Source organism: Flagellimonas sp., from assembly GCF_965222555.1.
In the GTDB taxonomy this organism is placed as follows: Bacteria; Bacteroidota; Bacteroidia; order Flavobacteriales; family Flavobacteriaceae; genus Flagellimonas.
In genome coordinates this window covers 634,386-692,056 of sequence record NZ_CBDCUG010000005.1, presented here as the reverse complement: position 1 = coordinate 692,056, position 57,671 = coordinate 634,386, and the positions used below count along the sequence as shown (strand labels likewise).

Sequence of the window (57,671 nt, the reverse complement as noted above, 5' to 3'; positions counted from 1 at the left end):
GAGACCGTTTTGATGGAAATCAAGCGACGCTGCCCAAATATTTGCAAAAGTTGGGATACAAAACTGCAATTGTGGGCAAATGGCATTTACATGGTTATCCCCAGGGTTTTGACCATTGGGATATTTTGAACGATCAGGGGAATTATTATAATCCGGAATTCATAAATCAAAAAGATACTGTAATTGTAGAAGGCTACGCTACAGACATTATTACAGAAAAAGGGCTGGATTGGCTCAAGAAAAGGGAAGATTCGGAACGACCTTTCTTTTTAATGGTGCATCATAAAGCGCCACACCGCAATTGGATGCCTGCACTTAGGCATGCAAATTTGTATGATTCCATTACATTTCCGCTGCCGGATACCTACTTCCAGAGTTTTGAAAACCAGTTAGCGGCCCAAGAACAGCAGCAGACCATTTATGATGATATGTACGAAGGGCATGATCTAAAAATGACGAAAGAATTTGGAAGTACGGCATTGGCCCATAACCCATGGACCACTGATTTCGACCGAATGACCCCTGAACAAAGAAATGCATGGGACAGAGCTTATCTCGATAAGAACAATGCCTTTCATAAAGCAAACCTTAAGGGAAAAGAACTTGCCATTTGGAAGGGACAACGCTATTTACAGGATTATTTGGCAACCATTGCAGCAGTTGATGAGGGAGTTGGGAGGATTTTGGATTATGTAGAGGAAAATGGACTGCAGGAAAACACCTTGATTGTCTACACTTCCGATCAAGGTTTTTATTTGGGAGAGCACGGCTGGTTTGATAAGCGGTTTATGTACGAAGAATCGCTGAGGATGCCATTATTAATGCAATTGCCGGGAACAATAAAACCTGGAACAACCGTAGATGCCATAGTACAGAATTTGGACTTTGCACCCACTTTTTTAGATTTGGCGAAGGGGTCTAAGTATGTTGCTGAAATGCAAGGGGAATCATTCAAAAGCCTGTTGGAAGGAGCAAAAGATGATTTCAAACAAGCTATTTATTATCACTATTATGATTTTCCTGCATTTCATATGGTGAAAAGGCAGTATGGAATTCGAACTAAACGTTATAAATTAATCCATTTTTATGACGATATTGATGCCTGGGAGTTTTACGATTTAAAAAAAGACCCTAGCGAATTGCATAATGCCATTGGTGATATACACTATAAAGATGTGATTACCACAATGCACCAGAAATTGGATAGTCTCCAAAAACAGTATTTGGTAACAGAGGAGGAGTTTGAGACTACACCTAAGGAGGAAGTTGAAAAGGCAAATAAAGCATTTGAAAAACTACGGGGTAAACCTATAGAATGAAAAGAAAAATATTTGTTGCTGCTCTAATCTGCTGTGTTTGGTTAATGAATGGGCAAACTTTGGATGTTATGTCCTACAATATTAGATACGATAACCCCAAGGATAGTTTGAACAGTTGGGAACACCGTAAAGATTTCCTGATTTCCCAACTCAATTTTTATGCGCCGGCTATTTTTGGAACTCAAGAAGGATTTGTGCACCAACTAAAGGATATTGAAAAAGGATTAAGCAATTATTCATTTTTTGGAGTTGGTCGGGATCATGGAGATGAAAGAGGGGAGTTTACGGCAATTTTTTATGATAAGAAACAGTTTGAGCTGTTGAAAGAGGATACCTTTTGGTTGTCCCCAACACCGGAAAAACCATCCAAAGGATGGGATGCGGCGTTACCCCGAATCTGTACTTATGGATTGTTTAAAACAATTCAAGAAGGGAAGAAATTTTATGTTTTCAACACCCACTTTGATCACGTTGGGAAAGAAGCCCGCACACAGAGTGCTTCTTTAATTCTGAATAAAATAAAGGAATTAAACTCTAAGAATCTGCCAGTAATTGTATTGGGAGATTTTAATCTAGAGGATAATAGCGCAGGAATTCAACTGATAGCGAATGTTTTAAGTGATGCTCACATTTTAGCCGGCAAAAATGCTTTTGGACCCAGGGGTACTTTTAATGGTTTCAATTTTACGCAGCACGTTACACGCAGAATAGACTATATTTTTGTGGCAGATCAAAGTTTTAAAGTGCTAAAAAGTGGTATTTTGAGCGATTCCCAATCCTGTAGATATCCTTCGGACCATTTTCCTGTGCTGGTCAGGCTCGAATTTTCCAATAGCAACTGATTTAAGAATTTTCAGGGATAACGTTAACTGATGAAATTGTGATGGAAGATCAAGCATTTTATCGTCTTAAACTTACTTGACCCAGCTAGGAAAACAATTTGCTTAATATCGGTTCAATACATTGTCCTGCCCCATTCTAAACAAAAATATTTAGCGAAAAAAAATAATTTGATAACACCTTTTTATGGGTGTCAAATCAAATCAATTTTTGAAGAGTGTAAGTATCCTTTATGAAATCCGAACAAACCATTAAATGCGAATTCAATCTTTTTTTTTATATATTGTTGGCAAATAATTAACATTTTAAGATAATGTCATCATTAACTGAAATTTTATCAGACTACAATAAAGATGATGCAAAGGGTGATTTGACCAGTAAATCTGGGGCAATGGATTTTGACCCAACATTAGAATGGAAATTATTTTGTGATGGTAGTGAATCTGCATTCATTAAAATATACAATCATTATTTTTTGACCTTATATAATTTGGGAAGGCAGTTTTCTGGTGATACGGATTTGCTTAAAGATACTTTGCAAGAAACTTTTATAAATATTCGAAAAAAACGTCAAAAGCTACACAAAGTAATTTCGGTTAAGGCTTTTCTGATAAAATGTTATAGAAACAAGATTATTACAGAGCAAAAAAAGCGAAAGAAAAATATGACCCTGAATTTTTCTGCTGGTTCATACGGATTTCTTTTGACTCCCTCCCACGAAAGTGTGCTTATTAGCAGGCAATTTCGTCAAGAACAGATTAAATTGATGCAAGAATCTTTGAATAAGCTAACAAGAAGACAGCGTGAAGCAATCTATTATTTCTACTATAATGGACTTTCTTATGTGCAAATTAAAGATGTCATGGGTTTCTCCAGTGTTCGTGCTGCTAGGAATTTGGTCTATAGGTCTCTTACGGAATTAAAAAAACAAATTGAGATACTTGAATAATCAGAATCTAAGTTAGGTCCATTACTTCAAAATAGGCTGAACACACATTTTTTATCCCTTTTATTTGATTTTATAGTTGTACGGTGAACATTAATGTGATTGTCAAATTTCTTTGCTTTTTATGCTGAAGTGTCATATTTGATAAGAATTATGGCAATTTATTTGAAGAAAATCATTTTTTTTTGATGTCATTTGTCATTTTATGATGTCTTACTAATATACAGAGGCCAAACCTATGGATTACCACGAATATGAATTGGAAGATTTTTTGACGGACCCAGAATTTAGAAATTGGGTGTTGAAACCAAATCCGGCTTCTCATTTTTTCTGGAAAAAATGGCTGGCGGCCAATCCATCTAAAAAAACTACTGTATTAACTGCAAAGGAGATTATTCTTTCCTTGAAGTTTCATTCCAATAATGAAATTGATGATAAAGATCAGGGAGAACTTCTAAAATCGATATTGCGAAAGAGGAATGCGTCCCCCAAAGTAAAAAGAATGGGAGTGCCGGCTGTTGCATTTCAAATAGCGGCTTGTGCATTGTTGATGATAGTTTTGGCCATTGGCCATCATGTGTCAACTTCTACAGAGATTCGCCAACCTTCGGTAAATCCAATCAAATATGTTGTTAAGGAAAATTTTAAAGGGCAGAAATCGAGGATTACATTGCCAGATGGATCTTCGGTATTTTTAAATAACAACAGTAAGATTACGTATGCTTCTAAGTTTATAGGCAAAAGGGAGATTTTTTTGGAAGGAGAGGCATTTTTCGAAGTGAAGAAAGATTCTACAAAACCTTTTCTGGTTAATTCCAATGGATTGTTGACCAAAGCGCTTGGAACTTCATTTAATATAAAAGCACATAAAGGAAAGAAAGTTGAAGTAGGGCTGGTTACTGGTAAGATTTCTGTAGCGGCCACAACATTGGACCAAGACCAAGATGTTGAGATCATAAATAATTTGGGAGGGAAGGCTACCTATGACACTTTAGAAGGTAAGCTGGATATATCCTCGTATGAAGATATGGACTTTTACAAGTGGACCAAAAGAATCTTGGTGTTTAAGGCGGCAGACTTTGATGAAATTGAGGAGACCTTGGAAAATTGGTATGATGTTGATATTACAGTGCACAACTTGAATAGAAGTATTACGTATACTGGTGAATTTCCTAGCGAAAGTCTTGAGAGCATTTTAGAACGAATGGCTTTTGTTGAAAAGTTTTCCTTTAGAATTGATGAGGAAAATGAAAGAGCCGTATCAATATTTTTTAACTAAAAACTACAAACACTTAAATATATGACAATGAAAAACTACCCGTAAAAAAAATAAGTTTGCTCCAAAGAAAATGGCACTTTCAATGGAAACAAACTTATCACAAAAAGTTCAATTAAAAGAATCAACTAAACTTATGTAAAAGTATGAAATTTAAACTATTTAAAACAGTCGCTATGCTCTCCAGGATATTTATTTTGCAGCTAGTTTTCTGCTATTTTGCAATGGCTAATGAAGGGTATACGCAGAGTATGAAAGATATCTATCTTGAGTGGAATTCCGTTCGGGAAGCAAAAGTACTGGATGTCTTTCAAGAAATCGAGAACCAATCAACTTTCAAGTTCAATTATGACGAGAAAGATGTTAACAGGAGAACAAAGTTTCTTATTGCTCAAGGGACACATTCAGTATATGATCTTTTAGAGCAGATAAGCAAAGAAGCTTCTTTAAGCTTTAGACGGATTAACAGTACAATTGCTGTTACCCCAAGACCGGAAAAGGAAACTCCGGCAATTGTTGAAAAAGAAGTTGTACAGAAAACAGTAACTGGTACGGTAACTTCAGGTTCTGATGGAGGGCCGTTGCCAGGGGTAAGTATCTTGGAACAAGGTACAAGTAATGGTACTCAAACAGATTTTGATGGAAACTACTCCATTGAAGTATCTGAAGGCTCGGTTTTAGTATTCTCATATTTGGGAACCTTGTCGCAAAGTGTTACCGTAGGAGCTTCGAACACTATCAATATTGTTCTACAGGAAGATGCCAGTCAACTGGATGAAGTTGTTGTTACCGCCTTGGGTGTGAAAAGACAGAAAAAATCACTTACCTATGCTACTCAATCTGTTGAGACAGATGGTATTGATGAAGCACGGCCACAGCAGAACTTAGTGAACAGTCTGTCCGGTAGAGTTGCTGGACTTTCAATTCAAAGGTCTGGTAATGGTGTAAGTGGAGCCTCAAAGGTTGTTTTAAGAGGTAACCGTTCTATTGCAGGAAGTAGCCAGCCATTATATGTTGTTGATGGTGTTCCATTGGGTGGTGATATTGCAGATATTAGCCCCGATGATGTAGCCTCCATTAACGTTCTTAAAGGTGCAAATGCAGCTGCAATATATGGAGCTCGTGCAAACAATGGTGCTATTATCATTACAACTAAATCTGGAACTGCAGGAGGTTTTTCAATAGATTTTAGTGCAACCACAACTGCGGAAACCGCAAATGTTCTGTTTGATTATCAGAATCAATTTGGTCAAGGTAGTGGAGGCGCATATAACCCTGCATCACTGTTGTCATTTGGTCCTGCTCTTGGAGGAGGTTCTGTGGCAAATTGGTCTCCAAGTCCAGATATTACAGGTCAATTGCCATTTAATGCTCAGGCAGATAACGTTGATGACTTCTTTCAAACCGGGTTTAATCAAGCATATAATATCTCCGTACGTTCAGGAAATGAAAGAGTACAAACGTTTTTTGGATACACATATGATGATAGAAAAGGTATTGTAGAAGGCAATGAATTGACTAGGCATAACGCAAATTTCAAAATTGACAATGAAATTATTGAGGGCAAGTTGGATTTAAGTGCCAGGATTAATTATATCAGAACCAATATTGACAATCAATTGGATACTGGTGAATCTTTTGCGAATCCTTTGAGACATGCTTATAGATTGCCACGGAACATAAGAACTCAGGACATACAAGTATTTGAGTATACCGATGCCGATGGTAATGTAAGACAGAATTATTGGGATCCAGGAAATAATGGTGGTGCAAACCCGTATTGGACAATCAATAGAAACTTAAATGAAATCATTACCAATAGAGTTTTGGGTTACCTATCGTTGACATATCATTTTACGGATGATTTGGATCTATTGGTAAGAACTGCAATTGATCAAAGTTCAAGGTCTAGGGAAGATCGTGACTATAATGATTCATATATTATTGCGGACAATGGTCAGTATGTTACAAGAAATGATCATTCTTTGGAATGGAATACAGATTTTCTCTTAAGCTATAACAAACAGATTAATGACGATTTTGCCTTTAATTTAAGTGTTGGTGGTAATAACAGACAAGCAAATTCCAAGTTTGTTGAGACTAACAACGGGGGACTAAATGCAGCTAACATCTTTGCAATTAGCAATGCCATGAATTTAACGGCAAGACAAGATTTGACCCGAAGAGAGGTTAATTCGTTATATGGATTTGGACAAGGGTCTTATAAGGATGCATTGTTCTTGGATTTAACCTATAGAAGTGATTGGAGTTCTACATTACCTGTTGACAACAATAGGTTTGATTACTACTCAGCTGGTGTAAGTGCAGTCCTTTCGGATTTGGTAGAGCTGCCTGAAGCCATTTCATTTTTAAAGTTAAAAGCCAATTATGCAGAGGTGGGTAACGATACCGCTCCATTTAATCTGACCAGAATTGCAAATTTACAGGCAGGTGGATTCATTCAATTAGGAACTGTATTGCCTAACGCAGATTTGAAACCTGAACGTACCCAATCATTGGAGTTTGGATTTGACGCCAGATTCTTGGATAGTCGTTTAGGAATAGATTTTAACTACTATAAATCCAATAGTATTGATCAGCTGTTTGGACAGCAAGTACCTCAAGGTTCTGGTATAGCTACACGCTTTATCAATGGTGCTGATATTCAAAACAAGGGTGTTGAGATTATTCTAACTGCAAACCCAATACGTACTGCTGATTTCAACTGGAACATCACTGCCAACTTTACTCAAAATGATAGTGAAGTGATTAAACTGGCAGAAGGATTGGAAACTTTGAGTTTTGGAGGAGAGTTCTTCAGAAGGTTTGAGTTGAATGTTGGGGATGAATGGGGTAACATTTATTCAAGAGGTTTCGCTCGTGATGCTCAAGGAAGAGTTTTGGTCACGGATGCTGGACTTCCGGAAGTAACTACAGGTCAAGAAGTGCTTATTGGAAACTTTAATCCCGATTGGCTAGGTGGTATTCTAAACAGTTTTGATTACAAAAACTTTAGTTTTAGCTTTTTGATTGATATCCGTCAAGGCGGTGAAGTAGCTACTTTTACCAATGCAATATTGGCATCTGATGGAGCATTATCAAGAACACTTCAAGGAAGAGATGGTTCTTTGGTGTTTGGCCAGAACATATTCCCGAATTTGGAAGTGGTCAATGCTGATGGTACTCCTAACACCACCCAAGTTACAGCAGAGGCATTCTGGGGACAAATTGGTGGTAGAAACTCCCCGGCTGGTGAAGCATTCGTAGAAGACGCATCAAACATCAGAATGCGTGAGATGACGTTTGGTTATAGGTTTCCAAAGTCTTTATTGGATAAGACCCCAATCAAAACGGCAAAGATATCCTTAGTTGGAAGAAACTTGTTCTTTATATCAAACAACGCAACTGTAGACCCAGAAGTAGTTGATGGCGTAGGTACTGGTAACTTTCAAAATGAAACTAGAGCCGATGGTTTTAGTTCGTTTGCCCCTCCTGCTACAAGAAGCTTGGGTCTTAACCTTAAAGTTGGTTTTTAAATCAAAAAAGTTGTAATTTAAAAAGAAAAGACATGAAGAAATTTATTAAAAAGATTGGTTATTTAAGCTCCTTGGGAATATTGCTCATGGGCTGTACCAGTGATTTTGCAGAAATTAACACAGACCCTTTGGCATTGGATATTGGTGCTTTGGAGGAAAGTCAGGTGCTCCAAGGACAGGCATTTGCGCAAGCGCAATATGTTGCTGTTAACGGATTGCACTGGCGTTTTCAGATTTCCCAAAATTTGTTTTCAGATATATGGTGCCAATATTTTGCCACTACTGCATCTGGATTCGATTCTGACCGTTATGTACAGGTAGGTCGATGGGCCGACTTGGCATGGGGTTCATTTTATGGTCAGGCAGCACCACAGATCAAATTGATCGAAGATTTATCTGAGGCCAATGCGAATGATGTGGGTAACGCCATGGCAAAAATATGGCGTGTTCATTCCTATCATAGAATTACGGACTATTGGGGTCCAGTACCCTATTCTGCATTTGGAAATGAAGAATTGTCCGTAGCTTATGATTCTCAAGAATCCATGTACAACGACTTTTTTGTCACCCTTGATGATGCGGTTGCAAAATTACAAGGTGGAGGAACATCCTACGCAGGAAGTGATAGAATGTATGGTGGTAGTGCAGCCCAGTGGTTGAAGTTTGCCAACAGCCTTCGTTTAAGACTGGCCATGCGAATCAGATTTGCTGATCCAGGAAGAGCCCAGAGTGAAGCGGAAAAAGCGGTAAGTGCTGGTGTAATTACAGACAATGCTGATAATGCTTTTGTATCAGTGGATGATACCAATAGAAATCCGTTGGAAACCATCACTGATTGGGGTGAATTCCGTATGAGCGCAACCATGGAGAGTATTCTTAAGGGATATGATGATCCAAGGATGCCTGAATATTTTGCACCAGCTGTGGATGGAGATTCCGATGGAGATGGTATTCCTTATGAAGGTTTATTGAATGGTCAAACCAGAGTTTCTTTGGAGACCAGTAAAAATGCAGGACATTCCGATTTGGCAACCAAGTTTATTGATGTGGCCAAGGGAGGTGAAAACCCACCTATTGAGTTAATGAACGCTGCCGAGGTATTCTTCCTTAGAGCTGAAGGGGCCCTTGCAGGATGGAACATGGGTGGAACCGCACAAAGTCTGTACGAAGATGGTATAAGAGCTTCAATGACTCAGAAAACAGGTGCTGATGGCGCAGCCATAGATGCCTATATTGCCAGTGCTAACGTTCCTGTGTTATACGATGCTGGTACTTCACCTGTAACCGATATCCCTATTGCATTTGATGCCGGAGGTGGTGCTGAAAGACAATTGGAGCAAATTATCACTCAGAAGTGGATCGCAATTTACCCTAACGGTTGGGAAGCTTGGGCAGAACTTAGAAGAACGGGCTATCCAAAACAATATGCCAGAGTAGAATCTCAGAATCCAGACGTTGGAGTAGATGAGATTATGAGAAGAATGGTCTATGTTCAAAGTGAGTTCGATACCAATGGTGAGGCAGTTAATGCCGCCATCGCTCTTCCAGAGATGTCAGGTGGAGATAAAAACAGCACCAAAGTATGGTGGGACAAAAAGAATTAGTTTGAGTTTGAGTAAGTTAAGTTTAATGTAGCGAAAAGTACCAATGTAATGTAAGTCATTGGTACTTTTTCTTTATAAGATCACCTTTTTCCAGTAAGTCCATTTTTGGGATAATATACTATTATCATATTTTAAATTATGAAGCCTTTTCTGTTCAAAAATCACCTAATGTTTTTGATGTTTCTTGCTTTTCTCTCTTGTGAAAATCAAGAAACGGAAACCTTGTTTACACTACTACCCTATAATAAAACGGGGATTAATTTTAATAACAGGCTTCAAGAAACTGAAAAGTTCAATGTGCTTGAATATGGTTATTTGTACAATGGGGGAGGAGTTGCTGTTGGGGACATCAATAATGATGGTTTATTGGATATATACTTTACAGGTAACATGGTGGGAAGCCACCTTTACCTTAACCAAGGGGATTTTAAGTTTAGGGAAATAGCAAAAAAGGCAGGAGTATTTGCAGAAGGATTATGGAATACTGGTACGACCATGGTAGATGTAAATGCCGATGGGTTATTGGATATCTATGTATGCCGATCAGCTGCCAAAGATCCTGATAAGAGAAGAAATTTATTGTTCATCAATAACGGAGATCTGACTTTTACTGAAAAAGCTAAGGAATTTGGTATAGATGATTCAGGTTATACTACACAAGCTTCATTTTTTGACTATGATAACGATGGTGATTTAGATCTTTATGTGCTGAATCATTCCACACAAGAATATGCGGGTTTTGATCGCATCACGTATAGATTGAAAGACCGTAAGAATAGTGCTTACTCTGATAAGCTCTATAAAAATGATGGCGGACATTTTATGGATGTTAGTGAAGAAGCAGGACTTATTTCCAACGTGCTGGGCTTTGGTTTAGGTATTTCTGTTTCCGACTTGAACAATGATGGATGGTTGGATATGTATGTATCAAACGACTATAACGAACAGGATTATCTCTACTTGAACAATCAAGATGGAACATTTACCGAAAGTCTGGAAAAATACGTGGGTCATACCTCTCTTTTCTCCATGGGTAGTGATATTGCCGATGTCAACAATGATGGTTATACAGATATTATAACATTGGATATGTTACCTGAAGATAATTACAGGCAAAAAATGGTATCTGGACCGGACAACTATGAAAAACACAGCCTCTTGGAGAAATCGGGATTCTACCATCAAACCATGAGAAATATGATGCAGCTGAACAACCAAGGCAATTCATTTTCCGAGATTGGTCAGTTTTCCGGTATTTCAAATACAGATTGGAGCTGGGCCTCGTTAATTGCTGATTTTGATAACGATGGGTTTAAGGATGTTTACATTACCAATGGATATAAACGGGACTACACCAATATGGACTTCATTAATTATGCGGTCCAAGAAAAGCTTAACGAAAATAAGACTGGTCAACGTACTGCAATTTCTGAACTTTTGGAGAACATGCCCTCCGCGGTAGTGGAAAATTATATGTACCAAAACAATGGAGATTTGACCTTTGCAAAAATGAACACTGATTGGGGTCTAGATCAAAAATCTCTTTCAAATGGTGCGGCTTATGGAGATTTGGACAACGATGGTGACCTTGACCTCATTGTGAACAATATTGATGGTCATGCATTTCTCTACAGAAACAACAGTGAACAGATCAAGACCAACAATTACCTGAAAGTAAAGCTAAAGGGAAGCGATAAGAATAAATTTGGTGTTGGCGCCAAAATTGAATTGGAACATAATGGAAATACCAATGTCCAAGAAATGATACCTAGCAGGGGATATCAATCCTCCATGCCCTACAACCTCGTTTTTGGGCTTGGTAAGGATAGCGTGGTCCAAAAATTAAGGATTAAATGGCCAGATGGTAAGGTTCAGGTATTGAAAAATATTAAAGCAAATACAACGCAAGAGATTTCAAACGGTGATGCTATGACAATCCTTGGAAGTAAGATAAGCGAAGAATCAGACTCTTATTTTGCATCCAGGACCGATAGCCTTATATCGTATCAACATGTAGAAAACGAATACAACGATTTTAAAAGAGAACGGTTGCTTCCACATCAATTATCAACTCAAGGACCCAAAATAGCACAAGGAGATATCAATGGTGATGGTCTGGAAGATGTTTTTGTAGGAGGGGCAAAAGGAAGTTTGGGACAATTGTTTCAACAGAACAAGAACGGGGAGTTTGTGACTCGTAACAACAACTTTCTATTGACAGATATTGACTCAGAGGACATAGGGGCGCAGTTTTTTGATGCGGATAAAGATGGCGATCTCGATCTTTATATAGTAAGTGGGGGCAATGCTTTTGACAAAGAAGATGCTGAACTTCAGGACAGGATTTATGTAAATGATGGGAAGGGTAATTTTAGAAAAAAAGAAGAAGCCTTGCCGCAAATGCTAACGAGCGGATCGTGTATAAGTACAGGTGATTTTGATAACGATGGCGATTTAGATCTGTTTATAGGAGGAAGAGTGATGCCAGGGGAATACCCAACTTCGCCAAGAAGTTATATTTTGATCAATGATGGCCAAGGTAATTTTGAAGATAAAACTGCAGAGATAAGCTCGGATTTAGAGTTTCCCGGAATGGTTACCGATGCAGTTTGGACAGATTTCAACGCAGATGGCCAATTGGATCTTATTGTAGTGGGTGAATGGATGCCCATCAGAATATTTGAAAATGCCGGAAATACATTAAATGAAATCACAGAAACAAGTGGAACCAAGAACTCGGAAGGACTGTGGAATAAAATTGTGGCCGACGACTTTGATGAAGACGGCGATATGGATTATGTTCTGGGAAATTTTGGCCTGAACTCGCAGCTGAAAGCGTCCATTTCTGAACCTGCTTCCTTGTATGTGAAGGATTTTGACGGTAACGGCTCCATAGATCCAATACTCTGTTCCTATATCATGGGTGAAGAATTTCCGGCTTTCTCCAAGGATGATTTGGTAGAACAGTTGAATGGCCTTAAAAACAAATATGTGAGTTATGAGGACTATGCAAATGAAAAGATTACAGACATTTTTTCAGCTCAAGAATTGGAAAATAGCACGGTATATCAAGCAAGGAATTTTAGTAGTGGCTATTTGGAAAATTTAGGGAACAACCAATTTCAATTTATTGCATTGCCGATGGAAGCACAGTTGTCTCCTGTTTATGGTATCATTTCTCAAGACTTTAATGGAGACGGACATAAAGATGTTCTTTTGGCGGGTAACTTTTATGGCACACGGGTAAAATATGGCAGGTATGATGCCAGTAAGGGAACTCTGCTTTTAGGAGATGGAAAAGGAAACTTCAGTGGTGTTGGTAGCTCTGGGAGCGGTTTGAATGTTGATGGTGAAGTCCGTGATTTGGCTCTTTTGAATTTAGCTGACGATAAAAGAGTAGTGGTGTTCGTCAAAAATAATGCTCCAGTTGAAATCTATTCTTTAGATAAGTAGCCAACTGCTCAGCAGTGTGATGGGAACTTGAGAGTTCTTTCAGAACTGAAAACCAAATAGGTGATGAATTGTATTTTGATGAAAAATCAAAAGCACAGAAGATTAATGTCAATCCTGATTTTGATGGGGGTCTTTATGTCTTCCTGTGCACAAACTGCCAAAAGAGAGAAGAAAGTTATTAGAGTGCTCAGTTATAATATTCATTATGGCGTGGGAACCGATTCGGAAAAGAATCTTCAGCGAATTGCAAATGTGATTAATGAACTTGATCCAGATATTGTGGGACTACAGGAAGTGAGTGATTCAATTATGGTGGCTGAACTTGCAGAATTAACTGGTATGAAAGGGGTTTTTGGAGCTTCCACCGAGATAGAGCCACCAAACCTGTATCGTTTGTTGGGTATTCCTGTGCCAAAATCCCAATTGTTCTACGGAGATGCTATTTTATCCAAGCACCCCATGAAATTCGTGGGAAATGTTTCAATCCCAAGTGCAAGCAGCAGCAGATATGAAGCTATGTGTGTCGATATTGATATATCAAAATTATCTGGAAAAGAAGATGAAATAAGGTTCGTGAACACCCATTTTGACTATTTGGAAACCATTGGTTCCAAAGAGGCAAGAAAGGCAAGTGTTGAAGTTATTGAGCAAGCATTTTTTGAAGAAGGAACTTCCCTGTCCATTTTAACCGGAGATTTAAATGTAACACCTCGGTCCGAACCAATCCAACTCCTTGAAAAAAAAGGTTGGATCTATGAAAACATGGGTAAGGAACTGTTTACGGTTCCCGTTGCAAAACCAAAAATACAAATCGATTATGTTCTTCCAAGACCAAAAAACAGATGGAAGGTTGTGAATGTCCAAGTCATTGAAGAACCAATGGCTTCCGACCACCTGCCTCTATTGATGAGCTTGGAATTAGTTTCAAAAGAATGACAATTTAAACCAATTATTAAATGAGAACGCAATTACAACAGGCGGTAGGCATGTTAATTTCAAAAACACATATGGCACTGGTAGTATTATTTTTTCTGCCATGCTTGTTACTGTCTCAATCGGCTACAATAACTGAAGAGATGCGACAGTTGGAAACCTACGGTTTTGGAACTCCCAATCCAGTTCCGATTCTAACGGAAAATCCAAAAATATTCCCATATTTTAAGTTTGAGGGATATTCCCATACCTCACAAAAAAAAGGATGGAAGGTCGTCAAACTTGAGAACGAGTACATTGAAGTATATGTGTTGCCAGAAATTGGAGGTAAAGTTTGGGGAGCTATTGAGAAAAGCACAGGTAATGAGTTTTTGTACCGAAACGAGGTGGTCAAGTTTAGGAATATTTCCATGCGCGGACCCTGGACTTCAGGTGGAATAGAATTCAATTTTGGCATAATAGGGCACCATCCTTCCACCGCAACTCCTGTTGATTACAAAACAATAGAGAACAAAGATGGAAGTGTAAGCTGTGTTGTGGGAAATTTGGACTTACCCTCCAGAACATACTGGCAAGTTGAAATTCGTTTGGAAAAGGACAAGGCCTATTTTGAAACCAATGCATCATGGTACAATGGAACGCCTTTAAATCAATCATACTATAATTGGATGACGGGGGCAGCCCCTGCCACCGATGATTTGGAGTTCTTCATACCTGGAAATGGTTATTTGGAGCATAACGGGACATGGCAAAAGTGGCCTATTGATGATAAGGGAAGAGATTTGTCCATGTATAAGAACAACAATTTTGGGCCTTCAAAATCCTATCATATTGTTGGTGACTTTAAAAACTATTTTGGAGGGTATTATCACGATAGTAATGTGGGGTTTGGTCACCTATCACCCTATGAGGAAATGCCTGGGCAGAAGCTATGGCTTTGGGCACTCTCAAGATCAGGGGGCATTTGGGAAGATTTGCTAACAGACACTGACGGACAATATATTGAATTTCAGGCAGGGCGATTATTCAATCAATATTTCCCTGGAGCAGAAAACCCGGTCTCCCAAGCCAATTTTGACCCATATGTAATGGATTCATGGCAAGAACTCTGGTTTCCCATCAAACAGATTGGCGGAATGGAGGCAGCATCTGAATATGGCGTGTTGAATGTGGAACGTAAAGGAGACAATGCCACTTTGGGAATCAATGCCCTTCAATCGTTTAATGAGCAACTGCAAATTTTTATAAATGGCGTGGAAGCATCAGTGGAAAACCTTCAAATGGAACCGATGCAGGTTTTTGAAAAGACTTTTCCATGCAAGGACACGGATGAGCTGGAAATCTTTTTGGGGTCGGACAAGCTCCAATATACATCTGTGAACAAAACTTTGCTCAAAAGAGATTTTGTGCACAATCCAGAAATCAAAGCTTCCGAAGTGGAGAGATTGTTCCACGAGGCATCAGAAGCCATGAAGTATCGTGAATATGACTTGGCGGACGAAAAGCTATCGGAATTGTTGGCTCTGGATTCATTCCATGCCAGGGCTTTAGTACTTTTGGCAGAGGCGGAATACCGAAAAACAAGCTACACTAAAGCTTTGGAGCATGCAAATACCGTGTTGCAGCTGGACACCTATAACCCAGCAGCGAATTATATGGCAGGAATTGCATATTGGGCGCAAGGGGATGCCTTAAATGCTATTGAATCTTTAGGTTGGGCAGCGCGGTCAATTCAATACCGTTCTGTTGCATATGCGCAAATGGCTGAGATTTACCTTCATATGAACAATACCAAAAAAGCTGTGGAATATGCTAAAAAATCCTTAGCCTTCAATACGTATAACCTAAATGCTAGACAGGTATTGTTGGTTGCTTTCCGAAGTTTAAACAATACGGAGGCATTTAACAAACAACTCCATAAGATTTCTAAAATAAGCCCAATAAACCATTTTGCGGCTTTTGAGAAAATTAAATTCGAAGGTGGAGCGTCAGATGCGATTTTGAAAGATGTTCAGAATGAATTTGATAGTGAAACTGTGTTGGAACTTGCGTGGGAGTATTTGAATTTAGGGGAAGATAAAACGGCAATGGAATTGCTGGGTTTAAACGTAACAGATAGCAAGTCCAAACTAGTGTTGGCGTATGAATTACAAAAGAAGAACCCGGACAAGAGCGCTGCTTTGATTCAAGATGTGGTAAATGGATCACCCAATTTTGTTTTTCCATATCGTCGAGAAATGATTCCCGTTTTGGAATGGGCGGTCAATACAAATAATGACTGGAAGTTTAAATATTATTTGGCCCAGAATTACTTGGCGGTTGGGTTAAAAGATAAGGCAGCAAAACTACTGGAGCAGTGTGGAGATGTTCCTGATAATGATGCTTTTTATAAGTTCAGGGCTAAAACTTTGGAAGACTCCGCTTATGAAAGTAAGCTTAAGGACTATAGTAAAGCTTTTGATTTGAATAAGAATTATTGGAAAAACTGGGATGATTTCATGTCGTTTTATTTGGAAAAAGATAAAAAACAGGAGGCGACCTCACTTGGTAAAAAAGCGGTTAAAAAATTCCCGGGCAATTACAATGTTGGCCTTAGCTATGCCAAATCCTTGGTGGCAACCGGAAGTTACTCCAAGGCAATTTCTGTGTTGGCAGGGTTGAATATTCTACCATTTGAACATGCTTCGGAAAGCAAAAACATATATAATGCCGCACATATTTATTTGGCAAAACAGCATATGGATAAAAATCAGTTTGACAAGGCGGCCAACCTTTTAGAAGCTTCAAAAGCTTGGCCAGAAAATTTAGGAGTTGGAACTCCCTATAATCCTGATGATAGATTGCCGAACTATTTGTTAGGGCTATGCAATGAAAAATTGGGCAAACAAGATGAGGCGAAAACACATTTTGAGCATGTGGCCAACTATACAGCTAATAATATTGCAGGGACAAATACACTTTTTAAACTAATGGCTCTTGATAAACTCAACAATAACAATAAGAAAGAAGAGTTGTTATTGGAACTCAAGAAAATGTCTGGTGAAAACTCAAATGCTGCCTTGATTTTGGCATTGGTTGAAAAGGACTTGAACAAGGTAGAATCCATTGCTGAGTCTAAAAATATTGACCAAAGATTGATGGATATCTTGAAATATTGCTTGGATTAAAAATTGATTGAATCAAATGGGAAAAATGAGGTTTAAAATAATAGTTCTAGTATTCTTGGTATTGAATTTCCCCCTAGTTTGGGGTCAAACCAAAGACAACGATAAAAAAACGGTAAAGGTATTATCGTTCAATATTTTAGGAGGAAGAACAACAAAAGGGGATTTTAATCTGGATGCGCTTGCGAAACTAATTAATGATGCAAATCCGGATTTTGTGGCCATGCAAGAAGTCGATTTTAAGGCAAATAGATCTAAAAAGTACGATCTGGTAACCGAACTGGGCTGGAGAACTAAAATGGCCCCAATATTTGCTCGTGCCATGTACTATGATGGAGGGGAGTATGGAGAAGGAGTGTTATCTAAATATTCCTTCTTGAGCACTAGGAACATAGCCTTGCCATATTTGGAAGGACAAGAACCACGAGCCGCCATTGAAGTTGTGGCTGAATTGCCTTCAAAGGATACCATTGCATTTGTTGGAACACACTTTGCCCATGAAACCAATGAAGGACGGGAAATACAGGCGAAAAAAATAAACGAGGTGTTTTCTTCCAACATTTACCCCACAATATTGGTTGGGGACTTAAATGCAAAACCTGGCAGTGGTCCTATCAATACCTTGGAAGAAATGTGGCAAGCTACCTACGACAAGAAAAATCCGGAACCTACTTTTCCTTCGGATAATCCTAGAGTGAAAATAGATTATGTAATGTTTTACCCAAAGAATAGATGGAAGGTGATAGAGCGGAAAGTAATAAAGGACACTTATGCATCTGATCATTGTGCCTATTTGGTAACGCTTGAACTTTTGGATGAATAACGATTATAATTACAAAATGGAATCCTATTCTAGACGTTTATATTTCGTTGTTCGGTATTAAAACCTTCCAAGGCAACCCTCATACTTTTGGTAATTATTACATGAACATATTTTGAAACCAACTCGGTGGCGCCTTCCAAAGTATTAAGGTCCAAGCCCCAAAAATCTTGCTTGGAAAGTACTGAGCCAGTTATTGCTCTTGCTGTTTTATAGCTGTTATCTTTTGCCTTAGACCAATGTTCCGTAAAAAAGCTTAACACTTCCTGACTGTCCGCAAGTTTAATTGTTTCTCCATTTTTGCTGCCCCTATAAAAAACAATCAATGAGGCCAAGGAGAACAGAATTTTTTTGGGAAGCTCATTTTTACGTTTTATATATTCCAACACGGATGGAAGCACCCTGGTTTTGTATTTAGAAATCGAATTCAGTGAAATGCTCATCAGTTTATGTTCCAGATAGGGATTTCTAAAACGATCTAACACGTCATTTGCAAATTGTTCCAGTTCTTTTTTGGGTAGGTCGAGCGTTGGACAGATTTCATTAAAAATGGCATCTTTTAAAAAAGAGCCCACAACATCGTCTTCCAGAGATTCTCTTACCGTATCAATTCCATATAAATAGCCCACGGGCACAAGGCAGGTATGGGCACCATTCAAGATTCTGACTTTACGGGTTCTATATGGTTCCATATCATCAGTAAAGACAACGTTGAGGCTACTAGCATCTGAAGGGAATTCCTTCCTGACACTTTGAGGTCCTTCAATAACCCATAAGTGAAATTGCTCACCTTCAACCACTAACTTGTCATGATATCCCAATTCTTTCGTAATGGCTTCCATTTTATTCTTCGGATGGCCAGGAACAATTCTATCCACCAAAGTGTTACAGAAAATATTGTTGTCATTAATCCATGCAGCAAATGCCCCTCCCAAGTTCCAATCCGTTGCATATTGCAATATTATTTTCTTTAGGATGTCTCCATTTCTATCTATCAATTCACAAGGAATTATGATCAATCCCTTGTTTTTTGCACCTTCAAACATTTGAAACCTCTTGTACAGCAAAGCGGTTAGTTTTCCTGGAAAGCTTGATTGAGGTTTATCATCTAATTTATCCACAGAATTGTAAGCAATACCTGCTTCCGTTGTGTTGGAAATCACAAAACGTAAATCTGGATTTTCCGCAATTGCCAAATAGCTTGAATAATTTTCATAGGGATTAATGCCTCGTTGAATACAATCGATGATTTGATGTTCACTAATGGCCGTGTTATTCTTGATCCCATTTAGGTACAATGTATATAGGCCATCTTGTTCGTTTAGTGTTTTTACAAGTCCTTGTTCAATCGGCTGTACAACCACTACTCCCGAATTAAAATGGGCTTTTTTGTTCATCTCATGAATCATCCAATCGGCAAAAGCCCGTAAAAAGTTACCTTCCCCAAATTGGATGATTCTTTCAGGGTATGAATTTGCAGGTATCGTATTCCTGTTTAATGGATGCATGCTGATTTAATCTTTTTAAGTCATTGTTTTTTATAGGGAGACGCCCCTTTTCCAAGGAATAAAATCGTTATGTCCTTGCTGAACGGCTTTTGAAGGAACTTCACCACTTGCTACTTCAATAATGTGGTCCAATACTTTTTCTCCCATGCTCTCAATGGTATCCTCACCACTTATTATGGTTCCTGCATTGATGTCTATGATGTCGTTCATTCTTTCATATAGATCTGTGTTACTGGACATTTTTAGTACGGGGGCAATGGGATTTCCCGTTGGTGTTCCCAATCCTGTGGTAAAAACGACAATATTGCAGCCAGATCCAACCAGACCTGTTGTGCTTTCCACATCGTTTCCCGGGGTACACAATAGATTTAAACCAGGTTTGGTGACCTGCTCTGTATAATCTAATACCTGCACTACGGGAGAGGTTCCACCTTTTTTAGCGGCACCTGCAGATTTCATGGCATCTGTAATCAAACCGTCTTTGATATTCCCTGGGGATGGATTGTTTTCAAAACCAGAACCAACTGCTATGGCCGCTTTGGAATATGAACGCATAAGGTCGTGGAATTTTTTTGCATCATGTTCTGTTTCACATCTGTTAATGATATCTTGCTCAACTCCATTTAATTCAGGAAACTCGGCCAAAACGGGACTTCCTCCCAGAGCGACCAACAAGTCGGAGGCATAACCCAATGTTGGATTTGCGGATATTCCTGAAAATCCATCTGATCCGCCACATTCCAATCCCAAAACCAATTTGTTCAATGGAGCTGGTTTGCGTTCAATTTTGTTGGCTTCCATTAAGCCTACAAACGTATGTTTTACAGCTTCTTCGATAAGGTGCCTTTCACTTGCGCTTTTTTGTTGTTCCAAATAATGGATTGGCTTGGATAAATCAGGATTTATGGCTTTCAACGAATCTTGAAGCATCTGTATTTGTGCATTTTGACATCCTAGACTTAAAATAGTGGCCCCAGCTACATTGGGATTTGCAATATAGCCGGCCAAAAGGTTGCATAGTGTTTTGGCATCTTCTCTTGTGCCTCCACAACCACCGTCGTGTTTTAAAAACTTAATGCCATCCACATTTGAAAATATCCTGTTTTTGGATATTTCTTCCTTTGTTGTGATAATGGACGTGTTGTAAAGTTCTTCTGGAGTAGCTCCCGATCTGTATTTGTTGATGAGCGTGTCAGTATCCACTGCAAAATCCTTCTTGGTTTCGTACCCAAGTTTTTCAGATAGTGCTCCCTCCAATACATCTACATTTCTGTTTTCACAGAATGTAAGAGGAATGACCAACCAGTAATTTGCTGTCCCCACTTTTCCATCTGCTCTGTGATACCCATTAAAGGTTCTTCCTTCAAATTTTGAGATATCTGGAGCTGTCCATTCGTATTTTTTGTTGGATTCGTTGTAAGAAGCGGATGCATGTTTTATGTTGTCAATGGTGATGGTACAACCCGCCTGAATTGGTTTTATGGCCTTGCCGATAAGTACACCGTACATGAAGATTTCATCGCCAACGACCAAATCATTCAAGGAAAACTTATGTTTTTCCTTAATATCTTCTTTTAGAGTTACGGTGATTCCATTGATCGTAGCTTTTGTACCACTTTTTAAATTGGTTATTGCTACGATAATATTATCTTTTGAATCTATTTGAACGTAACTCTGCGACATACCTTATTTTCTAATCGATTTTATAACCTCCAAAGTTTCTTTAACCTTTTTTTGAAGGCTTTTGTAATCCTCATTGGCAATGATCTCTTTTGAGATGAGTTTGGAGCCCATTCCCACGCATGTCACCCCTGCATCGAACCAGGCCCTAAGATTATCCTCATCCGTGCTCACCCCTCCGGTTGGCATAATATTGGTCCAAGGTTGGGGACCTCTTATTGCTTTTACAAATCCAGGGCCGTAGGTTGAACCGGGAAAAAGTTTTACGACCTCACATCCGAGCTCCTCGGCCTGGGCGATCTCTGTCAGGGAACCACAGCCCGGGGACCACAGTACCTTTCTCCGGTTGCAGACTTTGGCGATGTCCTCCCTGAAAACGGGGGTGACCACAAAATTGGCCCCCGACTGCATATAGAGGGAAGCCGCCCCCGCATCGGTGATGGAACCCACCCCGAGTATCATTCCCGGCAGTTCGCTCTGTGCGTACTTGACCAGTTGCCCGAATATCTCGAAGGCAAAATCTCCACGTGCGGTGAACTCCATCAACCTTGCCCCTCCGTCATGACAGGCCTTGATCACCTTCTTTGCCACGGAGACATCGGAATGGTAGAATAGCGGGACCATTCCCGTTTCCTTCATTGCCGCAGCTACCTCCAATCTTGAATACTGTGCCATTGTTGTCCTTTTTATCTGGAGACCCTTCCCGAGGCGTCCCCTCCCATTAATTTTTCAACTTCCTCTACCGTGACCAGGTTCGCATCCCCCTTTATGGTGTGCTTCAGGCAGGATGCGGCCACGGCAAAGTCCAAGGCCCTTTGGTCATCACCGGGATGGGTAAGCAGGCCATAGATCAGTCCTCCCATAAAGGAGTCCCCACCTCCCACGCGGTCCACGATGTGTGTGATCTGGTACTGTCGGGTATCGTACATTTTCCTGCCATCGTAGAGCACCCCGGCCCATGTGTTGTGGGACGCCGAGATGGAGCCCCTAAGGGTGGTGATCACCTTTTTTGCATCTGGGAACTTCTCCATTATCTGCTTGCACACCGACAGAAACGCCTCGGCCTTTACCTCGTGCCCCTGGGTGGTGATGTCCAATCCCTTGGGCTTAATGCCAAAGTGCATCTCGGCATCTTCCTCGTTGCCCAGGATGACATCACAATAAGATGTCAGCTCTGTCATTATCTTTTCCCTGTCCCCGCCGTACTTCCACAGTTTCTTGCGATAGTTAAGATCAGTGGAAACGGTGATTCCCATTTTTTTGGCGGTCCTTACCGCTTCAAGGCAGGCATCTGCGGCCCCTTGGGAGATGGCTGGGGTGATCCCTGTCCAATGGAACCACTGTGCCCCGTTGAAGGCCTTTTCCCAATTGACCATTCCGGGCCTTATCTCCGCCATGGCGGAATGTGCCCTGTCGTAGACCACCTTACTGCCGCGGCTCACGGCCCCGGTCTCCAGAAAGTAGATGCCCAGCCTGTCGCCGCCGTAAATGATGTTGTCGGTGCCGACCCCGCGCTTTCTCATTTCCATTTTGGCACATTGGCCAAGGTCATTCTCTGGCAGGCGTGTAACAAAATCCACGGGGATGCCATAGTTGGCCAGGGAAACGGCCACATTGGACTCCCCACCGCCATAGACCACATCGAAACTGTTGGACTGTGAGAACCTCAGGAACCCCGGAGGGGACAACCGCAACATGATCTCACCAAAGGTGACTACTTTTTTCATACATTATATTTTAGAAACTTACTGTTGCTTTAATTACCCCATTGTTGGAATTCAACCATGAATCAAAATGGGATATCATTTCTGTGTAATCCACATTATGGGTGATAAAGGAATCCAGTGGAAACAAACCTTTTTCCAATATGGAAATAACATGCTCAAAATCCTCTAAAGTGGCATTTCTGCTGCACATGATGGTAGTCTCTTTTGCATGTATGGCAGGATGTGAAAATAAAAGTTCCCCTTTGGAAAGTCCTACCAAAACATATCTACCACCATGAGACATATAATCGGGACCATTTTCTAAAGCTCCTTTGTGCCCCGTAGCATCAAATACAGCTGTTGCCATATCTCCATTTGTAATTTGTTTTACCTTTTCAACTGCTTTTGTATCACCCAGTACTACGTAATCTATTCCGATTTCTTTCTTAGCGTAGTCAAGCCTTTTTTGGTTTATGTCAATAGCAATGACTTCAGCCCCTGCAATTTGGGCAAGTTTCATAATGCCAATACCTATAGGGCCGCAACCTACGACCACTATGGTTTCTCCAGGTTTTAATTCTGCACGTCTTATGGCATGTGCGCCAATTGCCAGAGGTTCTACTATTGCCATTTCGTCATCAGTAAGATTTTGAGCAGGGATAAGTATGTCTATAGGTACACATATGTGTTCCTGCATGCCGCCATCAGTATGCACCCCCAATACTTGAATATTCGTACAACAATTAGGTTTTCCGTTTTTACAGGAAATACACTTTTTACAGCTCAAATATGGCATTACAACCACATTATCCCCTACCTTAATTCCTTTGTCGTTTTCTCCTATTTCCTTAACAGTGGTCGCTAACTCATGTCCTAAAATTCTTGGATAGGAAAAAAAAGGCTGATTGCCGGCATACGCATGTAGATCTGTTCCACAAATACCTACTTTGTTCACCTTTAATATCGAATTTCCCTTGGAATTTATAGGGACACTTTTTTCTTTAAGTTTAAACTCACCGGGCTTTTCACATGTTATATACTTCATTTTGGGTGATTAGTAGAAACAAAGGATTCTGAGTCAAAAATAGAATAACAACATTTTAAGGGCTGCCACAAATTATAAATATACTACAACTATTTTTGCCTTAATTGTTTTGCATAACTTTGTTTTTAGTGTTTTTGTAGAACTAATGAAGCTTCAATTACTAAGTAGGGAGAATCCGGATAACGACTCTTTTATGGTTACCCACCATAAAGCGGCTCATTTTTTAAAAACATGGCACTATCATCCAGAACTGGAACTTGTTCTTTCCGTTAGAGGAACTGGAACACGTTTTGTTGGAGATAATATTATGAAATTTAACCCTGGTGATGTGGTGTTGATAGGAGAGAATCTACCTCATATGTGGCTCAATGACGATGTTTATTTTGAGAAAGATTCAAAACTTATTGCTGAAGATATTGTAATCCATTTTAAGAAGGAATTTTTGGGAGTCGATTTTATTGAGACCAAAGAAATGAACCATATTTTTAAATTACTTTTTAATGCCAGATATGGAATTAAATTTAGTAAACCACCTGTCACTATAGGGAGGGACATCAAGAAATTACATAGAATGCCAGCTGGTTTTGACCGGACCTTGAAATTCTTGGACTTATTGAATAAATTGGCTCTACATCCGAAGCATGAGTTTTTGTCCACAAAGGATTTTGTGACTACTTATAAGAAAAATCAAAATAGGAATTTGGACAAGACCTATGAATTTATATTGAAAAATTTCCAGGATAACATTGATCTTGATGGTGTTGCAAAAGTATTGGGAATGAACCCATCAGCATTTAGTAGATTTTTTAAACGGGCCAGTTTGAAAACTTTTTCTAGATATTTGAATGAGGTGCGCATTAACTATGCATGTAGAATGCTTTTGGACGAAAACCAAAATGTTTCGGATGTTTGCTACAAATCTGGATACAATACCATATCAAATTTTAACAAGCAATTTAAGGTAATTATGAAAATGTCCCCAACAGAATATATCTCTCAATATAGAGATAATGGAATTGAACAAAACTTAACTCAGGAAACCCTTTAAACAAATCTCCAGGTGGGGTAAGTTATTTTACCGTATCTGACGTCCTCATAAAACAAGAACGAAATAGGTGTAAATATGTTTAAGAAAGTCATTGTTTTTATTTTTCTAACCAGCACTTTGACATGTGCACAACAAAAAAAGAAACCCAACGTATTATTCATCATTGCAGATGATCTTACAACAACAGCGGTGTCGGCTTATGAAAATAAAGCATGTAAAACCCCAAATATTGATAAGTTGGCTTCCGAGGGGGTAAAATATACCAGGACTTATTGTCAATATCCCGTTTGTGGACCTTCAAGGGCATCTTTTATGTCTGGGTACTATCCTACTGCTACAACAACATATGGATATGTGAGTGGTCGCGAGAATATTGGGCCTGATAGGAAAACATGGTCTCAATTATTTAAAGATAATGGATATTATACAGCAAGGGTAAGCAAGATTTATCACATGGGTGTCCCCATAGATATAGAACGGGGATCCAATGGTCAGGATGATGAAGCTTCTTGGACGGAACGCTTCAATAGCAAAGGTCCTGAATGGACTGCCGAAGGTGATGCGGAATTGGTTCAAGGAAATCCAGATGGAACACTGCCCAGGGCAGGGGGAAATGTGATGACCATTGTAAAAGCTAATGGTGACGATCTTGTGCATTCAGATGGAAAAACTGCTATCAAGGCTTCCGAATTAATACGTGCACATAAAAATGAGCCCTTTTTTATTGCGGTAGGTTTTGTTCGCCCACACGTGCCTTTTGTAGCCCCAAAAGAATATTTTGAACCTTATCCATATAAAAAAACAGTAATGCCCAAACAGATTGAAAATGATTGGGATGACATACCTGAACGTGGCATTAATTATGTAAACAGTGTAAAGCATAAAATGACAGCGGAGCAAGAGAAAAAAGCCATAGCTGCATATTATGCTTCGGTGTCCTACATGGATGCCCAAGTGGGAAAAGTGCTAAAAACATTGGAGGAAGCAGGTCTTGAGGATAATACCATAGTGATTTTTACGTCCGATCACGGATTTCATTTGGGAGAGCATAGATTCTGGATGAAGGTGAGTCTGCATGAAGAATCTGCTCGTGTTCCCATGATTATTAAAGTACCGGGGAAAAAACCTGCGGCATGTCATTCGTTTACAGAACTCGTAGATATGTACCCAACCGTTGCAGAACTTGCTGGACTGAAAACTTCTAAAAATCTACAGGGGAAAAGTTTAGTGCAAACATTGGACAACCCAGGACATAAAGTTAGAGACATGGCTTTTTCGGTAAGTCAGGGGGGCAAGACGTTTCTGTTGCGTACGGAAAAATGGGCCTATATACAATACGATGAAGATGCAGGTTCAGGAATAGAATTGTTTGATATGGAAAAGGACCCAAAACAGTACTACAATCTTGCTGAAGATTCTAAATATATGGACGTTGTGGATGATTTTAAGCGTAAACTAAAGGAAAAACTACAGGAGGTAAGAACCAATGACCTGGGGATAGCTTATTAAGTTCAATTCAAGAAGAGCATAAATTCCGAAGAGAATGTATTCATTGTTGGTAACATTGCAATTAATATAAATCTGGACAATGGTCATTTGATAGTACTTAGGTTATCCCCTTAAACTGCCAATAAGCTTTGTTACAACGGAGTTTATGGCAAGTATTCCAACGATTATTATCTATACCTAAGATTGCATGAAGAATTATCTGGTACTCTTAAGAGGTAATGTTTTGTTTTCCTAATGCTGTTAAACGTCGGTTGTGTTAAGGATACTTGCTTGTTCACTCTTATGTTAAAGGCATAAAAAGACAAGAAAACACTACTATAAGTATTATTTATTTGTCTAAATGTAAAATAAACTTTACATTTGAATATTTAAATACTTATACTAACATAAAAATAGCGGTTATGCATACTAATTATTTGTTGCCTAATAAATACAAGGTCTTTGGGTGGATATTGTTCGTTTCAGGGATTGTTTCAGGAGTATTGACCTATTTGATCCCGTTGGAAACAGAACCTCTAAAAGTGAAGGTTTTATCACTATTCGACAATTTTTCTGGAGGCCCTAATGAGATGGAATACTTTAAAATTATTGAAAATGGTATTGCTTTTGAGTTAATTCTTCTTGCCATTATTTTTGGAGGGTTGATAATAGGCTTTTCTAAGGAAAAAGTTGAAGATGAATTTACTTACAAGCTCAGAAATGACTCTTTGGTTTGGGCAATAATCTTCAATTATTTAGTACTGGCTGCATTGGTCATTTTTATTTATAAATACACCTTCATGCATGTTTTGGTCTTTAATATGTTCACACCACTACTATTTTTTATTGTCCGGTTTAACTTTTTGAAGCTTAAAAATAGAAGTCATGAAGAATAATATAAAGGTGCAAAGGGCAATTCACAACATGACGCAAGCTGATTTAGCGATGAAAATAGGTGTTAGCAGACAGACGATTAATGCTATTGAAAAAAATAAATATGTACCATCAACTGTACTTTCATTAAAAATTGCACGACTTTTTAAGACCCCTGTTGAGGATATATTTTCTTTGGATGATACTGAATAGCACAATGCAGAATTTATAAGAAGGTGTTTTAAGGACTGGATAGAATTAATGTTCTACTGTTTCAAATCATAATAAATAACGCATAGTATTCATAACAAAAATTAAAAAATGAAAACATCTCTTTTTTTAGCCATAATATTAATCCTGTCATGCAAAGACAATTTAGAAAAGAAAGAAACTTCGATTTCGGGAAAATTGGTTTCTTCAAATTCTAAAATCATCTATCTGAACGTAATTGATCATTTTGATTATTTTAATGATGGTTATATAGTTGATTCAACTACCGTTGCTGCTAACGGGGAATTTAGGTTTAACCGGAGAAATTTGGAATCGAAATTAGTTTCCTTGACCACTGAAAAGTTTAAGCCAATCACGTATCAGATATTTAGAAACGCACCTCAGACCTATTACTTTGGGAGTTGCGAAAAATTCTTTACCAACACACCTTTTTTTTATATTACAAAAGAAGAGTCTATTCATATTGATTGGTACAAAAATAAGAGTGTGGACAGCATTAGTAGCCCCGACAATTCGGGATTTTTACAAGTCAAGATGAGAGAGTTTTATTTGAGTTCCAAAGTGAATGAGGTTGGTAATTTGGATTATGACAGCAAACAAAATATTGAAACGAATTGGGAACAAATGTTGGTTGAGAGAAACCATGACCTAAAAGCTATCAACTTGGATAATGCTAACCTTGAAAATAGTTTTGATAATTATCTATATACTGAAATATACCTAGGACATTTGAACCAATTTTTGAACTGGTTCGAAGAATATTATCCTGAGAAGGTTGAAGCTGCTATAAACAATTCTGAGTTGAAAAACGTCTATTCGAGTGTTTTTTCAGAATACCGTAGTCATAGATGGAATTCAAAAAGCCTTGAATATTATAAGTTCACAGAACGTTATGTAAATCACCATATGAATATTCAATCTAAATCTTTTGAACATTATTATACCCCGTCTGAAAAGAAACGAAAGCTTGCACAGCAGGTGTTAAGTGATAAAAATAAAGAAAGATATCTAAGCCTAATCGATGAACAAATGAAAAATCTTTTCTAGAGCAAAAGGACTGAACTAACATTAAAGTATGTGAAAGCCAAAAGGAGTCATCTTAATTTTTTACCCGTCTCACATTTGGTTTAACGAAACGGGATGTAATTTGTGCTGTTCAGTGTTGGTTATTAAACCATTTTTTTTGACGATGGTAGCTCGCTTTTGATGAACTTGAATTACTCGTTATGGTTGGATTCATGCTTGTCAGAAGTTATGAGGACAAATGTTGAGATTCGCACCGAATTCCGCGCCTTTTATGGGTTTAGATAGTATTTTTGGAACTGAATAAAATAAAAAAGCCCGTAAATCATTGATTTACGGGCTTCATGCTGAAATTTAATAAATTTTCAGCGGTCTGGACGGGACTCGAACTTTTCTTGAAAATGCCTTGTATTAAAGGGTTGCCAGACGGTGCATTTTTGGACTCACCGCACGGCTCACCTTTTAACAAAGTTTAACATTTCCATGATTGTCTTTATTGGATTTTGGTGAGCAATCAGACAACAAAGCGAACTTAGTTTAGGATGACTCCGCATATTCAAAAACTTTAGCCTATAAATCCGGGACCAATATTTTGACAATGGATTTTGGGTCAAAAAGATTAAAACTTGCCACATTTGTTCGTTCCCCACCCTGTTCAATAAAGAAGATAAATTCATTGCTATTATGATTTTTAATGAATCCAACCCCTGCAAAATCTGAATATGATTTTACCTGATTGGCAATATCTTGTTTCAACTGATCAAGGCGGTCAAGTATTTCTTGAGTTGGCACAGCATCAAAAATGGCCTGGGCACTGATCATAATATCACTGGTTTCCGCAATGAACTTAACGTTATCCGCTGCTGTATTAAGTTGATTGACTTGAGTATTGGTTAATACTTGAAAATTTAGGCCAACATCCCTATTTGTGGTTAAGGGTACCAAGCACCCTGTGATTTTCCAATCACTTTGTATACTGGCAGTAACGGTCTTATTCACGTGATTTAAGCTTGCTAATTGCCGCAGGGACGCTTCAAGTTCGGTCCTCGTCTGGTCATTGTCGTTTTCATTGTTTACCGCATTGCGCATCCGAATCAGGGCATCCTTATAAGGTTTGACTATAGTGTTGACCACACTTGGAATATTATCACTACAGAGAACCCTTCCGCGTTGATCAAGCTCTTGTCTGGCTCTTCTACGCCCTTCATCAATCCCTTCAGCTACTTTATCATCTATCGTTTGTAAAGCTGTAGAGATTACTCCTGGTAAAACTTGTCGTAACCCTCGTAGGCTCAACTCAAATTCATAGTCAGAGACAGCTTTTTCCAAATTGGCAAGGGCATCTTGGGCAACGGTCAAAGTCGAATCAATTCTTTGGGATATTTCCACATCCAGGCCAGAAACAAAATCGGTCGGTGCGCTGACCACCACTTCACTCTCGTCTTTTTTTATGGCCGCTTGTACGGACCATTCTTTATCGTTTTTAAAGTATGTACCCCCTATTTCAAACGCAGGATTGGAAAAGCGCATGGCTCCCTCAATACCCTGTTGGTTGTTTGGTGTTTCAATACTAAAGGTTCCCTCAACCCCAATATCAAAAACTCCATCTTGGTTTACATAACCATCTGCACTCAAACTGCCATCGGGTTTAATAGGGATAAAATTGGGATACCATGATAAATCCGGGTCTACTTCACCGTTTATAAAAGCCCTAGCTTCAATGCCATTATTGGTAGAAGCTTCGGCAACCACTGCTGCACTTCCTGAGGCTATCGGAAAACCGAAGGAGATGAACGAATTAATTTCAAGCGCTAGGTCCATCTTTCCGTTGAAACCAGAGCGATAACCAACGCCAATATTAGAGGACAAGGGGTCTTGTAAATCAGCGTCAATACTAAAACCTTTGTTCTCGTACAAGAGCCCACTCATCTCAACTATTTTGAAGAGAGAGGCGGAACCACCCACTACGGTTTTGGCACCAAAGCTTACCACATCATCAACCGGATTGGTGGGCTCGTAAACAATATTACCCCCAAAAGAACCCCCAAAACTAACACCTAACAATCTACTATCATTGCTACTATTACCATTATCTCCTCCATTATTATCACCACCGTTATTGTTGTTGTCTTCTCCATCCCCGCCAGCAATGCCACCTCCAATAGAGAAAAAGAACATTGGATCTGTATAATCTGTTATAAGGGCTATACCGGCACTTCCCGGGCTTATTGAAAGTGGTTTGGTAGCGTTGGGATCATTATTGACTCCAATTTTAAGCTCAATATTGGCTTGTATGTTGAAAACAAAATACGATCTATCGTCCTTGAGAACAATTTCAAAATTGCGGTTTTCATTTAGATATTTCCCGGAGTAGAATCCAATATCGGCCTGGAGCGGTTGTGCGAATTCAAAAAAGTTTTCCAGCGGAGGTACTTCAACATTTCCAGTTAAACCTTTTAATGTACCATCATCATTAAACGAGACATTGATATCGGCATTTTCGAATACAACTTCTCCAATAGAATCCAATGGAATGGTCAATTTACCCTCTAGCATATAGCCATCATCCGTTTCGGTGACAGTTCCCTCTGGCATAAATGATTCTTGGTTAAGGCCTGTAGCCGGGTTTTCGCATTTATCGGGGCATTCGTCGGGATTGGCACAAGGGTCATCACAAGGTTCTACTCCAATTGGGTCAGTGGGGTCTGGCACTACAACATCTTCAATATCTTCGCTACCGCATGATAGGGTTAACGCAAGTATGAGCAAAAGACCTAATTTCTGAAAAAGAGCGTTTTTGGTTTTCATAATCCTTTTGTTTTGTGGGTTAAACTTGATTGGATTTTGTGTGACTCGCTCGGTAACTGTCCGGAACCCTTAACCGAGCAAGACCACAAAACGGTTGTCATTGCTTAGATTGATTTTCAATGACATCCCAAACTTAGAGTGCTAGTTTTCAGTATAAAAAAATGCTGTGGGGACAAAAAGGGGACAAGCCCGTAAAGCCTTGTTTTATTGGGTTAATGGGAAGTAGCTACTAGTGATTAGAGCGCCGCAATAGTGGTTTCCAAAGAATCTTGACGTTCTAGATTCATTTTTTTGCGAAGGCGTTGGCGGGCTTTTTTAATGCCCTCGCCGGAAATGTTCAAAATATTGGCGATTTCTTTGGATGAAAGATTCATTCGAATGAGTGCCATGAGTCGCAGTTCACTTTTGGAGATGGTGGGATAGGTCTGTGCAGCGTTTTTGGAGAAATCTTTATGTACCGCCTCAAAGTATTGGGTAAAGCTTTGCCAATGTTTATCGTCTTGTTGGTCAAAAGTAATGGTACTGATAAGCTCTCGGTAATCGCTTGACGTTTCTTTTCCTTGTATCTCCGTTACCCTTTGCTTTAAGTTTTCCAGCACTTCGTTCTTTTTTGCAAGATGAAGGGCGTGGGTGGTCAATTCTTTCTTTTTAAAAGCCAATTGGGCATCAACTTTTTCTTTTTCCAGCTTGTTTCTTTTAACCTTTTGATGAAAGCCATAGAAGCCCAGGCCCAGTACAATTAGTGAAAGGCCTAATCCGCCTCCTAAGAGTAATTTTTGCTGATAACTTATTTGAGCTTCTTTCTCCAAAACGGCGATGTCCTTTTCTTGCATGGCAATTTGCTGCTCTTTTTTTTCTGTTTCGTATATCGTCTTAAGTTCCCCTATTTGCTGTGATTTGGTGTTGTTATATATGGAATCACTTAACTGTTTATGGTATAAATGGTCATCATAGGCCAATTCGTGGTTATTTATCCTGGCGTAGAGCTCTGACCTCCCTTTATAAGCATTACTCAGATTCGCTTTCGAACCCCCTTTATTGATATGTTCAATGGACTTAGAATAATAAGAAATTGCCAAATTATTGTTGTTCAACCCGGCATGTACTGCCGCCAGGGCATTATACCCTTCCACCATTTTGTTTTTGGCTCCAATTTTTTCGGCAGTTTCAATTCCTTTAGAGATATAGTCTATGGCATCACTTGGTCGATTCGATTTGGCATACGCATTTCCCAAATTGGTTAGAACGGTAGATTTGAGGCTTTGATTTTTAATGACCTTGTTTACCTCTAGGGCTTTTCCCAAATACGCAATAGCCTGTTCATAATTTTCAAGCGAATAGTAATTGAGACCAATGTCATTTAATACATTGACTTCGAATAATTTATCATTGAATTCTCGGTATACTTTTAGAGCCTCCAGGTTATACTCAATACTTTTCTCGTAATTGGCTTGAATGCTTTCTGTGCTTGCCAGCAAATTCAGAGCATCGGCCTTTTGGATAGGCCTGTTCAATTTTTCAAGAATCCGCAGTTCTTTGATAACCTGCTGTGTGGCAATTCTGTAATTCCCTTTAAATTTATGTATCAACCCTTTATTATGGTAAAATGGAATTAATGCTGTGCTATCACTGCTATGTTTGTTTAAGGTAGCTATACCCTCGTCTAAAATTTTAAGCGCCTCGTCATAATTGCCTAAATTGTATTCTACACCCGCAAAATTTCTGATGGCTACCGCTTCTAATCCATGGTGTTCAATATCTTGAAAAATGATTCTGGCTTTGCTGTAATCTATTTTGGCCGAATCCAAGTGGGAGCGATATTCGTCTAATACCCCAAAATGCAAGTAGGCCATTCCCACTCCTTTTTTGTAATCGAGTTTTTGGGATAATTCTAGCTCTTCAATAACGTACTTCTCTGCTTCCTTTAGATTATTGTTCAAGTAACTATCAAAAAGAAGTTTAATGGTGCCGATTTTGGATGTGTCTTCAGCTTGACTTTGGTATACTTTGAGTAAGCTATCAAGTGTTTTGGTATGTTGGGCACTGGCAATGGATGCCATGAGAAATGCGAATACTATATAGAGCGATGAGGATTTCATAGAGGTCGGTTTACCTTTTAAAAATAAGCAATTTCAACCAACGCTCTGTAAAAGAATTGATTATAGAAACGAGCGGTCAAAATGTGCTTTAACCTCAAAAAATATGGACTCTTAGTCGTCCACTGTGGGAATCTCATTTTTGTACATCTACAGAGTGTACAAGGCTGGATTCGGAACGTTTTGAATTAATTGGAACTCTATACGGGTATTTTTACATTTGTATCGGATCCTTTTTTTGAACTTTGTTTACTCATAATATCTTGTTTAACTGTTAATAAAAAGATTTCATCTTTGGGCGTCAAGGATGGTTGATAAATCCATTAGAAGTGGTTTCTAGTAAGTTTAGGGTAGTAGGCGACCAAAGGAAGCCCACTCACCCTTTAAGGACGCTTAGAACCGCACAGAATGATTGCAGTGTCAGCCCGCCAGGATACCATTGAATTAGACAAAACCCCCAGTTTTTTTAAGGTTTTGGTGCAATAGTTTCTTCATTTCATAATATAACTTTGGAGCATTAGGAATCTTTTGAAGATGCACTCCCCTAATATCTTCTTATAACATTCGTGATTGTTTCGAATCAATCAGATCATCTTGGATTCCTAAACCAGTTCAACTGAATAAATAATCAGTTGTTTTATTATTAACCCATTAAACATTTTTAATGAAACTTATGACCAAATTTTTACGCCTGAGTCTGTTTTGCCTAATCATTGCAAGTTGCGACAGCGAAAATCCGTACATCGAAAATTTAGAAAATTCATCAGAGCTTGACAATGAGGTAGAACTGAAGTTCGACTTGGACAGCTTTAGCGAGGCCAAGAATATTCCTAAAGGGAATCTCGTTGTGGATTGGGAAAATCGTACGACCCATAACATTGATGGCAACACATGGTATGAGTATTCAGTACAACAGCAAGTAATTCCAAGGATTGAGGATGCGCAGATTACAAATATCGATTACACTTTATTGGCACATCATAATGAATCAGGGGAGGTTAATTACAGCATTGTCAAGATAGATTCACATAATGGAGAGGCACAGAATTCATATTTTGGTCTTACACAAAGAGTTTTTACGGGAACAGTACACGTCTTTGATGAAAATGGTTATGTCCAGATGGCACAATACTACAGAAAGGGCGCTCCGTATCAAGGTGTAATCACGGAGGGTACCAAAGATGGCGCAACTTTGGCCGTGGGGGGTACCGCTCGGTGTCATCAACGAGGTAGTGTTTGTGACGGCAACAACAATTGCAGGGAACCCCAGACAACTGGTGGTAGTTGCGGGGGTGACAGCGGTGATGGGACCACCTACGGTTGGCAACGGGTGACAACCACAACAGATTGGTACATGGACCGTAATGGGGACAGAGTGGGCCAACTCAATGAGTACAGTAATACCACTGTGGAAACAAGTTATAATTATGTTCCCTATTCTGGTCCTACCAATCCACCTGCCCAGTATAATTACTACAACTATGGCGCCAACGATTTTGAAGGGACAATCACATATCCTGTCAAAGTTGCCACCACCACCAAACCTTCTAAAATAATATTTAAGATAGACGACAGTATGTATTGTCAAAAGAAAGTAATCTTTTCCTCTACTATAAATGACAATATCATATCTCAACTAATCAGTGACGTATTTGATAAAAAGGATGAGTTCGAACTTGAATACTCTACGGCAGACTTAACAGGTTCAAGGGCACATACGGATTTTGAATTGGACAGCAATGGGAATATCGATAAGTTCGTAATAGTCTTCGACAACAAATTCTTGGAGGAGGCGACCGAACTCGCCATATATGGTGTAGCCATCCACGAAAATATCCACGCCCTTTTATATTATTTTATCGAAAATGGAAATATCACTGAAGATGATGAGCTTTCAGATCTTTCCTCGTTGGCCGAGGAATATGTAAAGTACAAAGTATCCAAGGAGCGAAATGAGACTTATCCGACGAACTACATGAATTATTATCACCATCAAGCCCTATCGTTCATGGTGGAAGACATCGCGGATGCAATTGAGGAATTCGGTGAAGCCAGGGGATATAACCTTGACCATGAATATTATGAGTATCTTGCATGGAACGGTCTGGAAATGACCTCTACATTCGCTACGCAGTTCTCCGACCCAGAAGAGCAGGGGAACTTTGAATTGGCCGTCGAGAATGTAGTGGACGCGGAGAGCACAAATTACTTGGGAATGGCAGAAGGTAGACCTTGCACCAATGATTAGTATCGTTTTGTGAATATGAAATATAGCTTTTGCTTTATATTAATTTATTTGATTACCGGCTATATGGATGCCCAGGAATGTTTGGGCATCCATTCCTATAATAAGTTCGTCAGTGAAAAGATTCTTGAGCACCAACTTGAAGTAGAGGCACATCTCGATACACTTGTCAAACAAGGTATAATCACGCAAAGGGAGGCACAAATTACATTAAGGTCCAAGTATCCTCGCCCCTTGGTCCTTGAACGAGAAAAAATCGATAGCGAATTAAAACAAGATCTCCAATTTTTCAAGGATAGGACCACACCTTTCAGTGTTTACCTTTCGGAACATTTTGGGAGCAGTATTATGGATTCTGTCATTGCTAGGGTCGTTACGGAAAAAAGCCACCATACATTAAAGGACCTGGACAAAGAAATAGCAGTGTCCGATGATTACTCAAAGACCTATTTTGGTTTTTCCTCTCCCATACGATTGGACAATGGACACTTTCTCCTTTTCATGTACTTGAAAAAACACAAACCGACGTGGTACCGTGACAAAAGGGCCTATGTCGTAAAGTGTGGAAGTAACGGTACGATAGATACTGTAGCGCAGTTTTACGTCTGGCACCCAAAATATCCCAACTTCTGATGATGAAAAATTTAATAAGAATATTGCTCTTATTTTTTGTTTGTTCGGGAGTCGCTCAGCAATGCCCCAGCAATGAGGGCTATAATGGCTTCTTGATAGATCGAGTAACAGGTAAAAGACAGGCGGCAATCAAACACCTGATGGTACAGTTGATGAGAGGGGTTGTCGACCATGCATATATCGAAGAATATCTTGAACGTGAATTTCCCTATCCCTCTAAAATTTACAACAAACAAATGGGCAGGGAATTAAAAACGGCCATGTTGAAATCCAAAAAAAGAGGTGGATCCTTCTACAATGGCATCTCTAAAAACTTTGGTGAAGATGCCTTCAGGACCCTTATAAAGAACATTCCAAAACAAATCAACCTTAATGCCAACACAGGGCTGGAGGACGAAAAATTCATCTCCTTTGTCTGCGAACACTGGTCCTACCGCTTTTCACCTGCTATTAATATGGGTAATGGTCGTTACGTGATTGTCATGAAAAACGAAGAACGTCCCCAAAGTACAATCGCTTATGTTGTAAGTTGTGAGGACAATCGACTTAAAATCGTCAGTTCTTATTACCTTTCTTTTCTGCAATAGGTCTTTAATTGTGAATGCCATTTTTGCAATATCAAACAAAAATCATCATTTGATATAAATAGGGGGCATGTAATCTTGCTATGTCAATTATTCTATTTTATGATGCAAAATGTAATGCTGAATAACCAATCATTTAATTGAACTTTTCAGCCATAATTAATTATCCATAATGTAATCAAAAGAACATTCCCCTCATTATTCTTAAACTCCCCTCCAACCTTCGACAAATTGAAACATTACGAATAGATAAACAATTAAAGAAAAAAATATTATTCCGAGAATGAAATAAATTTTGGCATAAGTGGAGTTTCCATCTTTTTTTCTTATTTCACGGGCAGTCAAAACAATCATAGTAATAAATAGCAGAATCAAGATAGTTATACTCATATCCTTTATTTGAATTTTTCCAATCTTAAGAATAGTAAATCATCATTTTTTACAAATAATATAGGGTGGGAAAAGCGTAATGCCTACCCTTTTCGTTTTAAAAAGTTAATTCAATTTTCTGTATTTGAGGTTTTTCTCTTATCTCCGTTCGATAAGCTTTATACTTGGAAACAATCATAGGTATTGTTAAACAAATTGCACCAACTACAGCGCAATAAATTTGGATGTTACTCCCTGACATGGAAGCAGAGGTTAAAGATGAACCACCACTGACTAATTGCGAGAACAATTCAGAACGCCCATATTTTATGGTTGTGTCAATCCGCTTACTTCGAGATACCAGTTTACTTATTTCTTCGCAATATTTTATCAGTGTTTTCTCTAATCTCTCTCTGTTGGGAACAGACTGGACATACGAATAATCAAGAAGTGCCTCAAAATAAGGTTCGCCTCTTCCCAATCTTACTTTTAGAATCTTATCGGGTTCAATCTTTCTTAGGATATCAATTGGAGGTAAAGTTACATCCAACTTAAAAGGCTCATTGATTTCAATTGCAGGTTGATCGATGAATATCGTATCCGCCAAATAATATGAATCAGGTTTGTATGACGAAAAATTAACACACGCGCCTAAATTTTCAGCCAAATTCTTGTGATGGCATTTGTTTAGCCATGACCATAAAATTTTCAGTGATAAAAATTTCTCAGAGTCCTGTTCCAAGAATTTCAAATTATAATCTAGATGAGTCCCTTTGTTGATATTAAAGTTTACTCTATTTTTTTGAGCCACTGATTTAATATTTCTTGCAATGGCAAAGAAAGCCTCTGAACGACTTAGCCCCCCATTACCTGTAATCGAAATTGCTTCTTTTATGCTCGAATTTCTCCATTCCTCGGTTGCCTGCCATACTCGAGTCCTAATCTGTATGGAATCATCATTGTCAACGTTGCAAATTGGGATATGATCACCCATGATAAATTTTTCCACAAGATTTTTATATCCTTTGGCAAATTCAACATCAGTGATATCATTTGTTTCCAAAGCACCTTCCTTATCTAAGCCTTTTTGAGAGTTTTTAATGAATGCTTCATAAGTTGGATTTTCTAATATCTTAACATCCAAATTATGTTCATTTTTACCATAGAATCGGTCACTGGACAGCTCTTTCAAATTATCGAAGAAAGACAGGTTTTTATTTCGAATTGTAGGGACAATAATACCTTCTTGTGAGGCTTCTTCAAACAAAGAAAATTGATGAAAGGGATTTTCCAACACGTGACTTCTTAAGTATCTTGAATTGATATAATATGCATCCTGTAGTACCAGTTTCCTTTGAAATAGAACATTGTATATCAAACTCTCCTCGAATGATTGACTGTCAACCTCCATCTTATTGGCCTCGTCAGCTGCGTTAAAAAAACTGATGTTTTTCTTTTTCATTGGCTTACAGCACTTGAATAAATTATGGGTTTTGGTGTATATTTTTTGCTTTCAGTTTTGTTTGAATTTTAGTAAAGATAAGATTCCTGAATTCGAAATTGTCAAAAGAGGGAGGATTACGGTTAGGAAGGACACGTCCCCAAACTAAAAAGAGCCTTGCTTTAACCGCCAGGCCCTTTTACGAGAACACTATATGAAAATGAAAAAATTACTTTCTGAATTATTACATGGTAAATGTAGATGGGTTGCCAAAGCAATTGAAATGATTGTTGTAAACCAAACCAGAACTGTGGTGAACTGGGGAAAGTTGGCAATTGTATGAAAGTTTATTTGAAGTTGCCTTTCAAACAGCAGTGGCCATAAGCAATGCCTTATTTAGTCGTCTTTATTGTTCAGGTGTCGGTATCAATTGAATCACTGAACGCTGAAGACAATTCGGTAGGGCGTTAGGAATCTTTTAAACATACTATTGGCAATCTTTTTATCAGACTTCAACCCTTTTATTTGCCGAGAACATTTCTATCTAATTTAAATAGTAATTCCTATAAATCTTCATTGGGTTCCTGACTCAACTTCTTATAACGGATACTATCAAGTGCTTTTAAAAAATCATCCGTGAAAAAATTCCATAAACCTTTTAAAGCATGGTCTCTCTGACGAGATTTGTAAAAATGGTAATAAGCTAACTGTTTTGCATTTTTTTCAATTAATACAGAATCTTTCAATTCATTTATCATTTCTTCAAAAAACTCTTTTTCCTGATTCCTTCTGTTGATAATGATCTCACTCCTATCGCGCTCTAAATCAGATATTCTCTGCTCTAAAAGGGCAATGGTCTCATTCTTTGTGGCTAATTGCTCATCCTTTAAGTTCTTCTGTACCAATTGCAATCTTAACACAAGAATTAAGATTAAGGGTATTCCAACAAAGTGGATTATACCCTTTATGAATGAAAAAGCTCTTATAAAGGATTCAATTGTGAGATAATCTTTTTTATGTTTTGGTTCTTCAACCAATTGTTGTTGATCCGGTTCCGTTTTTTCCATTCTTATCCTTATATTTGAACTTTAGTATTCTGCTTCCCGAATTTCTATCTCAGTAATACTTCCTGCGATAACTTTATTTACATCCCTTAGTGGAAGTTGAAACCAAAATTCTTTTCCATTTTCTTTATAAAAACTGAAAGTAAACTCATTTTCCGTTTTATCAAATCCTCCGCAGTAATTATCTGTTTGGAACTGATCAGAACTTTCAATTGACGCCCAAGAGTTTAGATCATGATCTTCGTTTAAAATCTGTTGGCAAATTGAAATAAATTCTTCATCTATTCTTAGCTTCGCACTCATCATTTATTTGAACTTTAATTTAACTCCTTTTTTTTAAAAATTCCTGCTTTCTCATGACAACTAGCTTATTTTCCAAGTCCAAACTTTGCAAAAAATCCAATTGTCTTTCGAATAAAAATCCGTTGGCAACAAAATCCATTTCATAATTCCTGGTATTCAGACTTAACTCCATCTGTTCGATGGAATATTGATGTCTTCTCAATCCGAAATATCTGGCTTTCAGAATCGAAACCCCCAATTTCATTAAAATCCACATTGGGTAAAGCGGAGTTGGGTTAATTTCTTCTTTTCCACGAACGATTTTTAATTCAAGAATATCATTGTATGGTAAAGGAATCAAAGTCCGTTTGTTCGAAAAATTAGTGTACAATAAAAGTCCATTCCTCCTTTTTTCAAAGTTACATTTAGAATCTAGTTGAAGCTTTTCACTCGATCCCGTTTTATCGACAAACCTTTTTAGAAAAAGTCCCGGCCCTCCACTTGTTCTTGGTTTTAACCATTCCACTTGAACAGGTTTACCAATAAGCTGATTTATTTTTTGACTGTCTATATGTTTTTCAGAAAATATCATTTATCTTGTTTCGATCCAGCTTGTTTTATGTCTATCACATCTTTTACTTAGCAAAGGAATTACTTAAAACTGTTGTTGAGGGTGTTAATTTTTAATCTTTATCAGTATCCGTCTGTTCTTTATTTCCTGAAGTAATTGGTTTATTTTCTTCAAGTGTCCGTATTCATCTTTAGGAATCATTTCCTTATTGATCTTATAATTGGATTGAAGCGTAACCTCATTTCCTCCCACTAATTTTAATTTAAATAGATACTCCCCATAATCATTTTTAAAATCAACATCATACCCATCAATATCCAGAATTTCCACATCACCCGGAAACTTAAATATTGCCATCAAATAATCCGAATAACCATAATCCAGATAATAATTTAGGTCGGCCGTTTCCTGATCACTTTCAATTTGATTGTGTTGAATCAGTTTGTCGAGTGAAACACTGACCATTTGGCTATTTAAAAAGGACATGGCGCCGTTCAAAGTGCCTTCCGCATTCATTGTATAGCTAAAAGGTTTGACGTCCTTAAACTTTGCTCCGGTAATTGTGTCGATTTCTATCAGGTCTTCGTCTCCCTCAAATTCATCCAATGCTTCATAAAAATCACTGGCTTCTTCGTCTTGTGCCAGTAACTCAAAAAAACTTTTCAACTCGGTATACAGTCCCCCTGAAACAGAAAATCGATATTTAACTGGAGTCACCTTTTTTTCTAGGTCGACGTTGCTGTAAAAAACCTGTTTCACATAATTGTGATGCGAGCTGGGCCCCGGTAACTTGACCATGTTCACGGTAACTGAATCGGCCTCGGCCAGTTCAAGGTCATATCCAATAAATTTGTCCTTTTTTCTGATTTTCTTTGTCAGATAGGGTTGAGCTATAACGGCATCTGTATTGTAAATTGAGGTGGGAATTTCGTTAATCTGGTATTTGTAAAGGGCCTCGTGGGGATAAAGTAGGTTCATTACGCCCTTTTCATCATTATAGGCAAAAAATATGTGATCGTACTCCCCTTTTCTAATATAATAAGGATCAATTTTTCCGCCACGTTTGCTTCGGGCAAATACGGCCCAATATTTAATCTCCAAGTCCTCTAATAATCTCCTATATAGTCTACGGATACTAAGTGGGTTAAAGCGTTTTTCCTTAAGGAAATAGCCACTGGGTTTCAATAATTCACCTTTTTTAGGCGGTTCCATTTTAATATTGTTCAGGACATCTTGGTGCAAAAGCTTGAATTTGTAATATTTACTGCTATCCTTCGCTTCACCGATCACGTTCCTTTTCCATCTGCCGTAATACGATGAGTTTTTATTATCTAGGGAAATAGGTTGGGTAATGAAATTGAATTCCTGATTGTACACATCCTTCCATTTTCTAAGTTCGCTATCGCGTTTTTCCATGGAGTAATACATGTATGGCAATTCACAAGGTGTACAGGTATTCTCGTTTTCCTCAAGACCCTTAATTTTCTCCATTTTAAATACACAGTAGATCAATGTGTCGTTTGATATTATTTGAGGTTCGGGAAACCCATTGTATGTTTTATACCTAACAAGGAGTTCCGGATCGGACTTTATAGAATATTCACTATTCAGGCTTGGAACATTTGCATATAGATTCACAAAATCTATCATTTCATGCATCTTGGTGTATTTAGTATATGTATAGGAGGTTTCAATTGTGTCCCCAGGTTCAACCCCGGGAATGGGATAATTTATCGGTCCTAATTTCTTTTCGTTGGACTTTAGTTGGAAAACTTTACTGGAATCTAATTCTATAACAGTTCCATCTGCTTTTAAGGTCTTAACCTCAATCTCGTATATGTTATTGCTCATATACTCCGTCAAGTTTAAGTAAGCAAACTTTTCAACCCCGGCCCTACTATTTACAATCAGTTTATTGTTTACCGAAACGAATCTTCTATAACTGCCCCAGTTTTTGGAATAGGTGACGTCGATGTATGAATATTTTAAATAAGCATCCGATTTTTTGCAATGCTCAAGAAAGTTAGATTTGGGGATGCTGTCATTAGCTAAAAGGCCGATTGGCAATGCAATTAAAATGTATAAAACAATATATGTTTCAACCTTTTTTCTTAAGAATAATGGGGTCATTTACAATTTTTTTAAAGGAGGTTAAAATCTCGTTTATGGCTTTGGAATTTTCTTTGTCAACTGAATTGTGGTCACAAATAAAGTCATAGTCAATGACAACGGTAGAATAGTTGGGGGAGGATATTTTCAATGTCAGAGAAACGCCTTCGTTGGTAAAATTATGTTCAATTGGCTTGAAAACCTGAAAACCTGCTTTCATTTCAATCTTCAAACGCACTTTCTTGCTTAAATTACTTCCCAAATGTGTTCCTTCCAGTAGTTCACCCCGTTCTTGTGTTTCCAACGGCTGTGGCAAAAAATCAAGAAACAGAATTCGACTGTCCGCATCATTGAATATTTTTCCATTTATGGACAATTTCCCATTTGCTTCGACTAGTTTGGGTTGAGGGGTCACAGTAAAATCTCCAATTGGATGATTTCCAAAAACCAATTTGAAGTGTTTTTTTATAGAAGCGTTGGTTTTTTCCTGGTCCAAGTGTTCAAATTCACGGCGTAAAAAATTACCTGAAATCCCATTGTATTTTACTTCAAACCCACCTCGCATCAACATCTTATCAGAATCTTCCTTTAAGTTTATTTTATAATCAATCAAGTTCTGACTAGGAGTAAAGCTTTGCGCTTTGTGCCACTCTCCACCATTGGAATTGACAACTAATATGGAACGGTCTTGTATACTTTGAACTGGTGTATTCGGAGAATGAATAGGGTCAGTGGGATCCAAAATTATGGGACTATCATTTAAATAGGCTAAGCATACCACGTGATTTGCAGCGCTCAATGAAGGAAAATCACAATCGCTAATGTGATCATAGGTGGCCGCAAGTGCAATATGACTTTCTATTCCTTTATAATTTAAAGCTTCCGAAAGAAAATTTGATAGGTCTTTGCAATCCCCTTCTTTATTTGAAAAGACCTCATTGGCATGGGTTGGAATAAATGCTCCCATACCTATTTCAATGGCCACGTATTTAAAATTGTTCTTCACATAACTGTAAAGAATATCAATTATCTCCATGGGTTCAGATTTTCCCTTAGTTAGCTCATTGATTTTTTGGAGCACCTTGGGGTTCAGCCCTCTTTTAGTTTCTACTTTTTGTAGATACCAATCATTCATATATTTCATCTCATCGCCTTGGTAGGATGAGGGCACCACAATGGTTCTCATTAAAGGCGCCTTTTTGTTTCTATATATTCCAAAGAGAGCCAAGAGATCTGGTTCTGTCTTTTCCGGTACAACTTCAATATTCCATTTGGTCATAGTTGCGGAACTTATGGAGTCAACACTCAAATACTTAAGTGAATCTTTATAAATTGTATTATGGGCGAACTGGAATGTATTGGGAACAGTTATGTTGTATTTTAAAGTATCTATTTTATTATTTGAAAAAAATCGCAAATCCGCAAAGTACATTAGCTCCTTACAGTCAACGGTATAAGAGACCCTAGCTTCGGCACCCGGAGGTATAAAAACGGATTTTACTTTTTTACTTGCGATGTATTCAAGTTCTACATCGTCTTCTACAACAACCTTGTCCTTTAAGGGTTTAAAACGACTCCCTTTTTTAGTATATACTTGGATATTTGATATTTTCTCAAGCTCACTATCATAAAAAATTGGATATAGAAGAACTTGATCACTCTTCTTAAATGTTACATTCACATGCTTTACAAAAGAAGTATCCTTTTTTATTATAATATCTTCTGTCTTGTTCTCAATGGAAATATCTTGGCAGTATACTTCGATTGAGGTAACAAATAAAAAAAGTATAAAAAACGATTTAGTAAAAAAGCTTTTCAAAAACTTGGCTAATCAGTGGGTTAACAATTTGAAGAATGTTGAATGAACAAAGTACAATTTTTTAATTTATAAGGAAATACTTTGTCGATGAATAGGACGGGAAATAGCATGTTTGTATGGTTTATTTGAACTTCCTTAATATCCTTTGCAGAAAAAATAGAATTACCGCGATAGAAAAAAATAGAATTTCAGTATGATAGATGTCTTCCAACCTTATTGTTTTACCATAATTATTTAATATGTAATTTAGGAAGATAATAATCCTGCCGTTACAAAAGAGTCTAAGAAATATGATGCTATGCTTGCAGAATAGCACAAGAACATCGCTTGTTTATCTACTTGGTTTTTTAAATAATTATATTGTTGCAACTAACTACAGATGTTTATTTTTCGGAATTTCTTGTCGTGATTTTTTAAAAGTATAAATGATTCCATATTTTCTTCGCAGAAAATTTTTCCTTCAATGTCTTTAAATACTTTGCCTATTTCTACACCATCAGTATCATAAATATATTCAATTTGGGAGTACCCAACAGCTGGTCTCACCATTGGGTCTCCTTCTGTATCTATATAATATGTGAGTATTCTATATCGACCTTTTGAATCCCAAACAAACTTTTGCCCACTGTATTTTCTAGCCGATACTATTTTTTTGTCATTAATGCCAATAAAATTATAACTCAGTCGATTACCATAATTGTTATACTTCCTAACGAACCCCATGTGCCCCCATTTAGATTTAATTCTATTACCTTTCGTGTCAAAGAATCTAGTTCTAATTAAATAGCCATTGGAGTCATAATCATGGCGTGTTTCACTTGCACCTGAGCCAGTATTACTTGTTTTTTGATTAGTTTTTGTATTAATTGCTACCCACTTTGTAATTTCATTACTTTCGATTCTAAATTGAATCATAACTGAATCGTCTTTAGCGTTCCAGTTTTCATCTGTTTCTATGATCGACATGAGATTATCATCCTTATCAAATTCCAGAAGAACCCATTCATAGGGAAACCAACTATTAATAGGCTGAATTGTCCCGTCATTGTTGTATCTAACCTCACCTATTTTATCCTTAAAATACTTCCAGTTATAGTTGTGGATTCCATTTAATTCTGTTGCATTTCCATCCTTATCAAAGTAAGCCAGATGAATAACCCTCCCTTTACCATCTAATTTGTATTTAGAGATGGCTGGTTTATCTTTATAAGGTCTTAGTAGGTGGTCAAAATGCCTAACAATAATTTCATTTTCTCTGTATTCGAATTCATTTATTGATGCAAAAACAAAAGTGCTCGAGGTGTAATTTTCGTAAAAAGGTTTTGGTTCTCCATCTAATTGATAAATAATACTTTTTAACTTGTTATTTTCTGTTTTAAAACTATATATAGCAATAGAATCGTTTGCATCAGAAATTTTCAAAGCACCTTTCATAGCATGCAGAGGCGAATGCGTAAATGGCATTGTTCTGTAATTTTCTTGTGCATTAACCTTATCATACTTGAAAATAAACAATATGAAGATCAGACTTAAGATGGTTAAGGGTAGTTGTTTTTTAATCATATTAACATTATTAATTTTACCATTTCGATTCTTTTAATCATTGATTTAGCATAATAGGACTTGCTAACTCGAATTTTACAAGCTCACATACTTTCATCCGCCTTATACTGATGTATTTTGGTATTTCTTCTTGAGAGTACAATAGTCAAAATGATTATTAATAAAACTTGAATTGAAAGCAGTTTCAAATCTTTAAAAACATCTGCCCCAAGAAAGCCATGTGTGAAATTCATTCCTCCATGAAGTAAAATGGCCAAGAGAACACTTCCATTGGTTTTATTGTATAACCAAGAGAATACCAATCCCATTGAAGTCATCAAAGGAATGTAAAACCAAATGGGCATTGAGCCTACCGCTTTAGGTAAAAAAATGAATAGGGGCAAATGCCATATGCTCCATATAAATCCAATTATGAGACCAGAGACATTGGGACTGTATTTGTTCTGTAGTAATTCTTGAGCGTAACCTCTCCATCCCAGTTCCTCAGCAATTGGACCACCTAGCAAGGTATTGATCAAATAGAAAACAGGAAGTAACAACAGTGCTAAACCAAAATCCCCATTATCCATTCCCATTCCTTCTAAAACCACTGTAATATCAAGTAAATTACCTCCTAGAATAACATAAACATTGACAGAAACCAATCCTATGATTAGAAGTCCAAAAATTGCGAATAGGTAATATTTAACATTCACTTTCCAGATGAGTAATTTTTTAAGCAGCTTCTTTAGCCCAACCTTCCCTGAATTTACCAATGTTAACAGGATTGCTGCAATGGTTGGTCCCCAAGCACCGGGAAGCACCCAGAATTCATTTATCTCTTCCGAGATATACAAAGGGCTCCAAAGAATCCATGAAATTAAAATTGTAAGGCCAAAAATACCCATAGATATTTACCAAGACATTATCTTTTACTTTATTCATCCCAAATCTTTACTTATTGTCAACTTTTATCTATTTCCGATAGGTTTACTTAAATGCTTTTAAAAGGTAGTCTTCGAGTAAGGATGTGACTTGATACATGGTTTGAGAACCGTAATTTTCTCCGGTAAAAGAAATTACAGCATTTAAACTTGGAAATACATAAATGAATTGACCACCATTACCAGCCGCAAAAAAGGTGTCCATAGATTGTCCATTTACTATAAATTCTTTCATCCACCATTGATAACCATATCCATCTGTAAACCCTAAATCTAAATGGACAGCACTGGTTATAGATTTTTCAATCCAATCGGATGATATTATTTGTTTTCCATTCCATCTACCTTCATCTAAATAGAGCTGGCCAAGTTTGGTCATATCTCTTCCGGAAATAAATAAGCAACATCCCGTCATTGCCCTATTAGCTGGACTAAAAAGCCAGTATGCTGTACCAAATTGCAAAGGACCAAAAAGGTATTCTTGCGCAAAGTCTGGAATACTTTTATTGGATTTACTACTAATAGCGGCTCCTAGGGCATGAGAAGCCATGGTAGAATAAACAAAAGTATTACCAGGTTCCGACGACATAGGTAAGTCTAACAGGCCTTTTACAAAATCCGAGTGATTACGGTATATGAAAAAAAGGGTATTTTGATCACTTTCTATCGGATAGTCCCATTCGTTATATTGCCAACCATGTTGCATGGTTAAGACATTTTCTAAGGTGATATCATTTTTACTATCACTCCAGTTTTCAAAACTACTGTATCCAGGGAATAAGGTGTAAAAACCTATCTCAATTGAATTTATATAGCCCTTGTCAATTGCAATGCCCATAAGTGCTGAAGTAAAACTTTTTGTAGCTGATTGCATTGTATGGATGTTCAAGTTCGTGTTGCGTACTGCAGCATCATTATTATCCAAAGTTGTTCGAAATAGTTCATCAACGATTAACTTACCATCACGAGCTATTAAAACGGAAGAAATTTTCACGAAGTTGCCATCAACGATTTTTGAGATAGCTTCCTCTAACAAAATCTTATCGATGCCAACATCTTCAACACTTGCAATTGACCAACCATCTTGTTTTTCTTCAGGAATAGAATAGTTATACGAAGAGTTTTCTGAATTAGATGGTTGATTATCAATGGACGATTGTGGGTTATCATCTTTATTGCATCCAATAGACGTCAAGATTAAACCTAACATGGTTAATATGCTTGTTACTCTTAAAAAATTACTGACTTTAATACTCATGTTCTTTTTACAGTGCATGGATTAGTTCTATTCAATTGTAACTGCCTCGATTTCTTCACAAAACCAAGGAGTAAACTGTTTTTTTTGCACTCAATGTCATTAAACCTATTTCCTCATTAATTGTACCTCTTGGAGTGTTTTTCTAATACTTCTTGGTAGCAAGGTTTCGGATTAATCTAAGGCTAAACCATCAGGAGCATTAAGAGTGGCAATTGTTACAACTTATACACTTGATGGTTAAATTGGTATAGAAGTATCAATTAATGGTGTTAACGTAAATAATTAGTTTAATTTGAATTTCATGGCAGCTAACTTAATTTTTGAAGTTCAAAAAAAACCAATAAAATGGCAGTAATGGTTTTGAAATGTAATTCAGAACCAAAAAATGCATTAAGCATTCATGAAATGGTTAGCTGTGCCTTAATCGATATTCAGAAGGTGTTTGGCCTTCTTTCTTTTTAAAAGAATTATTGAAAGCAGATTTAGAATTAAAACCAACCTCAAAATAAATCTCCTTTATACTTAATGAAGTCTCTTTAAGAAAAATTTTTGCCTCCTCAATTCTAAAATCATTGATCCACACATTTAAATTTTTACCGAAAGCTGAATTGATAATTTTTGAAATTAAGTTAGTGTTTAGTCCAGTAGCATTAGAAATAATGTGACGATTAAGTTTAGGGTCCTTATAGGCCTTTTTTGTTTTGACAAATTCCAAGATTAGATTTAGTTCTTGGATATTAATACCAGCTTTAGATGAATTTAAAATTCGAATTTGTACTCCAGAGAATAATTGAGGATTTGTAACGATTTGCTTAATGGTCATTAACATAAAAAGACAACAAGAAACGTTTTGCAACATGGTAAACAAATAAGCAGTTTCAACTGCTGAAACCCTATTGAAATTTATCCATAATGATTCCATAATTTGTAACAACACCAGTACTCCAAAACCAACACCTAAACATACAGACCATGAATTATTTTTATCAAATTCTTTTTTATTGTTTTTAATTACTGAAAGACTAAATAAAAAATATACAATTAATATACTGGTGTAATAAAGACTATATGCCCATTGAGGAAAAATATAATCTGTATTTAGATTCATATACCATATAAAAAGCAATATCAGTTCATAGAAAAAAATATGGTAACCTACACCTTTTGTTTTTAATCCGTAAAGATTCATTGTATAGGAATATAAAGAAGGACCATATATTATGACCATAGAAACTGTAATTATCGAAAATGTGTAAACTGAAATTAAACTTTTGATTAGCAATTGCTCAGCCAAAAGATGTATGAGTAAGGCGTTAAGTAGAAGTATTAAAGATTTATTTTTCTCTGTTCTTTTTGCTGGAAGTGAAAAAAGCATGAAAAGTAAAATTAAATCAATAGAAATTGTAAAGACGTTTATTATGTTAGACCACATTATAAATTTTGTTTTTCTTTTAATGCATTACTATACATTTTTTAAATCTTAGTATAGGGTCTCAGTTTTTTTGAAAGCCCCCTATGTCTTAAATATTTATAATAGGTTGCCCTAGAAATATCCAAACGCTCACATATCTCTGAAACACTTAACTTTCCCTCTTTAAAATACTCCTCACAAAGTACAGCTTTTTGTTGGTTTTTCTTACTAATTCCTTTTGGTGCCCCGAGAACTTTTCCTCTACGCCTTGCTGACTCCAATCCAGCTTTAGTTCGCTCGATAATAATGTCCCTTTCCAATTGTGCCAAAGCTGCAAATATGTTAATGATGAACTCGGAATGCGATGATTTTTCTGTTGTATCAATGAAAGGTTCCGTAATGCTCTTGAATCTCACACCTCTTTCTTCAAACTCGGCCATGAGCTTGGTGAAGTGTATCAAACTCCTGGCTAATCTGTCCAGTTTCCAAACAACAATCGTGTCACCTTCCCGGACATAGTTCAATAACTTTTTCAGGTTTTTTCGGTCTTCTTTGGTGCTTGATACCTTATCTGTATAAATGTTCTTTTGGGGAATCCCCTCTTTGAGGAGTGCATCCAGTTGCAGGTCCAAATTCTGCTCTTGGGTGCTTACCCTGGCATATCCGAAAATCATATAGGTTAAGTTTAAATAAAGGTAAGAATGTAGACTATTTATTTAGTACGGACAAATAGACTTTAAGGGAATAGCGAACTCGTTATTTGGGGATAGTTCAATAAAACGGTTGTTTTAGTAAACTTAGAATGTTTTATAAGCTAGAAACATCGGAAACAATCATAAAGTATACGAAAGTGCAACACACTTTCATACCCAATCCAAACCTCTGAAAAAACTTGTAATTATTCCAATCCACTTTTTTCTTTACCAAGTCTAGGGCGAAAAGAACCCAGCACCAATTCGGACAATAATGGAACGATATTCAACTGTCCAATGAACTGTTCAGTATGCTCCCTGTCAATAAACTCTTGACTCAATTTTCCGCTAGGCAAGGATTCCTTGGCCAACGCCACAAGCTCTGGCATCATGGGTACCAAAAAGAAAAAGGCATTTATGGTCAAGAATGCAACGGCAACGAATTTCAGCTTCAGCCAAATGGGTTTCTTCTTAAATGAAAGGTAAAGTACTATATCAGAAAGTACTTTCAGGGCAAGTCCCGGCAATATCAAGAAATATGCGCTCTTTTCCTTATAGACATAGACGTTATATACAGTAATAGCATCTGCATCACTAAAAATGATACCGATAACAATATGGGATAGGATACCACCAACGTACATGATGGTACCTATCTCCTGTATAAAGTCAAGGGTTTTATGTAGTTTCCCTTTATTCAAAACTTACTCTTTGGTTCCCATCCAAAATATGCCCACCGGATATAACTTATAAGAAGCGACCGCATTTCTTACGAAGGGTAGTGGGGCTATGATGGCTTTGGCCTCCTCTTCGGTATTGGCGTTGACAAAGAAGACAAAATCCGTCTTGTCGTTCTCTTTTTGCGTACCCTTGATATCGAAATATACGTTCTCTATCTGTCCGGAATTCCAAAGTTCCATCAACTTTTCGTTCTGGCCGATCACCATAGTCCTTTCAGGTTTGTAGTCGGTGTTCCAAACCGCCACGAAAGAACTTGTCCCACCCCTTTCTTTTATGGCCTCTTCGTTCCTCTTCAGCCAAAGGGCGCCAACGGGATATGTAGTGTATGTCGCAATGCCTTTTTCCACTACCACCAGACCATCCAAAATGGTTTTTGCCTCGATCTCGTCCGTTGCTTTCAGGGTGAATGTAATGTTAGGGAAATAGGAAAATTTGTCGTGCTTGGCCTCGGCATCATAGTACACGTTTTCCACGGTGCCGTCTTCCCAAAGCTTACGCAACTGGTCGGATTGGATCATGGAGTTTTCTATGACCAAATTTTCGTCCTTGGTCGCCCAATTGAACACAACCGCATAATTTTGGGTGATTTTTCGGGTTTGTTGTTTTTCCCCAAAGGTTTCGGTTCTGTCTTTCAGTTCCGTAGCCTGTTTTTCGCCCTGATTCTTACAGTTGGTAAGGAAAAGGGCCATCAGTGATAGTGTGATGATTCTTTTCATGTTATGTATATTTTGTTCTACTAACTCCTCTCTTGGATGCGAATGGAAAAAAGTATAAAGCCCAATCCACCGAGCACTATAAGAAAGCCGGCAACGTTAAGGCCCGCAGCTGTACTTTTCAGCAACGACATAAAGAGTACGAAAGAGCCTATGAAGTTGATGGCCCCGACCATAAGCCTTGTCATCAAGATGGACTTGTTTACTTTAAAGCTGCTGCGTAGGACAGAAAACGCGAACATGATTTCGAATAGACCATAGACCATAATGAAATAGGTGGTCAGCTTCAGGAACATATCCAAAGTATCCGGCCAGATAGCAATCAATATTGCAAAGGCCATCAGTCCGGCTCCTTGTAAAAAATGGAACGTTTTAGCAACCTGATGCTGTCCGTTTACCTGGGAAAAGATAAATGCCAATATTCCCGAAATTAAAAGGAAAAGCGGCACCAATATCTTAGAGGTTCCCACCCCGATAGAAGCTGATAGTAATAAGGTTATACCTGCAGCGAGCATGGCAACACCGCTAAGGGTAAGGCAAATCAGTTTGTTCATAATTCTATTTTGTGGTTATTGTTCAAATTAATGGGCATCCCCTTTTTCTCCATCCACCCATCGTTGCATCATCACATGTTGGGCCGGGGTCTGTTGTGTTCCACCCGCCAAAATATCCAGGAATTTGTCCCAAAGGGTTTTCTTTTGGGATGCCTCTTTCTTTAACTGCTCGTAGGCTTCCATGTATTCATCTGTGTATTTATGAGCTTCCTCGGTAGAATAGCCAGAGGGTATATGTTTGAGTATCGTGTCGCTCAGTTCATCTATTTCATTGGGGGTGCAATTCTCCATCAGTCCCAATTGGATGCCTATGGCAGTGGCCTCTCGGCCCATGAACACATGGGATCGCATTATACGGTTCCAGAGCTCGTCCCACTCCCCTTTTTTGTTTTCTGGAAGACTTGATCCACCAAGGTCCATCATTTTCTTATAGGACGCCTCCATTTTGGACACATGCTCTGGATAATCGTTCCATCTGCCAGAAATACCTTCGGTGGACTTTTCCTTTATCCTGGTAATGACGAACTGCATGATTTTCTCAAGATGTGATTTTGAGGCATTGAAATCAATGAGTTCACTGGCCCATTGTTGTTTAGTGCTTTCGGAGCCATACATATTGACCATTCCGGTTGCTTTGTCCATATCATCTTTTAGGACGGCTCCCAAGGATTTCATTGATGTCCAGTTCTCGGAAACTGACAGAACGTATTGCCTTATGGACACTACGGCTTCGATAATCGGATTGAATTTTTTCTGTTCCATATTGTCAAGTTGTTATCTGAATGCAAATTCTTCGTCATGGATGTTCTGTTCTTTAACGCCCTCCGCCTTGAGCTGTTTGAAAAGGCTTTTTTTCAAGGGTTCAGGCCCGCAGACGAAATAGGATTTCTCTTTTGGGTCACGGATGCTCATATCATCAACATTGATATGCCCTCGCTTGTCGGATGGCCAAAGAATAAAATCCAATAATGGATTGTTCTTTGCGGCCTCTTCCAAGCGTTTTCTATATGGAGCTTCGTCCTCATTGGCAACACACCAAAAAAGAGTGATTTTATTGGTATAATAATCCTTTATCAGTGATAGGAAGGGTGTAATGCCGATACCTCCTGCAACCCAAACCTGTTCCTTTTCTTTGGAGTGGGCGGTGGTGAACTTTCCATAAGGTCCCTCTACTCGAACATCATCCCCTTCGTTGAGCTTACCCGCCAATCCATCCGTAAAATCCCCTAGACCTTTGACGGTAATTTGTAGTTGGCCTTTATCATGGGGATGGCTAATGATGGTGAAAGGGTGCTGCTCCCTTTTACTTATCGTCGGAAAAGTGAAAAAGGCGAACTGTCCTGCCCTGAAACCAAGTTCCTTCGCTTTGGGCACAAGTCCTATTTCCGAAATCCCATTGCCCAAATCCTTAACCGTATTCACCTTATAGTCAAGCTTCTTGTTGAAGAGACCAAAAAGAAAGGCACGGTAGAACCACGCTCCAATACCGATAAAGGCCATTCCGAAAACATAGACCCTTGTAATCGGAAGCTCCTTGATAAGGCTCAACACCATCATACCGTGTACAACACCCATCACATAGAATACTCCCATCAATTTGTGAAAGTTTATCCATTTATGGTATGGTATCTTTCTTTTGAAAATTGGTGCTGCCGAAAGGATAACACCAATAAGGATAAGTGCAAATGCATAGAATCCCAATGGCTTGCCTGGATTGAACTCCACCAAGTCCCTTGGCACGATAAAGAAATGAGCGAACAAAAGGAACACAGCTATCACTCCCGACCTGCGGTGGATAAGATACATCTTGTCAAGACCACCGAAAAGGTTCTCTACCCATCGGGCACGGGTGGCCATAAGGAAGTTGAAAGCAAAGACCGTAACGACCCAAGACGAAAATATTTCACCAAGGATACGGTGGGGGTTCTTCCAAGTTACATCCGTCAACTCCCCAAAGAACATTGTATCTGACGATACCTCTTTGAAAGACCCTTGATAGAAGTAAAGGTCTATGGCCCAAAAAATAAAGTGGATGCCAACAATGATAGGAAAATAGATTTCCTGTTTAAGTCTTCTCATGGCTATGGTTGTTTTGACAAACCTATAGCTTCTTGATATTCCTCAATTGTATAAATTGGTCATTTTGGCCCTTGAAGAGCGCAGTGGGTGTCCGGCCTGTATGTTTCTTGACCTCACGGATGAAATGGGCCTGGTCAAAGAACCCTTTAGGTGGGAAAAACTCTCCCTCGGTAATCTTGAAATAGGCTCGGTAACACTTTTGGATATTTAGGTATTTTTTAAGCGAGATACCGATATACTTGTTCAGGTACCTATTGATGTCCCTTTGAGGCCAATATATCTGTTTGGCGACATCCTTTGCCAGCACACTTTCATAATTACTATATAGGTATTGGCTCAAGCGAAGCCTGTTCGCTCTTATTTGTTCATTGGGAGGTAGTTTTCTCAAAAGTATGTCCTCCAGCTGTGCAACGATATCATTGAATTTCCCAAAACGAACTTTATCCATTCCAAAATAATTGGATTCTTTTTGTTCGACGCTGTTGAGAATGGAGCTGATTTCCCTATTTAAAATCATCTCAGCTGCTATTACCTTAAATTTTATTCCATAGGTAGTTACTCTAGGTTTTACAACGATGTCTATTTCATTTGCCCATATTCCAGTAAGAAAATAGGCAACAATCTTCCCTTCCAATATTTGTACTATAAGCTTGAAATATCCATCTGGACATATGGTCATCTCCTGTGGTTTGTCAGATAGATTCTCAGCCATGAAATAGAGTGAGATATAATCGTCCAGATCTTCGGAAGGATAAAGTTCACTATAAATATGTTCGTTCTGTATAGACATCAATTTTTTTGAATCACCAAACATATTGTACTGGTATTTTATTCCATTGTATAAAATAGTCATTTTTGAACTGCCCAGAATTAACTATGATATCAATTAGTAAGTAGAGTTATTTTTTTCGGTAAAGTCAAATCCTCTCGATTATTGTAAATGAGGGCTTCCAATCACAGATATCCAATTAGTGTGAGGTAATTAATCCCGTTTAAATCTGCGCTCCTATATATTCTTCTAAAAGTTCAATTTCCCATACCTATTTATAAACTTACTTAAAGTTCATCGAAAGGGCTTTTTTAATGACGCAAAACGGTGGTTTATCATTGATGTTTTGATTTATTAAAAAACTCTGATGATTTAGAAGATAGGTAGTGAATATATTTTACATTTTACTCTTTTTGAGCCGAATAAGAGTTCTAATCGGCTCATGTGCTATAATTTTAGCGAGCAAAATAGCGTTTTGCGCTGCAAGCGTCCCAAATACTTACCTCAAAACTTAGTGCAGGATCCTGTTTGAATGGCATCGCGAATCGGCAGAATGAGGGAAAAATGCCATACAAATAGGGCACTCCTACTTTGCCAATCGAATTGAAATTTTTGATTTTTAGAGTAAAAATCACCTGATTTTACTGGGCTGAGCACATTTTTACATTAAAAATGGTTTACTGCATTAGTCAATGCGCTGTTTAATCACCTGGAAAACAATAAATTGGAATATCATAACATCGCGCAGCGTGTTATCCTCTTGCTATTCCAAACCACTCCTAATAGTCGTCGTTTAGAATACAATTCAAAAACGGGAATAAACAGATTTTAGCAGCACTCCTTTTAAAACACTTTTCAGGATAAATGGGGAGAATCTCAAGTAATCTTTGAGTTTATAACTAGGGTTTAGAAATGGGTCTGAACTTTTGGCAAAGGTTAAGGTGCAGCATGGAATAAAACTGTTCATTAATCTCTATTTCAACTTGCCAAATATCAATATCTGTTTGGTAATTTCTGTTCCCATCGACAAGTTTATATACCATAAAATCTTTGCAGTTGGACTCTATCAGTCGATTGATGGATTCTTCATAGAGTAATAGACCCTCTTCATTCATGCACAGGAGATAGGTAATGTTATTCTCCATAATTCAATTTTATTCACAAATCAGATATGTTGTTGTCGTTGTCTTAAACTCTTACTGACAATACTACGAAAAAAATCACGCACTACAATGCGTAATTCATTAATTGGGATTTGATGAAATTCCCATCATGACCCAGAAAGAGTTAGAGAAAAGGAGAAAACTGATAGGTGAACGTATAAAGGAACTGAGATTGGGTTCTGGATATACTAGTTATGAGACTTTTGCAATTGATAATGGTTTCTCGAGGCGGGGTTACTGGGCTTTGGAAAATGGGAGCAATTTTAAGATTGAGACTTTATTAAAAATCACTGCCATTCACGGAATAACTTTGGAAGAATTCTTTAAGGGAATAAAGTGATATTTCCACGCAGACGGTTTTAGTTTTCAACTTTACCTTTATTTTTTGCATTTGAGGTTTCATTCGGTTGTATCTTTTCTTTTAATAATTCCATTTCATCTGCAATCTTGCTATCAAGTACCTTGGCATAAATTTGAGTGGTTTTTAAAGAACGATGCCCTAACATTTTACTCACTGAAGAAATTGAAACCCCATTGGATAGGGTAACGGTTGTAGCAAATGTATGTCTGGCCAAATGTGTAGTGAGATTTTTATGGATTCCACATACATCAGCAATCTCTTTAAGGTAGGCATTCGATTTCTGATTGGTCAGAACAGGTAATATTCCATTGCCATCGATCACAAAAGGATGTTCGTTATATTTTTCAATGATAGCTTCGGCAACAGGGAGCAGGGGAATACTACTTATCGCCTTGGTTTTCTTTCGTGGCATTTTTATCCATCTAGCTCCATTTATCCCAATGATAATATGTTTTGATTGTAATTGTTTGACATCTGAATAGGCTAATCCTGTATAACAACAGAAAACAAAAATATCCCTGACCAAATCCAGACGTGGCAAGAAAGACTTTTTGTTTCTCAGAGTATCAAGTTCCTCTTGGGTTAGGTACTGCTTTTCTTTTGTTTTCCAACTTGCTTTCCAATGGAAGAAAGGATCTTTAGTAATCCACTCATTGGCATACGCAATACGGATAATCTTTTTAAAATTCACTACATACTTAATAGCGGTATTGTGGTCGCAATTTCGTTTGGATTTCAAAAAGAACTCTAATCCAGAAATAAACTTATAATCAACTCTACGAACAGGAATGTCGTTCCTATGATAATTGAATTGCACATATTCCGAAACGTGCTTATAAGCCGCTTTATATCGTTGTAAAGTTCCTTTTGTGAAACCTTTGCCCAACAAACTTTCCATTTCATCATTATGTTCCTGGAAGATCTCTAGAA

45 protein-coding genes (2 of these 45 cut by a window edge) are annotated in these 57,671 nt (G+C 38.0%); 19 read left to right on the top strand and 26 right to left on the bottom strand.

The window, feature by feature from the left end:
• From ACOQO1_RS11565 to ACOQO1_RS11520, 10 genes are all read left to right on the top strand, one after another.
• On the top strand, positions 1-1,319 hold the 3' portion of the coding sequence (locus ACOQO1_RS11565; RefSeq protein ID WP_420603034.1) for a sulfatase. Its footprint begins 310 nt before the window's first position; 1,319 of the gene's 1,629 nt are visible here — the last part of the coding sequence; its start codon lies off the left edge, out of view; its stop codon occupies positions 1,317-1,319.
• On the top strand, positions 1,316-2,161 hold the full coding sequence (locus ACOQO1_RS11560) for an endonuclease/exonuclease/phosphatase family protein (protein WP_420603033.1): 846 nt from the start codon (positions 1,316-1,318) through the stop codon (positions 2,159-2,161). The genes ACOQO1_RS11565 and ACOQO1_RS11560 overlap by 4 nt, the downstream gene beginning before the upstream one ends.
• A gap of 311 nt (positions 2,162-2,472) precedes the next feature.
• Entirely contained in the window at positions 2,473-3,108 is a 636-nt protein-coding gene (locus ACOQO1_RS11555) for an RNA polymerase sigma factor (RefSeq protein WP_420603032.1), read from the top strand.
• 235 nt (positions 3,109-3,343) lie between these two features.
• The gene (locus ACOQO1_RS11550; protein ID WP_420603031.1) at positions 3,344-4,384 is read left to right on the top strand and encodes a FecR family protein; all 1,041 of its coding nucleotides are present in this window, start codon (positions 3,344-3,346) and stop codon (positions 4,382-4,384) included.
• A gap of 143 nt (positions 4,385-4,527) precedes the next feature.
• Entirely contained in the window at positions 4,528-7,917 is a 3,390-nt protein-coding gene (locus ACOQO1_RS11545; RefSeq protein ID WP_420603030.1) for a SusC/RagA family TonB-linked outer membrane protein, read from the top strand.
• Between the two features lie 32 nt (positions 7,918-7,949).
• Positions 7,950-9,521, top strand: a complete 1,572-nt coding sequence (locus tag ACOQO1_RS11540) for a SusD/RagB family nutrient-binding outer membrane lipoprotein (RefSeq protein ID WP_420603029.1) — start codon at positions 7,950-7,952, stop codon at positions 9,519-9,521.
• Between the two features lie 168 nt (positions 9,522-9,689).
• A complete protein-coding gene (locus ACOQO1_RS11535) occupies positions 9,690-12,974 on the top strand; it encodes a VCBS repeat-containing protein (protein WP_420603028.1) in 3,285 nt (1,094 codons plus the stop codon).
• A 78-nt stretch (positions 12,975-13,052) separates the two neighbouring features.
• The gene (locus ACOQO1_RS11530) at positions 13,053-13,910 is read left to right on the top strand and encodes an endonuclease/exonuclease/phosphatase family protein (RefSeq protein WP_420603027.1); all 858 of its coding nucleotides are present in this window, start codon (positions 13,053-13,055) and stop codon (positions 13,908-13,910) included.
• Between the two features lie 20 nt (positions 13,911-13,930).
• Positions 13,931-17,074, top strand: a complete 3,144-nt coding sequence (locus ACOQO1_RS11525; RefSeq protein ID WP_420603026.1) for a DUF5107 domain-containing protein — start codon at positions 13,931-13,933, stop codon at positions 17,072-17,074.
• Between the two features lie 25 nt (positions 17,075-17,099).
• On the top strand, positions 17,100-17,894 hold the full coding sequence (locus ACOQO1_RS11520; RefSeq protein WP_420603025.1) for an endonuclease/exonuclease/phosphatase family protein: 795 nt from the start codon (positions 17,100-17,102) through the stop codon (positions 17,892-17,894).
• A gap of 29 nt (positions 17,895-17,923) precedes the next feature.
• On the opposite strand, the gene ACOQO1_RS11515 is transcribed toward ACOQO1_RS11520, so the two are convergent.
• Genes ACOQO1_RS11515 through ACOQO1_RS11495 form a run of 5 tightly spaced genes read right to left on the bottom strand, consistent with a single transcriptional unit; the run spans position 17,924 to position 23,830 of the window.
• Complete coding sequence (locus ACOQO1_RS11515; protein ID WP_420603024.1) at positions 17,924-19,399, bottom strand: tagaturonate reductase; 1,476 nt, start codon at positions 19,397-19,399, stop codon at positions 17,924-17,926.
• Between the two features lie 30 nt (positions 19,400-19,429).
• Positions 19,430-21,082 carry a UxaA family hydrolase gene (locus tag ACOQO1_RS11510; RefSeq protein ID WP_420603023.1) on the bottom strand — a complete coding sequence of 551 codons (1,653 nt, stop codon included), beginning with the start codon at positions 21,080-21,082 and terminating at the stop codon, positions 19,430-19,432.
• A gap of 3 nt (positions 21,083-21,085) precedes the next feature.
• Positions 21,086-21,754 (bottom strand): bifunctional 4-hydroxy-2-oxoglutarate aldolase/2-dehydro-3-deoxy-phosphogluconate aldolase, encoded by a 669-nt coding sequence (locus ACOQO1_RS11505; RefSeq protein WP_420603022.1) that lies wholly within the window; start codon positions 21,752-21,754, stop codon positions 21,086-21,088.
• Between the two features lie 11 nt (positions 21,755-21,765).
• Positions 21,766-22,806 (bottom strand): PfkB family carbohydrate kinase, encoded by a 1,041-nt coding sequence (locus ACOQO1_RS11500; RefSeq protein WP_420603021.1) that lies wholly within the window; start codon positions 22,804-22,806, stop codon positions 21,766-21,768.
• Positions 22,807-22,816: 10 nt separating this feature from the next.
• On the bottom strand, positions 22,817-23,830 hold the full coding sequence (locus tag ACOQO1_RS11495) for a zinc-binding alcohol dehydrogenase family protein (protein ID WP_420603020.1): 1,014 nt from the start codon (positions 23,828-23,830) through the stop codon (positions 22,817-22,819).
• A gap of 145 nt (positions 23,831-23,975) precedes the next feature.
• On the opposite strand from ACOQO1_RS11495, the gene ACOQO1_RS11490 reads away from it, so the two are divergent.
• The 5 genes from ACOQO1_RS11490 (at position 23,976) to ACOQO1_RS11470 (ending at position 28,517) form a co-directional block, all read left to right on the top strand.
• Positions 23,976-24,878, top strand: a complete 903-nt coding sequence (locus ACOQO1_RS11490; RefSeq protein WP_420603019.1) for an AraC family transcriptional regulator — start codon at positions 23,976-23,978, stop codon at positions 24,876-24,878.
• Positions 24,879-24,953: 75 nt separating this feature from the next.
• The gene (locus ACOQO1_RS11485) at positions 24,954-26,387 is read left to right on the top strand and encodes a sulfatase (RefSeq protein WP_420603018.1); all 1,434 of its coding nucleotides are present in this window, start codon (positions 24,954-24,956) and stop codon (positions 26,385-26,387) included.
• 401 nt (positions 26,388-26,788) lie between these two features.
• Complete coding sequence (locus tag ACOQO1_RS11480) at positions 26,789-27,262, top strand: hypothetical protein (RefSeq protein ID WP_420603017.1); 474 nt, start codon at positions 26,789-26,791, stop codon at positions 27,260-27,262.
• Complete coding sequence (locus ACOQO1_RS11475) at positions 27,252-27,452, top strand: helix-turn-helix transcriptional regulator (protein WP_420603016.1); 201 nt, start codon at positions 27,252-27,254, stop codon at positions 27,450-27,452. The genes ACOQO1_RS11480 and ACOQO1_RS11475 overlap by 11 nt, the downstream gene beginning before the upstream one ends.
• Before the next feature lie 108 nt (positions 27,453-27,560).
• On the top strand, positions 27,561-28,517 hold the full coding sequence (locus ACOQO1_RS11470) for a hypothetical protein (protein ID WP_420603015.1): 957 nt from the start codon (positions 27,561-27,563) through the stop codon (positions 28,515-28,517).
• 546 nt (positions 28,518-29,063) lie between these two features.
• Here the strand turns inward: ACOQO1_RS11470 and ACOQO1_RS11465 are convergent.
• Both ACOQO1_RS11465 and ACOQO1_RS11460 read right to left on the bottom strand, forming a co-directional pair.
• Entirely contained in the window at positions 29,064-31,301 is a 2,238-nt protein-coding gene (locus ACOQO1_RS11465; RefSeq protein WP_420603014.1) for a hypothetical protein, read from the bottom strand.
• Positions 31,302-31,537: 236 nt separating this feature from the next.
• Positions 31,538-33,400, bottom strand: a complete 1,863-nt coding sequence (locus ACOQO1_RS11460) for a tetratricopeptide repeat protein (RefSeq protein WP_420603013.1) — start codon at positions 33,398-33,400, stop codon at positions 31,538-31,540.
• A 661-nt stretch (positions 33,401-34,061) separates the two neighbouring features.
• Between ACOQO1_RS11460 and ACOQO1_RS11455 the strand changes: the two genes are divergently transcribed.
• From ACOQO1_RS11455 to ACOQO1_RS11445, 3 genes are read left to right on the top strand one after another with little or no spacing between them, the layout of a single operon-like run.
• Positions 34,062-35,645, top strand: a complete 1,584-nt coding sequence (locus ACOQO1_RS11455; RefSeq protein WP_420603012.1) for a hypothetical protein — start codon at positions 34,062-34,064, stop codon at positions 35,643-35,645.
• A 48-nt stretch (positions 35,646-35,693) separates the two neighbouring features.
• Positions 35,694-36,275 (top strand): hypothetical protein, encoded by a 582-nt coding sequence (locus ACOQO1_RS11450; protein WP_420603011.1) that lies wholly within the window; start codon positions 35,694-35,696, stop codon positions 36,273-36,275.
• On the top strand, positions 36,275-36,862 hold the full coding sequence (locus ACOQO1_RS11445) for a hypothetical protein (protein ID WP_420603010.1): 588 nt from the start codon (positions 36,275-36,277) through the stop codon (positions 36,860-36,862). The genes ACOQO1_RS11450 and ACOQO1_RS11445 overlap by 1 nt, the downstream gene beginning before the upstream one ends.
• A gap of 484 nt (positions 36,863-37,346) precedes the next feature.
• Here the strand turns inward: ACOQO1_RS11445 and ACOQO1_RS11440 are convergent, their stop codons facing one another.
• From ACOQO1_RS11440 to ACOQO1_RS11355, 18 genes are all read right to left on the bottom strand, one after another.
• On the bottom strand, positions 37,347-38,690 hold the full coding sequence (locus ACOQO1_RS11440) for a hypothetical protein (protein ID WP_420603009.1): 1,344 nt from the start codon (positions 38,688-38,690) through the stop codon (positions 37,347-37,349).
• 542 nt (positions 38,691-39,232) lie between these two features.
• Positions 39,233-39,736 (bottom strand): hypothetical protein, encoded by a 504-nt coding sequence (locus tag ACOQO1_RS11435; protein ID WP_420603008.1) that lies wholly within the window; start codon positions 39,734-39,736, stop codon positions 39,233-39,235.
• A 21-nt stretch (positions 39,737-39,757) separates the two neighbouring features.
• Positions 39,758-40,039 (bottom strand): hypothetical protein, encoded by a 282-nt coding sequence (locus ACOQO1_RS11430; protein WP_420603007.1) that lies wholly within the window; start codon positions 40,037-40,039, stop codon positions 39,758-39,760.
• Positions 40,040-40,055: 16 nt separating this feature from the next.
• A complete protein-coding gene (locus ACOQO1_RS11425; RefSeq protein WP_420603006.1) occupies positions 40,056-40,607 on the bottom strand; it encodes a hypothetical protein in 552 nt (183 codons plus the stop codon).
• 84 nt (positions 40,608-40,691) lie between these two features.
• Positions 40,692-42,716, bottom strand: a complete 2,025-nt coding sequence (locus tag ACOQO1_RS11420; protein ID WP_420603005.1) for a DUF3857 domain-containing protein — start codon at positions 42,714-42,716, stop codon at positions 40,692-40,694.
• Positions 42,685-44,514, bottom strand: a complete 1,830-nt coding sequence (locus ACOQO1_RS11415; RefSeq protein WP_420603004.1) for a transglutaminase-like domain-containing protein — start codon at positions 44,512-44,514, stop codon at positions 42,685-42,687. Before ACOQO1_RS11415 ends, ACOQO1_RS11420 begins: the two co-directional genes overlap by 32 nt.
• Before the next feature lie 369 nt (positions 44,515-44,883).
• On the bottom strand, positions 44,884-46,077 hold the full coding sequence (locus tag ACOQO1_RS11410) for a hypothetical protein (protein WP_420603003.1): 1,194 nt from the start codon (positions 46,075-46,077) through the stop codon (positions 44,884-44,886).
• Between the two features lie 83 nt (positions 46,078-46,160).
• Entirely contained in the window at positions 46,161-46,964 is an 804-nt protein-coding gene (locus ACOQO1_RS11405) for a CPBP family intramembrane glutamic endopeptidase (protein WP_420603002.1), read from the bottom strand.
• A gap of 82 nt (positions 46,965-47,046) precedes the next feature.
• Positions 47,047-48,258 carry a serine hydrolase domain-containing protein gene (locus ACOQO1_RS11400; RefSeq protein ID WP_420603001.1) on the bottom strand — a complete coding sequence of 404 codons (1,212 nt, stop codon included), beginning with the start codon at positions 48,256-48,258 and terminating at the stop codon, positions 47,047-47,049.
• A 409-nt stretch (positions 48,259-48,667) separates the two neighbouring features.
• Positions 48,668-49,633: a helix-turn-helix domain-containing protein gene (locus ACOQO1_RS11395; protein ID WP_420603000.1), complete on the bottom strand. Its 966-nt coding sequence runs from the start codon at positions 49,631-49,633 to the stop codon at positions 48,668-48,670.
• 98 nt (positions 49,634-49,731) lie between these two features.
• Positions 49,732-50,343, bottom strand: a complete 612-nt coding sequence (locus ACOQO1_RS11390; protein WP_420602999.1) for a recombinase family protein — start codon at positions 50,341-50,343, stop codon at positions 49,732-49,734.
• Positions 50,344-50,567: 224 nt separating this feature from the next.
• Complete coding sequence (locus ACOQO1_RS11385) at positions 50,568-51,062, bottom strand: enoyl-CoA hydratase (RefSeq protein ID WP_420602998.1); 495 nt, start codon at positions 51,060-51,062, stop codon at positions 50,568-50,570.
• Between the two features lie 3 nt (positions 51,063-51,065).
• On the bottom strand, positions 51,066-51,818 hold the full coding sequence (locus ACOQO1_RS11380; RefSeq protein ID WP_420602997.1) for a hypothetical protein: 753 nt from the start codon (positions 51,816-51,818) through the stop codon (positions 51,066-51,068).
• Positions 51,819-51,838: 20 nt separating this feature from the next.
• Entirely contained in the window at positions 51,839-52,369 is a 531-nt protein-coding gene (locus ACOQO1_RS11375; RefSeq protein WP_420602996.1) for a hypothetical protein, read from the bottom strand.
• Positions 52,370-52,396: 27 nt separating this feature from the next.
• Positions 52,397-53,131 carry a hypothetical protein gene (locus tag ACOQO1_RS11370; protein ID WP_420602995.1) on the bottom strand — a complete coding sequence of 245 codons (735 nt, stop codon included), beginning with the start codon at positions 53,129-53,131 and terminating at the stop codon, positions 52,397-52,399.
• Between the two features lie 12 nt (positions 53,132-53,143).
• Positions 53,144-54,448, bottom strand: a complete 1,305-nt coding sequence (locus ACOQO1_RS11365) for an FAD-binding oxidoreductase (RefSeq protein WP_420602994.1) — start codon at positions 54,446-54,448, stop codon at positions 53,144-53,146.
• Between the two features lie 22 nt (positions 54,449-54,470).
• Positions 54,471-55,301 (bottom strand): DUF6597 domain-containing transcriptional factor, encoded by an 831-nt coding sequence (locus ACOQO1_RS11360; RefSeq protein WP_420602993.1) that lies wholly within the window; start codon positions 55,299-55,301, stop codon positions 54,471-54,473.
• 815 nt (positions 55,302-56,116) lie between these two features.
• Positions 56,117-56,362 carry a hypothetical protein gene (locus ACOQO1_RS11355; RefSeq protein WP_420602992.1) on the bottom strand — a complete coding sequence of 82 codons (246 nt, stop codon included), beginning with the start codon at positions 56,360-56,362 and terminating at the stop codon, positions 56,117-56,119.
• A 127-nt stretch (positions 56,363-56,489) separates the two neighbouring features.
• Here ACOQO1_RS11355 and ACOQO1_RS11350 point away from each other — a divergent pair, with 127 nt between their 5' ends.
• Complete coding sequence (locus ACOQO1_RS11350; RefSeq protein ID WP_420602991.1) at positions 56,490-56,720, top strand: helix-turn-helix domain-containing protein; 231 nt, start codon at positions 56,490-56,492, stop codon at positions 56,718-56,720.
• Positions 56,721-56,739: 19 nt separating this feature from the next.
• Here the strand turns inward: ACOQO1_RS11350 and ACOQO1_RS11345 are convergent, their stop codons facing one another.
• Positions 56,740-57,671: the 3' portion of a site-specific integrase gene (locus tag ACOQO1_RS11345; RefSeq protein ID WP_420602990.1), read on the bottom strand. 313 nt of this gene lie beyond the right edge of the window; the window shows 932 of its 1,245 coding nt (coding positions 314-1,245); its start codon lies off the right edge, out of view; the stop codon is at positions 56,740-56,742.

Coding starts and splice junctions, on each gene's coding strand:
- ACOQO1_RS11535 (WP_420603028.1), top strand. CDS start 9,690: ATGTTTTTGATGTTTCTTGCTTTTCTCTCTTGTGAAAATCAAGAAACG.
- ACOQO1_RS11510 (WP_420603023.1), bottom strand. CDS start 21,082: ATGTCGCAGAGTTACGTTCAAATAGATTCAAAAGATAATATTATCGTA.
- ACOQO1_RS11555 (WP_420603032.1), top strand. CDS start 2,473: ATGTCATCATTAACTGAAATTTTATCAGACTACAATAAAGATGATGCA.
- ACOQO1_RS11485 (WP_420603018.1), top strand. CDS start 24,954: ATGTTTAAGAAAGTCATTGTTTTTATTTTTCTAACCAGCACTTTGACA.
- ACOQO1_RS11410 (WP_420603003.1), bottom strand. CDS start 46,077: ATGATTAAAAAACAACTACCCTTAACCATCTTAAGTCTGATCTTCATA.
- ACOQO1_RS11500 (WP_420603021.1), bottom strand. CDS start 22,806: ATGAAAAAAGTAGTCACCTTTGGTGAGATCATGTTGCGGTTGTCCCCT.
- ACOQO1_RS11440 (WP_420603009.1), bottom strand. CDS start 38,690: ATGAAAAAGAAAAACATCAGTTTTTTTAACGCAGCTGACGAGGCCAAT.
- ACOQO1_RS11425 (WP_420603006.1), bottom strand. CDS start 40,607: ATGATATTTTCTGAAAAACATATAGACAGTCAAAAAATAAATCAGCTT.
- ACOQO1_RS11395 (WP_420603000.1), bottom strand. CDS start 49,633: ATGCTTTTTTCACTTCCAGCAAAAAGAACAGAGAAAAATAAATCTTTA.
- ACOQO1_RS11550 (WP_420603031.1), top strand. CDS start 3,344: ATGGATTACCACGAATATGAATTGGAAGATTTTTTGACGGACCCAGAA.
- ACOQO1_RS11420 (WP_420603005.1), bottom strand. CDS start 42,716: ATGACCCCATTATTCTTAAGAAAAAAGGTTGAAACATATATTGTTTTA.
- ACOQO1_RS11470 (WP_420603015.1), top strand. CDS start 27,561: ATGAAAACATCTCTTTTTTTAGCCATAATATTAATCCTGTCATGCAAA.
- ACOQO1_RS11515 (WP_420603024.1), bottom strand. CDS start 19,399: ATGCATCCATTAAACAGGAATACGATACCTGCAAATTCATACCCTGAA.
- ACOQO1_RS11350 (WP_420602991.1), top strand. CDS start 56,490: ATGACCCAGAAAGAGTTAGAGAAAAGGAGAAAACTGATAGGTGAACGT.
- ACOQO1_RS11505 (WP_420603022.1), bottom strand. CDS start 21,754: ATGGCACAGTATTCAAGATTGGAGGTAGCTGCGGCAATGAAGGAAACG.
- ACOQO1_RS11475 (WP_420603016.1), top strand. CDS start 27,252: ATGAAGAATAATATAAAGGTGCAAAGGGCAATTCACAACATGACGCAA.
- ACOQO1_RS11530 (WP_420603027.1), top strand. CDS start 13,053: ATGAAAAATCAAAAGCACAGAAGATTAATGTCAATCCTGATTTTGATG.
- ACOQO1_RS11405 (WP_420603002.1), bottom strand. CDS start 46,964: ATGGGTATTTTTGGCCTTACAATTTTAATTTCATGGATTCTTTGGAGC.
- ACOQO1_RS11460 (WP_420603013.1), bottom strand. CDS start 33,400: ATGAAATCCTCATCGCTCTATATAGTATTCGCATTTCTCATGGCATCC.
- ACOQO1_RS11540 (WP_420603029.1), top strand. CDS start 7,950: ATGAAGAAATTTATTAAAAAGATTGGTTATTTAAGCTCCTTGGGAATA.
- ACOQO1_RS11380 (WP_420602997.1), bottom strand. CDS start 51,818: ATGAAAAGAATCATCACACTATCACTGATGGCCCTTTTCCTTACCAAC.
- ACOQO1_RS11445 (WP_420603010.1), top strand. CDS start 36,275: ATGATGAAAAATTTAATAAGAATATTGCTCTTATTTTTTGTTTGTTCG.
- ACOQO1_RS11360 (WP_420602993.1), bottom strand. CDS start 55,301: ATGACTATTTTATACAATGGAATAAAATACCAGTACAATATGTTTGGT.
- ACOQO1_RS11370 (WP_420602995.1), bottom strand. CDS start 53,131: ATGGAACAGAAAAAATTCAATCCGATTATCGAAGCCGTAGTGTCCATA.
- ACOQO1_RS11400 (WP_420603001.1), bottom strand. CDS start 48,258: ATGAGTATTAAAGTCAGTAATTTTTTAAGAGTAACAAGCATATTAACC.
- ACOQO1_RS11560 (WP_420603033.1), top strand. CDS start 1,316: ATGAAAAGAAAAATATTTGTTGCTGCTCTAATCTGCTGTGTTTGGTTA.
- ACOQO1_RS11355 (WP_420602992.1), bottom strand. CDS start 56,362: ATGGAGAATAACATTACCTATCTCCTGTGCATGAATGAAGAGGGTCTA.
- ACOQO1_RS11430 (WP_420603007.1), bottom strand. CDS start 40,039: ATGATGAGTGCGAAGCTAAGAATAGATGAAGAATTTATTTCAATTTGC.
- ACOQO1_RS11390 (WP_420602999.1), bottom strand. CDS start 50,343: ATGATTTTCGGATATGCCAGGGTAAGCACCCAAGAGCAGAATTTGGAC.
- ACOQO1_RS11525 (WP_420603026.1), top strand. CDS start 13,931: ATGAGAACGCAATTACAACAGGCGGTAGGCATGTTAATTTCAAAAACA.
- ACOQO1_RS11365 (WP_420602994.1), bottom strand. CDS start 54,448: ATGAGAAGACTTAAACAGGAAATCTATTTTCCTATCATTGTTGGCATC.
- ACOQO1_RS11455 (WP_420603012.1), top strand. CDS start 34,062: ATGAAACTTATGACCAAATTTTTACGCCTGAGTCTGTTTTGCCTAATC.
- ACOQO1_RS11375 (WP_420602996.1), bottom strand. CDS start 52,369: ATGAACAAACTGATTTGCCTTACCCTTAGCGGTGTTGCCATGCTCGCT.
- ACOQO1_RS11520 (WP_420603025.1), top strand. CDS start 17,100: ATGAGGTTTAAAATAATAGTTCTAGTATTCTTGGTATTGAATTTCCCC.
- ACOQO1_RS11490 (WP_420603019.1), top strand. CDS start 23,976: ATGAAGCTTCAATTACTAAGTAGGGAGAATCCGGATAACGACTCTTTT.
- ACOQO1_RS11545 (WP_420603030.1), top strand. CDS start 4,528: ATGAAATTTAAACTATTTAAAACAGTCGCTATGCTCTCCAGGATATTT.
- ACOQO1_RS11435 (WP_420603008.1), bottom strand. CDS start 39,736: ATGGAAAAAACGGAACCGGATCAACAACAATTGGTTGAAGAACCAAAA.
- ACOQO1_RS11465 (WP_420603014.1), bottom strand. CDS start 31,301: ATGAAAACCAAAAACGCTCTTTTTCAGAAATTAGGTCTTTTGCTCATA.
- ACOQO1_RS11480 (WP_420603017.1), top strand. CDS start 26,789: ATGCATACTAATTATTTGTTGCCTAATAAATACAAGGTCTTTGGGTGG.
- ACOQO1_RS11495 (WP_420603020.1), bottom strand. CDS start 23,830: ATGAAGTATATAACATGTGAAAAGCCCGGTGAGTTTAAACTTAAAGAA.